Genomic DNA, 57,671 nt, shown 5'->3' with positions numbered 1-57,671 from the left:
CAAATCGGATGGTTCTTCCGCTGCCACCAAGGTGAGTCAGTTGATTGAGTGTCTCTGCGGCACCCGCTTCATCTTTGCCATAGTGGACGATGATATCAAAACCTGATGAGGCTAGAGAAAGAGCAATGGCTCGGCCAATTCCTTTACTTGCCCCTGTGACCAGTACGCTGCGGCTCACGAAGCACCTCCTTGTTTGATTTGTGTTAACTCGGCATTTGATGGTTCAAAAGTACTGAGTTGAGATGAGGCGAGTAATGCGCCATCGCTTTCAATCTTGCAACTGAATACCGACACCCCTTCGTGGCTCATGACTTCGTCAACGTGAATGTCTAGCACTTGGTTTCGGGCAAAAAAAGCGGTTACGGTTTGGTAGCGTCGACTTCCCACTAAAAAACCAATGACGGGCGATTGCCCTTTTTGGTAATACTGAAAGCCAGACCAAGCGGCGATGGTTTGTGCCATTAATTCAATGCCAACCCAAGAAGGTAAACCTTGTTGTTTGGTGTCAAAAAAATGGTGGTCTGTGTTAGGACGTGCTTGGCAGTGGGCAAAACTCTTACCTGCATCCACCATTTTATTGAGGTAAAGCATGGGTGCACGGTGAGGCACCAATTGCTTAATCGGTGGAAATGCCGTGCTTTGGTTAATCATGAAAAAGCTCCCCCCAATTCGCCAGAAAGAGCGGAATAAGCAAGCAACTTGTCTTCGAGTACCTTTGGCGCCTCAAATTGCAGTTCTTTGTTATCGAGTCTCACTGGGACTTGCACTGTGTGCCCTTTGCAAAGACGCTTTCCGGATTGAGGGTCGGTAATGAGGTAATCGACTTTTAATCGGTTCTCCCATTCAGCCAAAGTGGCAATAACGCGTATTGTCTGGTTGTATTCAATGGCTTTTATATAGCGAACATTGGCATCAATCACAGGCCACAGAAAGCCAGATGCTTCCATGTCGCGATAACCGTAATCGATTTTTTCCATCAAAAGTCGGCGAGCCTCTTCAAAGAAGCGAAAGTAATTGCCGTGATAGATCACACCCATCGGATCGGCATCTTGGAACGAGGTCACTATGGTCGCTTCTGCTCGCAAGTGCACGGTGCTCATTAATAAAGATCCCAACGTCTTTCTTGAATAAAGGCGATGAAGCGACGCAAATCTTGCTCTAACGGACGATCTTCGCTGACAAAATCAAACTCTGCACCCATTTGAGAGATCATTTCTCTTAGCGAAGGGCTCAGATCGCGCATGGACAATTCGTTGCTGCGACAGCGAAGTTGCAGCGCTTGGAATGAGGCCAATAGGCTCGCGGAGGTGACCTGCTCTGTCAGCTCTAACACGCGCAAGCAATCACGCGCAGCAATGGTACCCATGCTGACTTTGTCCTGATTGTGGCATTCAGTTGAACGGGAAAATACGCTGGCTGGCATGGTGTGTTTGAGGGCTTCAGCGGTCCACGCTGAGATGCCAATTTGCACGGCTTTAAAACCGTGATTGATTGATTTACGGCTGCCTTCTGCGCCTGTTAGGTTGAATGGCAATCCGTTATTGAACTTGTAATCCATCAGTTGCGCCATTTGGCGATCCAAAAGATCGGCAATATTCGCGACCGCGATTTTTAGGCTGTCCATAGCCATCGCAATGTGGCCACCATAGAAGTGTCCACCATGTAAAACACGTTCATTTTCACCGTCAATAATAGGATTGTCATTGGCACTGTTGAGTTCGTTTTCGATCATTTGACGCAGCCACGGCAGTGAATCTTGCAATACGCCAATAACATGTGGCGCACAGCGAAGCGAATAACGGTCTTGTAATCTGTCACTGTTACGCGGCGGGCGATTAACTTGCAGGTCATCGCGAAGCCAGGCGGCGATTTGTTGTTGGCCTGGATGGGGTTTGACGGCGAACAAGGCCTCATCAAAGTGGAAATCATTGCCGTGCATCGCCAGCGACACCATGGCTGTGATTCGGGTAGAAAGCTGTGTTAAGTATTCCGCTCGCTTGAACGCTAAACAGGCAAGAGCCGTCATCACTGACGTACCATTCATCAGAGCTAAACCTTCTTTGGGTTTTAGCTTGATGGGGCGAATGCCTAGTTCGCGAAATACATCAACGGTTGGGCGGACTTCGCCGTTATAGATAACGTCTCGCTCACCGATCAAGGTTGCAGCAAGGTAAGACAGCGGGGTCAGGTCACCGCTAGCGCCAACCGAGCCCTCTTGTGGGATACGCGGTGAAATGTCTTTGTTAATTAAGGTAACGATTTGTTTGAGCAAAGGCATACTCACACCAGACATACCTTGGGTGAGTGAATTTAGTCTTGTGGCTAACACCGCTCTTGCCTGCTGGTGAGATAGGTCATCACCAAGACCACAGCCGTGAAAGCGTGTCAGGTTAAGGGGGAGCTCATCTACCAGCGAAGGTGGGATAGCGACCGTGCACGAATCGCCATAGCCAGTAGTGACGCCATAGATAGCCCCATCTTCCCGCAATAGCCGTTCTAGGAATGCCACACTGCGTTCGATACGGCCGCTGAATTCATCACTTGGATTCAGCGCTGCCTGACTTCCATTGGCTATGGCAACAACAGATTCGATGGTTAATGGTTGCTCACCAAATACGATGGTGTCGTCGATATTCTGGGTCATTGTCTTTCCTTGCTAACTGAAATAAATCACCGGTACAGGTGCCTTTTCCATGGCTCTTTTCATCGGTGAATGGATTTATTGTTGTGTTTAGTCGAAGTGAATGACACCTCGGGTATGGAGACCTGCTGTAGATTCCAGCCGAAAGGTCAGGGCGTTTTTTTCTGGCTTCCAATTCATGGAAAGTTGCACTTGCATGTCAGGCCAGATCGGTGCTTCAAATTTCAATTTATCAAGCGATCGAAAAGGAGCAGTGATACTGAAAATATCGAGGGCTAAATGTACAACTGCATTGATTTGTGACACCCCTGGGTAGATTGCGAAGCCTGGGAAATGACCTTCAAACTCGCGAAGATCGCTGTCGACACAAAGTGAGAGCTCGGCATGAAGGTTCGAGATGGCAGTTTTCACCACGCTAGGTGGGCGATCGGTCGTTTTTTTCTTTGATGAAGGGGTAAATAATTCATCCACGGCGTTCGCTTCGCGTTTCCCTTGGCTGTTTTGGGGGATATGAGAAGCAATCGTATATTCTCGTGGTATAGAAATGGCATCTAGCCATTGTGCGAGGTGTTGCCGTAACGTTTGACGGCATATCGCATCCCCTTGATTCTGAAAGGCGCATTTGCCTTCTTGGCTTAGTACCAGTGCCGCTGCAATGTATTGTCTGTCTGCGCTTTCTTTGGCAATACAGACGGTATCTTCAATCCATGTGTGGTCCATCAAGCGGTTTTCCACTTCCGCCAGAGAAACGCGCTTTTCTTCGATCTTGACGATCCTATCTGCACGCCCCTGCAAGGTAAAAGTACCATCGTTGTGAAAGTCACAAAGATCGCTGGTGTCATAATCCACTTTGGGATGAATAAAGGGGGAGCGCAATCGCAGGCAGCCTTGCTCGGTTAACGTTGCCGAGATACCGTCAAACAGCGTCCAAGTCGCGGTGTCTGCGTGTTGCTGTCTGTGAGCGATCCCGCCGGTTTCAGTGCTGCCAAAGACTTCGAACGGGCGTTTACCCAGGTATTGTTCGGTTTTTTCAGCAGCGTTAAACGGTAAAGGGCCACCGGAAGAAAATACGGCACAAAAACACAATCGCGGGTGATCTTGTTTGAGGCGTTTAAGCTGCGCAGGACTGCTGATTAATGTTTGAGACAATGCTTGTTCGGTGCTGTGTTGTTGTGGATAGACGGCGTTGGTGCGAGAAAATGTTCGTCTTGCGCATAAGGGCCACAGTACACGGAACAGCAGACCGTAAATATGTTGATGAGAAACGGTGCTGACAATGGATGACGTTGCAAGTTCGCTGCCCCAAGTTTGTTCAAGGACATCTATTTCCGCTTGTAACTGTTGAAGCGATTTTTCTATCGCTTTGGGTTTTCCGCTTGAGCCTGAGGTGTACAAAACTATTTTGATACTGTCGAGAGACAAGGCATCGAGCGCGATGGCAGGGTGACTTTTGTGGTCGAGCGGCAATGTAATGGCATCGTTATTGGGTAAGGCACTGGCATGACGATCGGACAACATAGCGTCGAATTCATGGGCTAACTCGTTCAATGCGCCAATCTGGATATTACCCGGTATGACGACAGTTTTTCCCGCATAAGACAAAGCCAGAACAGCAACGGCCATGTAATAACTGTCGTCGAAACAAACAGCCCATCGTGCTGCGGGGTGTGTATTCAAAACATGGTAAAGCGTCGCGACATCATGCTGAAAGTCTCGTTGTGTTTTGAAACCGATTTCACCATCGGCAACGAGAAATAAGTCATCATCTGTTGGGCGAGAAAGCAAAAGAGAGAGCGGCTTGAAATCCATGAGTATCGGTCTTTATAGAATGGCTTATCATTCGTTTGCATGACTCTACAAGGTGTTAGTGCTGTACTAACACCTTGTAGAGTCATGTGGTTCAACGAATCGATTACGTCTCAATAAAATAATCACGTTTTCACAACGTAATAGCATTGTAGTGAGGCAGGATCAGGCTGGTTGAAGCAGTTGCTCTATGGCATCAACAACATCCTGCACAGTACGGACACTTTTGAACACTTCGGGCGGGATCTTCTTACCTATTTCTTTTTGCAAGTGAACGACAAGGTCTACTGCATCAATGCTATCAAGCACTAAGTCCTCATACAGATTGGCGTCTGGCACAACGTCTTCAGGTACCAGCTCAAACAATTCAATTAACGCGTGGTGAACCTGTTTAAAATTCGGGTTATCTACATCAGCCATTTCATTACCTTCTAATGGTATTCTGACAGCATGCACTGAGCATCTATCGTATGATTTCAATGGCACGTATAGCAGATACGTAAATAGGGAGCGAAGCGCGTGAGGTGAATGGGGGTATGAATCGTGACATTTCTTGAGTGTTTACATTTTTAGACGTCGATGTTTGAAATTACTCGTAGAATTTGAGTGTTGCCATTATCGACTTGATTTGTCTTGAAATGCATGCTCTTGGTTGTTTGAGTACGTGTTGATTCTACGTCCTGATTGGGGTTAATAATGTTTCGATTTGCGGAGAGGGCTTATCAGTGGCTGCTGGTTGCATGAAAAAACGGGCACCCCCAAGGGCTAGGATTGCCCGTTTTTCTGTCACTTTCATCCTCGGTATTGCCTGCTTTATCTAAAGATAATGCGGCGATTGCTCGCGAATATTATTCATTTCATCCAGCAGTTCACACAACTCCGGCTCAACATCATCATTGTCATCACCTTGTTTAAACTGTGTCTCTAGCTCATAACAAAGTCCTTTTAGCTTGGGTACTCCGCTGTAAGCGCAACTGCCGTGCAATTTATGAATAATCGGCCAGAGTTCGATATTGTCGCCATCAAGCGCGTTATTGACCTTTTCTTCTACTTCATCAAATGAACGCACGAGCATTTGGAGCATCTCTTTGGCGAGCGCTTCTTTGCCAGATGCCTGTTTCATGGCCAATGACCAATCAATGCTCAGTGACGAACCCACATTATTCGTTTTGATGAGTGGACTTGATGGCTGAATGTCCCCTGTGTGCGGATGGGTCCAGTGGTGAAGGACCTGTTCGAGGATATGCTCTTCAATGGGCTTGGTCAGGTAATCATCCATCCCTTCGTCAAGCAGGCGTTCGCGCTCTCCCGTCATGGCATGAGCGGTCACAGCGATAACCGGTGTTTGGTGATTCAATGGCGACTTTCGTATTTCTTTACATGCTGTTACGCCATCCATTTCGGGCATTTGTATGTCCATCAAAATGAGATCAAAACGTTGTGAACGTGCACGATCTACTGCATGTTTTCCATCGTGTGCCGTCACCACATGGGTCACCCTTTCTTTCAACAACGCCGTGATCAACTTTAAGTTGGCAGGGTTGTCATCGACCGCCATGACCGTCATCGGAAGTTTATTGGTATGGGTTTCCACTGCAGGCGGCAAAACGTCTGGCGCTTGCTGCTCACCTTGAAGAAGTTCTACCAATTTTCTTACAGATAATGGCTTCGCAAGGCATGAGTTCACGCCTGAACTTAACAGGTGCTCCGACAGCGCTAATTCGGTGGTAGGCAGGCAGAAAATGACTTTGTCACTGAAAGATTCAGCATGAGTTGCTTGGGCGATCAAGGTGTCAGGAGAAGGAACATCACTGGCATCGACACAAATTAGCACGCACGAAACGGGTTCAGATTGCTCAGGCAAGGTGTCAACGCTTCGGATGCTGAGGCCAAATTGTGATAAACGCTCACTCATCAACTGGCGGCTTTCAATATCTGATTCCACCAATAGCAGTGATTGCCCTGCTAGTGCTTCGCTGTCTACAGGTTGGACTAACGGCAAATCAGTTTTTAACAGTGACAAAGTAAACCAGAATGTTGAGCCTTGGTGTAAGCGACTACTAAAGCCAATGTCACCACCCATCTGATTCACCAGATTTTGTGTGATCACCAAACCAAAGCCTGTGCCGCCATAACGGCGACTGATGCTGGCATCTGCTTGTCGGAACGCTTGGAACAACTGGGCTTGTTGGCGCTCAGAAATACCGATACCAGAATCGCGGATAACAAACTGAAGCTCTAATTGTTCATCGCGTTGTTGTTTTAGCTCTACGCTGATGCGGATATGACCGCGTTCGGTAAACTTGGTAGCGTTACCGATAAGGTTAGTGAGTACTTGCTGAATACGGAGCGGATCACCAATCACGCCAGCCGGAATGCGAGGGTCAATGCGCAGATCTAGCTCTAGCCCTTTTTCGTGCGCCATCGGCGCGAGCAGGCGCATGACTTCTTCTAGTGAGTCTTCAAAATCAAACGGGATGTTTTCCAGCAGCAACTTGCCCGCTTCGAGTTTGGAGAAATCGAGAATGTCATTAATGATGGTGAGCAAGTTGTTGGCGGACTTTTCGATAGTCTGCAGATAATCTTGCTGGCTGCTGCTCAATTGGGTTTTCAGCATTTGACGCGTAAAGCCAATGACACCGTTAAGCGGGGTACGCAGTTCATGAGACATATTAGCCAAAAATTCTGATTTTACGCGCGCCGCTTCTTGGGCATTTTTCTTGGCAATATCTAGCTCAACGTTTTGAATCTCAAGCTGTTCAAGGGTTTCTCGTAAATCTGAGGTTGCCTGATCGATGCTTTGCTGCATTTCTAAATGGTATTCAGACAGCGAGATCGCCATGGCGTTAATGCCATTTTTTAGTGTGTCGAGTTCGCCCAATAATTTGCCTTCAATCCGAACATCGAGATGCCCTCGACGGATTCGGTCGATCATATTAATCATTTGGGTGATCGGTGTTTCGACATCAAGCAGCAAGCGATAAGCAAAAAAGCCTGACAAAATGACGCCAAGGATCAGCACAACCGCTGCGGAAATGATTTCTTGATACTGCTTTAGCTTGACCGTGGATAAGTCCATTTCCATCGTGATGTAACCGATGGTTTGATCTTGCGTCAGGTTGTTATTGAAGCCGCCAATGGCGCGGATGGGCGCACGCAATAGCAAGGTATCTTGTAACCGACTGATTTCAAGTCGATCGGGCAGTGAGTCGCCGTCGGGGATAGCCATTAAATCGAGATTGCGATGATAGTTTGACGTCACGAAGAGATCATTCTGATCAGAGAACACCGCAATGCTCCGAATGTACTGGCTGTGTTGGCGATGAGTGTGGCCGATGAGTCGGCGCACGTTCTCACGGCTTTCATTAGAAAGACCGATTTCACTGGCGATAGCCAATGGTTCAATGATCGCCTGACCGGCCACGCTCAGTTGCTGTTCCAGCTCTTGATAGCGGTTTTTGATAAAGTAAGCACTGAGCAAGATGCCGATGATCAGAGTCGGTGCGATGGTAAGGGTAATTACTCTGGCGCGAAGTCCGTATTTGGTCATGCTGTTTGTTCTGTGGGAGAATTGCCGTCATTTTCATGACGTACCTGGTCATGACATATATGTCATGACGTCATTGTTCATCGTGTCGCTGTTTTTTACCGAGCTATTTATTCAATAGCCGTTTGTTTAGTACCTACATATCCAGTACCTATGACTACATTCTAATCCTAGGTACGGCTGTACACCAAAGCTGTCGGCGAGAATTCAGCAGGTTATCACAACCCGCTGTCCGCCAATATACGATTCACTGCCATGCCCACCGCAGGAAAGGGGGGTGATGGCCGACATTGGAAAACCAACATGGCGCGTTTTTTTCAGCCACAGAAGAAGAAAAATCTCGATACCAAACACAAGGCCTTCACGGTTGAGCGTCTTGACCATCAAGGTGATGGTGTGGCTTTTGACGGAAAAAGACCGGTGTTTATTGCCGGGGCATTAGCGGGCGAAGAAGTCGTGGCGCAGTTGACAGAAGATAAGCGCCAGTTTGCTCGTGCCAAATTGATCAAGGTGGTAACACCAAGTGCTGAACGAATAGAGCCATTTTGTGCCCACTACGGTGTGTGCGGAGGGTGTAACTTGCAACACCTTGGACATGATGCACAGATTAAAGCCAAGCAAAATTCACTTTCTCAGCTGATGAAAAAATTTGCCGCTGCGGATTTAACTCAAGATGCGCCTGTGCGTTCAGAAGGGCAGGGATATCGGCGCCGTGCGCGATTGAGCGTGAAAATCAGTAAAACGGGCGAGCTGGAAATGGGCTTTCGTCAGCGAAGCTCAAAAGAAATCGTGACGGTGACCCATTGTCCGGTTTTAGACAAACAACTTGATGCTCTGCTTCCCGAGGTCTATTCGCTACTGGATGCGTTGCGTGGTCGTCGTGTTATCGGGCACGTCGAGCTGGTGGAATCAGATGCAGGGCGCGTGCTGCTGGTGCGGGCGATTAAGACACTGCATGACGAAGACATGGCGAGTCTTAAACAGTTTGCCGATGACAAGGCGTTGATTTTGTATCTCCAACAAGGTGAAGACAACGCCGAGCGTATGTGTGGTGACGCGCCACATTATTCGTTGGGTACGCTGTCGCTTTCTTTTGAACCGCAGGACTTTATTCAGGTCAACGCCGACATTAACCAAAAAATGATTGCCCAGGCACTTGATTGGCTAGATCTTAATAACGACGACAAGGTGCTCGATTTGTTCTGTGGTCTAGGTAACTTCAGTTTACCGATTGCAGGCAAAGCAGAGTCGGTTGTGGGCGTTGAAGGCGTTGAGGACATGGTGCAGCGTGCCAGCGACAACGCAACGCACAATGGTTTAGACAATGTGGCGTTCTACCACGCAAACCTTGAACTGGATGCAGGTAAGACCGAGTGGGGCAAGCAGCGCTATAGCAAAATTTTGCTCGATCCTGCACGTGCTGGCGCTTTAGGGGTTATGCCTTATGTGGCACAATCACGTGCCGAGCGTATCGTGTATGTCTCTTGTAACCCTGCAACACTGGCAAGAGACAGCCAAGTACTGCTCGATAAAGGATACAAGTTAGCCAGGTTGGGCATGTTGGACATGTTCCCCCATACCGGGCACTTAGAGTCGATGGCATTGTTTATCAAAGCCTAAGTCGCTCGAAACCGGCAACCATGATGGTTGCCGGTAAGGATTAGAAAAACAGGATAGTGAAATGGTCGCAATTCGTGGCGCGCACCTAAATGACAACAAAGATTTTTTACTTGAACGCTGGGTAGATGGTCTCGCCCAAGACGCGGATGTTTCGCAGGCGTTGATTGATGCTTATTATGACTGCCAATCGCTGGGCGACGAGCAAGCCATGGCGCAGCCGTTATGGTTTGGTCGAGAGATGATTGAAATCCTTGTCACCTTAAGTATGGACAAGGAAACCTTGATTGCGGCGTTACTCTTCCCTGTGGTGGAAGATGGCTTGCTGGCTCACGACGTGCTCAAAGAACGCTATGGCAGCACCATCGCCAAGCTGGTGGATGGCGTGCAGGAAATGGCGTCTATTCGTCATCTGAATGCCAACGACGAAGAAGCGACGTCAGCGCAAGTGGATAACGTACGTCGCATGTTGCTGTCGATGGTGGATGACTTTCGTTGTGTGGTGATCAAACTGGCAGAGCGGATCAGTTATCTGCGTGAAGTGAAAAACGAGCCGGACAATGTACGAAAGGCCGTCGCTAAAGAGTGCGCCAATATTTATGCGCCATTGGCCAATCGATTAGGGATTGGTCAGCTGAAGTGGGAAATCGAAGATTACACCTTCCGTTATCAGCATTCAGATACCTACAAGCAAATTGCTAAACAGCTAGCTGAACGACGTATTGACCGCGAAGAATACATCGATACGTTCGTCACGGACTTACAGCAGTCAATGAGCGTTTCCAACATCAATGCGCAGGTTTACGGCCGCCCTAAGCACATCTACAGCATCTGGCGTAAGATGCAGAAAAAGAGCCTTGCTTTTGATGAGCTGTTTGATGTTCGCGCTGTGCGTATCATTGCTGACCAGCTTCAAGATTGCTATGCCGCACTAGGGGCAGTGCACACCAAATATCGCCACCTTCCCAAAGAATTCGACGACTACGTCGCTAATCCTAAACCTAACGGTTATCAGTCTATCCACACCGTGGTGTTGGGGCCAGAAGGGAAAACGGTCGAGATCCAAATTCGCACCAAGCAAATGCATGATGATGCCGAGCTAGGCGTCGCCGCGCACTGGAAATACAAGGAAGGTGCAACGACGGGACGTAGTGGTTACGACGAGAAAATCACGTGGCTACGTAAACTGCTGGCGTGGCAAGAAGAGATGTCTGATTCGGGCGAAATGCTCGATGAGTTGCGAAGCCAAGTGTTTGATGATCGTGTCTACGCCTTTACTCCGCGCGGTGATGTGGTCGACTTGCCCATTGGTGCAACACCACTAGATTTCGCCTACCACATTCACTCGGAAGTGGGGCACCGTTGTATTGGTACCAAAGTGGAAGGGCGCATCGTGCCGTTCACTTACCACCTGCAAATGGGCGATCAAGTCGAAATCATCACGCAAAAAGAGCCGAACCCGTCACGTGACTGGCTAAACCCAAGTTTGGGCTTCGTCAATTCAGGTCGTGCTCGTGCCAAAATTAATGCATGGTTCCGCAAGCAATCGCGTGAAAAGAACATGATTGCGGGCAAAGAGATCCTCGATGCCGAACTGACCAAAATTGGTGCCGCCAGTAAAGATGCCACCTTAGCCATGAAGCGCTTCAACATGAATAGCCTTGATGAAGTTTACGCTGGTGTCGGTAGTGGCGATTTACGCATCAATCAGGTGGTGAATTTCATCAATTCCATTGTCAATAAACCGACAAAGGAAGAAGAAGACAAACAGTTACGAGCGAAGCTGGAGCAGGTGGAGAGCTCTCCTGTCCCTAAAAAGCCGCGCAGAGACGCTGTGGTGGTAGAAGGGGTTGATAACCTGATGACGCACCTTGCACGTTGCTGTCAGCCCATTCCCGGTGATGCTATCGAAGGTTATGTCACACAAGGACGCGGTATTTCGGTTCACCGTTCTGATTGTGAACAGTTGGCAGAGCTTCGTCATCATGCACCCGAGCGTATTATTGATACGGTATGGGGGGGCGGATTTGTCGGCAGTTACCAAATTACCGTGCGTGTGTTAGCGTCCGAGCGCAACGGGTTGATTAAAGATCTGACGACCGTGTTAACCAATGACAAAGTTAAAGTGGCAGGGATGCAAAGCCGTGTCGACTACAAGCAAAACATGTCGATCATGGATTTTGATCTGGAGTTGAGCGATTTAGACGTTCTCAGCCGAGTGATCACCCGTCTTGAACAAGTCAAAGACGTGCATGAAGCGAAACGGCTTCACTAAACACTAACTGTTAGCAAAAAGGGAAAGCGAAGGCTTTCCCTTTTTATTAAGCCCGTTTAAAACAAACTGACAATGGATAAATAGGCATGAATAAAATGTCGCGAATGCAAGAATTGCTCGAAATTATGGCGACCCTACGAGACCCGAAAAATGGGTGTCCTTGGGATAAAAAGCAGACGTTCAACTCCATAATTCCTTACACCATCGAAGAAACTTTCGAGACAGTCGATGCCATCGAGCGCCAAAATTGGGGCGATGTGCGTGACGAGTTGGGTGATCTTTTGTTCCAAATTGTGTTCTATAGTCAACTCGGCAAAGAGCAGGGTGACTTTGAATTCGACGACGTGGTTGGTGCGATTTGTGACAAGTTGGTGCGCCGTCATCCCCATGTGTTTGGTGAGAAAGACGCTGATGGCAATCCGTTGCAAGCAGCAGATTGGGAAGGCATCAAAGCGCAAGAGCGAGCCGCTAAAGCCGAACCAGACGCCGAATTGAGTATTCTTGATGATGTACCAACGGCACTGCCCGCATTGGGGCGAGCCGCTAAGCTACAAAAGCGCTGTGCCAGTGTTGGTTTTGATTGGGATGCGATTGGTCCTGTTGCCGACAAGGTGCAAGAAGAACTTGAAGAAGTCATGGAAGAAGCGTTGATGGTGAACGTGAACCAGGCTCGTGTTGATGAAGAAATGGGCGACTTACTGTTTTCTGTGGTGAATTTGGCGCGGCATGTGGGAACAAACCCAGAAAAGGCGTTACGACAGGCCAATTTAAAATTCGAAAATCGTTTTCGTCAAATTGAAATGAAATTACGCGAAAATGGTAAAAACTTGCAGGAAAGTCAGCAAGATGAACTCGAAAAACTCTGGCAGCAAGTGAAATGTGACGAAGGCAACAAACCGGTGTGAATCGCTGAATTGATTTACAACAAAAAAAAAGGGTACGCCGTGTGATAGTTTTCACGTTGTGGGAAGTTTCGGGCTCTGGTAACATGTCGTCCCGTCCAGATTTCCAATATTTCCCCTAAATCCAACTCTCAGGTTTAGCATGACAACGAATTACATTTTTGTAACTGGCGGGGTGGTTTCCTCCCTCGGTAAGGGTATTGCTGCAGCGTCATTGGCAGCGATTTTAGAAGCACGTGGTCTTAATGTGACCATGATGAAGCTTGACCCTTACATCAACTTGGATCCGGGCACGATGAGCCCAACCCAGCACGGTGAAGTATTCGTTACGGAAGACGGTGCAGAAACCGACCTAGATTTGGGTCACTACGAGCGTTTCATCCGCACCAAGATGACTAAGCGCAATAACTTTACGTCTGGCCGTGTATATTCAGACGTATTGCGTAAAGAGCGCCGAGGCGACTACTTGGGTGCAACCATCCAGGTTATTCCTCATATCACCAACTCTATCAAAGAGCGTGTGCTTGCGGGCGGCGAAGGTCACGATGTGACTATCGTTGAGATCGGCGGCACGGTGGGCGATATCGAGTCATTGCCATTCCTTGAAGCTATCCGTCAGTTGGCGGTTGAGCTAGGTCGTGAGCGCACCATGTTCATGCACCTGACTCTGGTTCCTTACCTTGCTGCGGCAGGTGAAGTGAAAACCAAGCCTACTCAACACTCTGTGAAAGAACTGCTATCTATCGGTATTCAGCCAGACATTCTGGTGTGCCGTAGCGATCGCGTTATTCCTGCGAATGAGCGTTCTAAGATTGCCTTGTTCTGTAACGTGCAAGAAAAAGCCGTTATCTCAATGAAGGATGTAGATTCCATCTACAAGATCCCTTCACTGATCCGTTCGCAAGGCTTGGATGATTTGGTTTGTAAGCGTTTCGGTATCGAAGCGCCAGAAGCTGATCTGACAGAGTGGGAACAAGTTATTTATGAAGAAGCGAACCCAACCGGTGAAGTCACTATCGGTATGGTTGGCAAATACATTGAACTGCCCGATGCCTACAAGTCAGTTAACGAAGCGTTGAAGCACGCAGGCTTGAAAAATCGCCTGACCGTGAAGATCAAATACGTTGACTCACAAGATGTAGAAACCAAAGGTGAAGAAGTCCTTCATGGTTTGGACGCTATTCTCGTTCCGGGTGGCTTCGGCGATCGCGGCGTAGAAGGCAAAATTCTGGCAGCGAAATTCGCGCGTGAAAACAAAGTCCCTTACTTGGGTATCTGTCTTGGCATGCAAGTGGCGCTGATCGAATATGCGCGCAACGTTGTTGGCATGGAAGGCGCGAACTCGACTGAGTTCAACAAAGCGACCAAGTACCCGGTTGTTGGCCTGATCACTGAGTGGGTCGACGGCGAAGGTAAGGTAGAAGAGCGTACTGAAAAATCCGATTTGGGCGGCACCATGCGTCTTGGCGCACAGCTGTGTCACCTGAAAGACGGCACCAAAGCGCGTGAGCTTTACGGCAACGCTTCAATCCATGAGCGTCACCGTCACCGCTATGAAGTCAACAATGTGCTACGTCCGCAACTTGAAGAAGCTGGCCTTGTGGTATCGGGTCTGTCAGCGGACAAGAAGCTGGTTGAGATTATTGAAAATCCTGAGCACCCATGGTTTGTGGCGTGCCAGTTCCACCCTGAATTTACCTCGACCCCACGCGATGGCCATCCTTTGTTTGAAGGTTTTGTGGCTGCGTCAGGTAAAAATCAGCGTGGTGAGCTGTAACTGAGAACAAGGAGCGGTTGCGAAGGTAGTGCAGCCGCTTTTCGCATTTTTAAGCTATTGACATACGAGAGGAAACACAATGTCTAAGATCGTTAAAGTTCTGGGTCGTGAAATCATCGATTCACGCGGTAACCCAACTGTAGAAGCAGAAGTACACCTGGAAGGTGGTTTCGTTGGTATGGCAGCTGCACCATCAGGCGCATCTACTGGTTCACGCGAAGCACTTGAACTACGTGATGGCGATAAAACTCGTTTCCTAGGTAAAGGCGTACTGAAAGCAATCGGTGCAGTAAACGGCGAAATCGCTAACGCTCTAGAAGGCAAAGACGCGAAAAACCAAGCAGAAATCGACCAGATCATGATCGACCTGGACGGTACTGAGAACAAATCTAAGTTCGGTGCTAACGCAATCCTAGCGGTATCTCTAGCGAACGCAAAAGCAGCAGCTGCTGCTAAAGGCATGCCACTGTACGAGCACATTGCTGAACTAAACGGCACTGCTGGTCAGTTCTCTATGCCTCTACCAATGATGAACATCATCAACGGTGGCGAGCACGCTGACAACAACGTTGATATCCAAGAGTTCATGATTCAGCCAGTTGGCGCTGCAACTTTGAAAGAAGCTGTTCGCATGGGTGCTGAAGTATTCCACAACCTAGCGAAAGTATTGAAGTCTAAAGGCTACAACACTGCAGTTGGTGACGAAGGCGGTTTCGCTCCTAACCTTAAGTCTAACGCTGAAGCACTAGAAGTTATCGCAGAAGCAGTTGCTGCTGCTGGTTACGAGCTAGGCAAAGACATCACTCTTGCTATGGACTGTGCAGCATCTGAGTTCTTCGACAAAGAAGCTGGCATCTACAACATGAAAGGCGAAGGCAAAACCTTCACTGCTGAAGAGTTCAACCACTACCTTGCTGGTCTCGTTGATCAATTCCCAATCGTTTCTATCGAAGACGGTCTGGACGAATCTGATTGGGCTGGCTTCAAGCACCAAACTGAACTGCTGGGCGACAAAATCCAACTAGTTGGTGACGATCTGTTCGTGACTAACACTAAGATTCTGGCTCGTGGTATCGAAGAAGGCATCACTAACTCTATCTTGATCAAGTTCAACCAAATCGGTTCACTAACCGAAACTTTGGCTGCTATCAAGATGGCTAAAGATGCTGGTTTCACTGCAGTTATCTCTCACCGTTCAGGTGAAACTGAAGATGCAACTATCGCTGACCTTGCTGTTGGTACTGCTGCTGGCCAAATCAAGACGGGTTCTATGAGCCGTTCTGACCGTGTTGCTAAGTACAACCAACTTATCCGTATCGAAGAAGCTCTGGGCGAACGCGCACCTTTCAACGGTCTGAAAGAAGTTAAAGGCCAAGCGTAATCGCTTAGCACTTCATTCAGTCGGCGATACGCTGATTTAGAGATGAAAACGGCTCCCTTGGGAGCCGTTTTTTTGTTTGTAGGATAAGGGAAACAACGCCCTAGGACCTAGGTCCTAATTTCTTCGCTAACTCCGGCAAATCTCCGCTTAACCCCAAAGCTCGCTTAATAAACTGCGTTTTGATCCCCGGTAGGGTTGCGGCAGCCACCAAGCCAATGCCACGAAACAGCTTCTTCGCTGGGTTGTCACCTGAGAAAATATCGCGAAAGCCCTGCATCGCTGTGATCATTTGTGCAGCTTCCGCTTTACGCCAGCGTTCAAAGGCGCGCAGGTTGGCTTTCTCGCCAATGTCTTTGCCTTCATCGTGCAAACGCACCAGTTCTTGCGCCAGCGTGGTGGCATCTAACAGACCAAGATTGACACCTTGGCCCGCTAACGGGTGAATGGTGTGGGCTGCATCGCCCACCAAGGCAACGCGTTCAACGACAAAGTCGCGCGCATAACGCATTTTCAAGGGGAATGCGGCGCGATCACCTTCGACTGAACAAAGACCAAGTCGCGTATCGAAGGCGGCAGTGAGTGATTTGTTAAAGTCTTCATCCGACATGGTGCATCGTTGGTCGGCTTGCTCTGGTGATTGCGACCAAACAATGGAACAAAGATGTGGGTCAGAAAGCGGTAGAAAGGCCAGAGGGCCGTCTGGTGTGAAGATCTGACGTGCTACACCATCGTGAGGCTCTGTGGTGCGTATGTTGGCAACCAGAGCGCTGTGGCCATAGTCCCAATGTGTGAGTGGGATAGAGAGCTGATTTCTCACCCAAGAATTCGCACCGTCTGCACCCACCACCAATTTAGCGGTGATGGCGTTGCCGGAATCCAAGGTTAGCCATGCTTCGGTTTCACCGAACATCATGGAGGCGCATTTATCTGGGCAGAATAGGGTCACATTATGTTGCTGCTTGATGCGTTCAAACAATGACAGTTGGATAACGCGGTTTTCGACGATATAGCCTAGGTTCGGCTGACCCATGTCCATGGCATCAAAATCGATGGCGCCAAAGCTGTCTTGTTCCCACACTGACATTTTTTGATAAGGGCTACTGCGACGAGCAAGAATGCCTTCCCAAGCGCCAATATTTTTTAGGATATTTTCACTCGCGCGGCTCAGAGCCGAAACGCGAAGGTCGGGCCGGGCATTTAATTCAGGCTCAGGTTCTTTGCCTTCAATGATAGCAATTCGAAGGTCGCTATCAGCCAAAGCTGCCGCTAAGGTTAACCCCACCATGCCGCCACCAATGATGGCGATATCTACATTTGTCATTTTCATTATCGTTCTACCAGTCCCATCGCTCGTTGCAGCAATGGCGCTTTTAATCCGCTAAAGGCGGACATGGCCGCCAGCCCTAAATTGCGCCCAAGGATAAGCGGCGCAGACGTGTTGGAAAAGCCGTGCACAAGGCCAGAGGTCATGGCAACAGTCGCATCCCTATCGGGTTCTCGACGTTGTAGATAGCGCTGCAGCAATGCCATGTCGCCGCAATCTTGTTGTTCGTTGTGTGCGCGAGCAATTTCTTCTGCCAAGGTGATGACATCACGAAGCCCAAGGTTAAAGCCTTGTCCCGCAATAGGGTGCAAGGTTTGCGCGGCATTGCCGACAGCCGCGAAACGGTGGCTGATCAGTTGCGTGGCTTGGCGCAAAATCAGCGGATAGCTGTTTCGCTGTCCAACATGCAATAGCTTACCAAGACGCCAACCAAAGATGGCTTGGAGCTTGTCTGCAAACGCGTGATCAGACAGCTCGATAAGTGCAGGGACATCCTGTGGTTTGACGCACCAAACTAAAGAGCTTCGCCCTTCAGACATCGGCAATAAAGCCACGGGACCTGATTCAGTGAAACGCTCGAACGCTTTGCCCTGATGCGGTAAAGATGTCGTGATATTGGCAATCAGTGCCACTTGTTCAAAATCATGCTCGTGGCGGGAAATTCCAACCATGTCGCAGCATGAAGAGAGTGCGCCGTCGGCGGCGACCATCAACTTAGTGGTGAGCGTTTGCCCGTCGTTGAGCGTAAGAGTGACTTTGTCGGTCGCACGGGTAATGTCAGTGACAAACGCAGGGCAAAACAGTGAGATATTTTTCGCCTGACTCAGCGATTTATGGAATACGCGTCCCGCATCAGCAAGTTCAATCACGTTTCCTAAAAACGGCAGTCCTTCCTTGTCGGCGTGCATTTCAGTGAATCCAAAATGGCCTCGGTCGGAGACGTGAATGGTATTGATGGCGGTAGCAAATGGCGCCACGCCATGCCATACGCCGATTTGGTCGAGCAATTGGCAACTGCCGTAGGAAAGGGCAATGCTTCGGGCGTCATACCCCGGGTGAGTATTATCGGGGATGGCCGCTTCGACCACTGCCACAGAAAGCTTTGCTTGCGTTAAGCGCTCAATGGCCAGAGCGAGTGTCGCACCGGCCATCGCACCACCTGCGATAACAACATCATATGAGTGTGTTGACGGCGCTGTTGCATCCATTCGTTGTCAATCTCCAGCCATTATTGGGGGCTAATGCGTGACGTGTTGAGCGCTGAGTGCGAGTATCTAGTCTCAGTGCAGTGTTGGCGTTTTGTCTTCATCATCTTGTGACTTGATGCCAAGGTCGGCATGCAGTGTCATGGCGCAGACACGGACGTGCTCAATCACTTGCTCAAGCAATACCGCTTGTTCTTCCATGTCATCGTCTTCGTCGATACCCAGTTGTGCAATTTCAGCCAGGTCGGCGAGTACTTCTTTGGCATCTTCTGACAATTTTCCCGCCGTGACACCCGCCAGGCCGACACCTGCGATGAAAGCATTAACCCACTCAGACAGCGCATCACCACGGTCGAGTAGCACAGTGTTCTCGTCGGGTAACAGTGGTTCGAAGTCCATTTGACCCGCGGAAAGCTGTTTGTGTGCGATACCTAGTGAAGTCGCTGCCAATGTTTTTGATTCATGAGGCCAGCCTTCACCTTCGTTGGTGTAGTCATAAAGCATTGGCATCCAATTGCCCAGCTCTGGATCGAGTCCGCCGCATAACATGCCACATAGTAGACCCTGCATTTCAGCCGGAGTAACCGCTAAACTGTCAGATTTAAGTGTGGTAGCAATGTTGCTGTATTCGGGTAAAGTTACTTGAGTCACGAGGGCCACCTTGGATGCCATTAATTTCAAGCCGTATGCTACCACTTAGCGCAATGGCACTGAACATCTCAACCAAAAAAGTCCATGCATGACCACGGAATCGTGGGTGAGAAATTAAAAATAGCTCTGATTTTCATCACATTGACGACTTTTCGTCTAAACAGTACGTCGAGAGACGCAAGACATTAGGATAAACTTGCAGTTTAATCTTCCATTTTCTATAGTTTGTGCCCGTTACGTCAGGGTGCGACATCGCGCTTTGAAGGGAGCTCTAAAAGATTATGACTACGCAGGCTGTTGAAATTCGAATCCTAGGCAAGACAATGCGCGTTAACTGTCCGGCGGGTCAGGAAGAAGCATTGATTGAAGCGGCGAACGACTTTGATCAGCGGTTGCATGAATTGTCCGGGCGCACTAAAGTAACGAATACAGAGCAGTTGCTCACCATCGCGGCGCTTAACGTCTGTTACGAACTGTTAGCAGAGCGACAGCAAGGCGTCGACGAAAAGAATGAAATGGAACAGCGCATCACGCTGTTGCAAAAAACGATTGAAGAGGCGTTGTTAAAACACAGCGCGTCAAAAGCCTAAGGGCTTTACCTGTTTGACCCTGGAGTGTTCGTCAGTGGATCTGAGTCCCTGAGCCGATAAGCAAATCTAAGGGTGAGTTGTTACAGGCTTTTGTGCAAGCTCGGCTCGTACCGAGAAGCCTACGGTCTGTTCTGCCCATCCGCCTTGAACCGCAGGGTTCAAGGGCGTAAGATTCTCAACGGCACTCTGGGGCCTTCCCCACAAAATACACACCGCGATACGGCAAGGACAGCCGATGCAAGCGACTGCTTCCGAACAGCGAAATTCGCTGCGCAAACATATCCGAAGCCAACGCCGTGCACTCACGGCACAAGCGCAAACCGATGCTTCGGCTGCGCTTCTGTTGCGCTTTCAGCAATCCGACACAGTACAAAGCGCCACCCATATCGCTTTGTATCTCGCGGTTGATGGCGAGCTTGATACCGCCCCACTCATCGAGTATTGCTGGGCGCAAGGCAAGTCGGTTTATCTTCCCGTGATCCACCCATTCAGCAAAGGGCACTTGCTCTTTCTTCGCTATCATCCGCAATCGACACTTGTTGCCAATCGTTACGGCATTCTTGAGCCCAAGCTCGATGTGCGTGATGTGTTGCCCGCAGAAAAACTGGATCTGATTTGCACGCCACTGGTCGCGTTCGATCAAAGCGGACAGCGCTTAGGCATGGGCGGCGGCTATTATGATCGTACACTGGCACCTTGGTATGAGACCCGACAAGGCGCACGACCTTTAGGGGTTGCGCATGATTGTCAGCAAGTGGATGCCTTACCTATTGAGGTGTGGGACGTACCACTGCCTGAGATCTTGACGCCATCGATGCACTGGCAATGGTCGATCTGACACGAGCACCATTGATCGATAAGAACGAGATCTGGGTACGCAAAAATCCCCACCTTAACGAGACAGATCTGTATAATCGGCCTCGCGTTTTTCCCCCTTATTTAGCAGGAGATCCTCATGACTCAGGATGAAATGAAGAAAGCGGCTGGCTGGGCTGCGTTGGAATATGTCACCAAAGGCAGCATTGTCGGTGTTGGCACTGGCTCAACCGTTAATCACTTCATCGATGCCCTTGAAACCATGAAAGAGCAAATAAAAGGTGCAGTGTCGAGCTCTGTCGCATCGACTGAGCGTCTTGAGAAGATCGGAATCCAAGTGTTTGATGCCAACGAAGTGGCGAGTTTGGATATCTACGTGGATGGTGCGGACGAAATCAACCCTGGCAATGACATGATCAAAGGCGGTGGTGCAGCATTAACTCGCGAGAAGATCGTCGCAGCTCTTTCTGATAAATTCATCTGCATTATTGATGACACCAAAAAGGTTGATGTACTGGGTCAATTCCCATTGCCTGTTGAAGTGATCCCAATGGCGCGTTCTTATGTGGCGCGTGAGCTGGTTAAACTTGGCGGTGACCCTTGCTACCGTGAAGGTTGCACCACGGATAACGGCAACATGATTCTGGATGTGCACAACCTTCAAATCACCAATGCCAAAGAACTCGAAGATAAAATCAATGCGATTGCAGGTGTTGTGACAGTTGGTTTGTTTGCAAACCGTGGCGCTGACGTCGTGCTGGAAGGCACACCGAACGGTGTCGTAAAAAGCTAAATTTTCTTTGGCGAGCAAACCCTTAGCATTTCACTTTTTTTGATGTGAAAGCCAAACGTTTGCGTGCAAGAAACTCAATAAGTTAGCGGCGTCTCTGAGACGCCGTTTTTTTTCGCTTTTATAACGTAATATTCTTACCCTTTCGGATAACTTTTTGTTACCTTAGTCACTAATTATGAGGGGTTGATACGTTTTTTTGGTTGAAAATCATTCAACCGGCCAGAGTTTTGATCGCAGCCCCCAGCCACTTGGATGGCGTAACCAATTTTTGTAATTCTGGTTTGTTTTTAAGGATGAGAACCGCATGGCTAAAGTGTCGCTTGAAAAAGACAAAATAAAAATCCTTCTTCTTGAAGGTGTTCATCCCACAGCAATAGAAGTGTTGCAAGGCGCTGGCTATAGCAATATTGAATATCATAAAGGGTCATTGGCAGGTGAGGAACTTGAAGCCGCCATTGCTGATGCTCACTTCGTCGGTATCCGTTCTCGTACTCAGCTCACTGAGAAAGTGTTTGAAAAGGCAAAGAAACTGGTCGCTGTCGGCTGTTTCTGCATTGGTACAAACCAAGTCAATCTCAACGCGGCTGCAAAGCGTGGTATCCCTGTATTTAACGCCCCATTCTCTAACACCCGCAGTGTTGCTGAGTTAGTACTTGGTGAAATCCTATTGTTGCTTCGCGGCATTCCAGCGAAGAACGCTAAGGCACACCGTGGTGAGTGGATGAAATCGGCGGATCAATCGTTCGAGGCGCGCGGCAAAAATCTTGGCATCATCGGTTACGGTCATATTGGTACTCAGTTGGGTATTTTGGCGGAAAACCTCGGTATGCGTGTTTTCTTCTACGATATTGAGAGCAAACTTTCATTGGGAAATGCTCAACAAGTCGGCTCCATGTCAGAACTGCTTAACAAAAGCGACGTGATCACTTTGCATGTGCCTGAAACAGTATCCACTCAAGATCTTATGGGTAGCGAAGAGTTCGCGCGCATGAAGCCAGGCGCTGTGTTTATTAATGCCGCTCGCGGTACGGTGGTTGATATCGACGCACTTTGCGGCGCACTGGAAAGCGGTCACATCGGCGGTGCAGCGATTGACGTATTCCCAACGGAACCAAAAACCAACAGCGACCCGTTTACGTCGCCGTTGCAGGCATTCGACAATGTTATTTTGACGCCGCACATCGGTGGTTCTACACAAGAAGCGCAGGAAAATATTGGCATCGAAGTCGCGGGTAAAATGGTGAAGTACTCAGACAATGGTTCAACGCTGTCTTGTGTTAACTTCCCAGAAGTGTCACTGCCTGAGCACAGCGGTACATCACGCCTGCTGCACATTCACCAGAACAAACCGGGTATTTTGACCAAGATAAATACCATCTTTGCAGAAGAAGGCATCAACATTGCTGCTCAGTATCTGCAAACTAATGCTGAGTTTGGCTATGTTGTGATCGACGTCGAAACTGAGCATTCTGAAAAGGCATTAAAGAAACTGAAAGCGATCGATGGCACCCTGCGTGCACGTATCCTTCACTGATTGACGCGTTTGCCCCCCTCAAACCGTCTTTCTCCCATGAAATAAGGCCGCAGTCATTGCGGCCTTATTTTTTGTCTTTTTAAACCCTTAGATGGCTTAGATGAGCGTTATTCGCTGAGCGCGTACACCACATTCACGCGATCTGTGATGGTGATTTCTGCATCTTGATAAGTGGCGTTGACACCAGCAGTGGCTTCAGCCATTCGCATCATAACAGGGCGAATTGGCGTTTGATCGACGTAGCGAATTTCCCATACGCCTGCCAAGGTTTCACCAAATCCATTTGCGAGTGACTTTGCTTTTGCTTGCGCATCAGCAATGGCAGCCATGCGAGCTTTTTCTTTCAACTCCGATTCCTTGCTCGAAGAAAAAGAGATGCCATTGACGCGATTTAGGCCATCAGCCAATGCCCCGTCCAATAAGCGATTTAGGTTAGCGAGGTCTCGAACTGTTACTGTCACGGTGCGACTTGCACGATAACCTGTGAGTTTAGGCTCGCTGTTTTTGGGGTAGCTGTATTGAGGTTGCAGCGAGAGGTTGGCACTTTCGATATCTTTCTTGTCTATGCCCATTTTTTTAAGGCGTTCAAGCAAGGCGGCAATCGCATTGTCAGACGCTTTTTTTGCGGCTTGTGCTGATGTGCGATTAAGGGATACAGCCACATCAATATTTGCCATGTCTGGCATAGCAACCACTTCGCCAATACCCACGGTTTCTAAATGCGGAAAGTCAGGTGATGCGGCAGAGGTAAAAGGAGAAAGGGCGATAGTTGCCCCGAACAGTGTGGCTATTAGATGCTTTTTCATACGAATGCTTCCATTTTGTCTATTTCAACACGATTTGACCGCAAGAGTCTCTGGATTATCCCTAACGGAAGAAAGAATGTAGCGTGGGTTAAGGAAAAACGGCTCGAGCGTAACTTAAGCATGCTTTTGTCATTTTCGCCAGTATGCCGCTTTCGGTGGCAAAGTGATGCCAATAGAGGTGGCGTGTCACCCCATCTCCGGGGCATAAGTCGATAAGCTCACCGTTTGCCAATTCTTGTTCAATTTGAAGTTTAGGGATCAAGCAATACGCCACGCCGAGCTTTGCCATATTGACGAAAGCGTCGGATGAACGAACCATGTGGCTACGCCAGCCTACAGTCGGCAGATTGAATCGTTCAGAAACAAACTGCGTGTGCATATCGTCGAAGCGATCAAATACCACAGCAGGTGCTTTACTCACTGCTTGGGCATTGAGTCCATGAGGGAAATACTGTGCCTTGAACGCGGGTGTACAAACACAGACGTACTCCATGGTTCCCAGTTTTGGCGCAACACAGCCTTGAAGTGGTGAGGGCTCAGTGCTGATGGCAATCACGGCTTCACCTGCGCGAAGGCGATTCAGCGTTCGGCTTTCGTCATCCACAATCAAATTGATTTCTAAAGACTGCGCTTTCATCATCGGTGCCAATGCGGGTAGCAACCATGTGGCAAGGCTGTCAGCATTGGTAGCGATGGGGACCGTGATAGCAACGGATGAGCCGTCAGGCGTGAGTTCAGGGAGTAATTCTTTTTCCAGCAGTTGAAGTCGGCGATAGAGCCCCAGCAGTTTTTTCCCAATAGCGGTGGGTTGAGGCGGAGATTCCCGGACTAAAACTGGCTGTGCGACAAACTTTTCTAATTGCTTAATGCGCTGTGAGACGGCGGATTGCGTCACAAACAACGCTTCCGCCGCTTTATCAAAACCACCATGGGCAATAACGGCATCCAAGGCTTCTACCCAGCGATAATCCAATCCTTTCATGATGACCATATTAGTTAGTCTTATTTACCATTAAAATTATTAGATTTACTTACTTTTGTCATCCCTCTAATTTTACCTCTCTCGTACTAGCGATAAATAAAACATAGGATGTATCAAAATGAGCAGTGGCATAGTGCTTCAAGGGTTCGGGTTAGGATTGAGCATGATTGTGCCAATTGGGGCGCAGAATGCATTTGTACTGAACCAAGGGATCCGCAAACACCACCATGTGGCTGTGGCAACCATCTGTTTTATTTGCGATGCGCTATTGATCCTTCTTGGTGTGTTTGGTGGCGGCGCGATGTTAGCGAACAATGAGATTTTGCTGAATGTCGTGACCTTAGGCGGCGTTGCGTTTCTTCTCACTTACGCGTTTCAATCGCTGAGACAAGCATGGTGGGCTCAAAATGACGATGCTTCTAGTGCATCAACATCAGCAACAGCCAATAAAACCCTACTCTCTGTTATCTTAGGCGCGTTAGCCGTGACACTACTCAATCCACATGTGTATCTCGACACCGTGGTGGTACTTGGCTCAATTGGCGGCCAGTTTGAGCCCTCGCAACGCAATGCATTTGCGATTGGCACCGTGCTTGCTTCGCTCGTTTGGTTTTATGGAATTGCGCTTGGCGCTGCCAAATTATCACCCGTATTATCGAAACCGCGTGTGCGTCAGGTGATAGACGTGCTTGTTGCTGCGATGTTGATCTATGTGGCGTATCTGCTCATGCAAAAATGGATGATGAATTGGGAGGGATAATGTCGCAAACACTCGACGAGATAATGAAGAAGAACATCGCACTGATGACCGCATGTGATGTTGTTTATCAGCAATGGGAGCATGAACCTATTTTAGATTTCGATACGGACGAACATGTAGGAGAACGACTAGGTTGGACGGCGACGCCCACAAAAAGCTTGTTTCTGTCGTTTAAGTCGGGCGGACATGCCTTATTGCTCACCCATAAAGACACACGCCTCGACAGCAAAAGCGTGAAGGCCTTGATGGGTCAACGCTCCTCGATTGCATCGAATGAAGAAATGATCGCCACTTTGGGGTGTGTGCCAGGTGCTGTGTGTCCCTTTGGATTACCCGAGCATATCCCATTGTTGGTTGATGATACGCTGTATGGTTTTGATACTTTAATGTATACGCCAGGTCCCCCAGAATTTACGTTTGCGTTTGCCGCGAAAGATCTCCCCGTTCTCCTCTCTGCATTACCTAATCCTATTCACCTTCTTGGACAGCCAGCGGATGCGTGATGGCCTCGTTACTGAGGTAAGCCGTTAATAAATCGTTCGATACTGTCCAATATGTTGATATTCACGTGTTTGTCGTTGCCATTGCTGGTGTGGCAATGACGAATGTGGGAATATTGCTATCCTCTATACATAATATTTCTGGGCGGCGCAGGTAAGCGGCGTCATATCTGGGTTGCGTCATGGTGAGGAAAACGCGATGCGAATGCTGACAGTCATGCTGATCGTATTGTTCGGATGGCTTCAATATCACCTTTGGTGGGGCAAAAACGGGATGGAAGAATATCTCGACGTTAGCGCAGTGACTGAGTTGACAGCTCAAGCTAACGACAAGCTAAACCAACGCAACCAACAGATGTTCGCAGAAATTGCAGACCTCAAACGCGGGCAAGAAGCGATTGAAGAGCGTGCCCGTAATGAACTAGGCATGATAAAACCGGGAGAAACGTTCTTCCGCATTGTAAGTGACTAACGTACTCCCCTTATAAAACGAAGAGAATCATGACAACCCCGGCAAGTAATGAAAATCAATGCTCGCCTCGCTCCGTCGTTTCTGATGTTGTTGCCATTGTGCCAGCAGCAGGCGTGGGTAAGCGCATGGGCGCAGCCTATCCCAAACAATATCTCACCATTGGTAATAAAACCTTATTAGAACACACAGTGCATTACTTACTTGATCACCCCAAGGTGTCAAAAGTGGTGATAGCAATTGGTGCGGAAGATGAATATTTTCATTCAACGTCGCTGGCTGATGATGATCGGGTAGTGGTGACAATTGGTGGTGCAGAGCGTGCAGGTTCGGTCTTAGCAGGGCTTAACGCCACTCATGCCGAATGGGTGATGGTGCACGATGCAGCAAGGCCATGCGTTCGTCATGAAGACATTGATGCGCTTATTGAAGCGGCAACATCTCATGCAGATGGCGCATTGCTCGCCTCGCCAGTGCGAGACACGATGAAACGAGCAAATACCGAGGGTTGCGTTGATCATACAGTGTGCCGTGAGCAGCTTTGGCATGCACTTACACCACAAATGTTTCGACGAGATCTATTACTAACGGCATTACAGCGTGCGCTTGAGCAATCATTGGCCGTGACCGATGAAGCATCAGCCATCGAGTTTGCGGGTGGCACACCTAAGTTAGTCGTCGGCCACGCAGACAATATTAAAGTCACCCAGCCAGAAGATTTGGCACTCGCCGCATTTTTCTTAACGCAACGATCCTAGCTGGGATAGACATCAAGAGGACAAACAATGATGCGTATTGGACACGGTTTTGACGTACACAAATTTGGCGGAGAAGGCCCAATTGTCATTGGTGGCGTTAAGATCCCTTATGAGCAAGGCTTGATTGCGCACTCCGACGGCGATGTGGCACTTCATGCCCTTTGTGACGCCTTGCTTGGTGCGATTGCAGCAGGCGACATTGGTCGTCACTTTCCGGACACAGATGCGGAGTGGGAAGGCGCGGATAGCCGATTTTTACTGCGTGACGTTTACGCAAAAGTGAAGGCAAAAGGATATGTTATCGGTAATCTTGATGTGACCATCATGGCCCAAGCACCTAAAATGGCACCGCACATTGATGCCATGTGTGCAGCGATTGCAGACGATCTCGAAACGGATATCAGTAACGTTAATGTGAAAGCGACCACCACTGAACGACTAGGTTTTACAGGGCGCAAAGAAGGCATCGCCTGTGAAGCTGTCGTTATTATCCGTAAGGAATCTCATGACTGATGTAATGACATCGTTGGCCTACCTGAACGGTAAACCAACCGCGACAGGTCGCTTGAAAGCAAAACCTGAGCACTTTTTCGTCAGCGAAACGCTTGATTTTACCCCCGCAGGACATGGCGAGCATTTCCTTGTTCGTATCCGTAAAATTGGCGAAAACACCAAGTATGTTGTCAATGAATTGGCAAAAGCGTGTGGGGTGAAATCTCGTGATGTGAGCTGGGCGGGATTAAAAGACCGTCATGCCGTCACTGAACAATGGTTTAGTGTGCATCTTCCAGGTCAACCTGACCCCGATTTGACTGAATTCCTCGAAACCCATGAAGGGATCGATGCAATTCTAGTGACCACTCGCCACGACAAAAAACTGCGTCCCGGTGATTTGATTGGCAATCGCTTCTCGTTAGTGATCACAGATTTTGATGGTGATGATGCGATCGAAGCGCGTCTTGTCAGCATCCGTGACAAAGGTGTACCAAACTACTTTGGCAGCCAACGTTTTGGCCGTAATGGGAACAATGTCGTCGCGGCGCGTGAATGGGGCCAAGACAAAATCCGCGTGCGTGATAAAAGCCAACGCAGTTTCTATTTGTCAGCAGCTCGCTCGTACTTGTTTAACTTGGTGTTGTCAGCACGAATTAAGCAGGACATGGCGCATACACCAATGCGTGGCGACATGCTGATCGATGACACCGATCACTTGAAAATGGCGCTGGAAATCAATAAAGCTAATGAGCTTCTCGAAAAAGGCATTTGGCAAATCTCGGGCCCGATGACTGGCGACAATGCGCTGCCGACTGAAGCTGACGCACGTAAATTTGAGCAGGCCATTATCAACCAAGAGCCGGACTTGCTAGCTGTTATTCGCAGCAACCGCATGCGACACGATCGCCGAGCATTGATGCTCTTCCCGCAAGATATGGCATGGACTCACGATGAAGGAACACTGACAGTGTCTTTCTCGCTACCTGCAGGAAGCTTTGCCACGGCTGTGATGCGAGAGCTTATTCAAGACACAACGGATGGAGAGTCTGATGCACATATTGATCAGTAATGACGATGGTGTGTTTGCTGAAGGCATTAATGTGCTGGCGGAAACCTTATCTGAAATAGCGACGGTCACCGTCGTCGCACCGGATCGTAATCGTTCAGGTGCATCGAACTCGCTGACATTGGAAAGCCCGCTGCGCATTCGGGAAATCGCTGAGCGTCGTTATGCAGTGCAAGGCACGCCGACAGATAGCGTGCACATGGCATTAAATGCGCTGATCAAAGAAAAAGTCGATTTTGTCGTCGCGGGCATCAATCACGGTGCAAATTTGGGTGATGACGTACTTTATTCGGGCACTGTTGCTGCGGCAACAGAAGGCTTTTTCCTTGGTGTGCCTGCGATAGCGGTCTCCCTTTGTGGCTCCACACATTTTCATACAGCCGCACAAGTGGTAAAAAAAGCAGTGCTGTTGGATCAACACAACCCATTGCCGCGTAACCGCATTTTAAATATTAACGTGCCTGATTGCCCGCTAGACGAATTGAATGGCTGGCAGGTGACGCGTCTTGGTGCGCGACATCGTGCAGAAGACATGATCGAAGAAACCGATCCGCGTGGGCAACCTATATTTTGGATTGGTCCTCCTGGCGCTAAACAAGATGCAGGTCCGGGTACAGATTTCCATGCCATTGAAAACAAATGTGTCTCTTTGACGCCTTTACAGGTCGATCTAACAGCGCATGATACGCTGGATACGCTGTCTCAGTGGGCAACATACGCAACGGAACAATAAAGGTGACATTGGTGAATTACTCGCATTCACTTATTCAACTACTTCGACAACAAGGGATTGCAGACCAACGTGTGCTCAATGCTATTGAGCGTTTGCCTCGTCATCTCTTTGTTTCTGAAGCAATGGCTCATCAAGCCTATGACAACAACGCGTTGCCGATAGGCTTTGGTCAAACGATTTCACAGCCATATATTGTGGCAAAGATGACAGAGCTCTTAACGCTGGATTATGACAGTCGTGTATTAGAAGTAGGAACGGGGTCGGGCTTTCAGACATGTGTGCTAGCGCAACTGGTTGAGCATGTTTATTCCGTGGAGCGAATTAAGCAGCTTCAAATGGTCGCGAAGCGCCGTTTTAAACAGCTTGAGCTCTACAATATATCAACAAAACATGGTGATGGATGGGAAGGTTGGGCAAGTAAAGGTCCGTTTGATGCCATCCTTGTTACCGCGGCTGCAGCCAGTATGCCTAGGGCGCTTTGCGAGCAGCTCGCAGAGGGTGGAACCCTTATCGTGCCTGTCGGCGAGACCGATCAGACACTTTACAAAGTCACCCGTATTGGTGATGAATTTGAAACAACAGCAATTGAAGCGGTACGTTTTGTCCCATTAGTTGCTGGTGATTTGGCTTAGGTAAGTATTTGTGGAAGGGGTTTCAATTCAGTTGAAAATACTGGTTTTTCTTTCTGTATTGGGATTTTTGTCCGCGTGCTCAATATCTAGCCCCGCACCTGTTTCGAGTGTGGGTCCTGACTATGGCGATGTAGAGCGGGGAAGCTACCGCGGCAGCTATTACAAGGTGCAGAAGGGCGATACCTTATACTACATTGCTTATGTCACGGACCGAGATGTTAAAGAAATTATCAGCGCCAATAAGCTCACGTCCCCCTATACTATTTTCCCTGGTCAGAAACTAAATCTCTGGCAGGAGAAGTACGTCCCGCCTACGTATGGCAAGAAAAGTGACATTCCTATTGCACCGATAGTTGTCGCCCCAGCAGTAGTCGCGACAGCGCCAGTTGTTGCTTCTAAGGCGCCAGTTGTACCTACAGGATCATCTGCTAAATCGGACAAAGATAAACAAAAATACGCTTCGCAAAAAAAGTCTGAGTCTAGTTCACAAAATAAGAAAAATGTTGAACAGCAAAAAGTGAAGGAGTACAGTCGACCTGTAACAAAAAACAAACCATCTGTTGATAAATCTGCAAATAAGTCGTCAGGAGCACCGAAAGCAATAAGTTGGCAATGGCCAGTGAGCGGACGGGTAGTTTCGGGATTTTCCAGCTCAGAGCTTGGAAATAAAGGCGTCGATATAGCAGGTAAACGTGGGCAGAGCATCAGTGCTTCTGCTGACGGCAAGGTGGTTTATGCGGGCAATGCGCTACGCGGTTATGGGAATTTGATCATCATAAAACATAACGATGATTATTTAAGCGCTTATGCACACAACGACCGCATATTTGTGTCAGAACGCCAGAGCGTCAAGAAGGGGCAAAAAATAGCGTCAATGGGCAGCTCTGGTACAAACAGTGTCCGGTTGCATTTCGAGATTCGTTACAAAGGAAAATCGGTGAATCCGTTAAGGTATCTGCCGAAGCGGTAAACCGAGACAGATTTTGCTGTACTGTCTTGCTGCTACGCCAAAATTGGGAGGCGCTATGGGTCAGAATAATACTGCAAAGAAAGTCGATGACTTGGTCGTTGAAGAAGCTGAAATCGAGCAAATAGAGCTTGATGCTGACGCTGAAGCTGAAAAGTCTGAAAAAGCTGAAAGCGTTGAAGAGTCGGTATCCTTCTCTGCATCCTCTAAAGCATTGGATGCTACTCAACTTTATCTAAGCGAAATTGGTTACTCTCCTCTGCTAACGGCAGACGAGGAAGTGCTGTACGCACGTCGTGCACTTCGTGGTGATGAAGCCGCTCGAAAACGTATGATCGAAAGTAACCTCCGTTTGGTGGTTAAGATCTCTCGTCGTTACTCTAACCGCGGTTTGGCTCTGCTGGATCTGGTTGAAGAAGGTAACTTGGGACTGATTCGTGCGGTTGAGAAGTTCGATCCAGAACGTGGTTTTCGTTTCTCTACTTACGCAACGTGGTGGATCCGTCAGACGATAGAACGCGCGATAATGAACCAGACTCGTACTATTCGCCTGCCTATTCATGTCGTGAAAGAGCTAAATGTCTACCTACGTACTGCACGTGAGTTGGCACAAAAACTTGATCATGAGCCCACAGCAGAAGACATTGCACTGCAACTTGATAAGCCTGTTGAAGACGTTAACCGTATGTTGCGCCTCAACGAGCGTATCAGCTCAGTCGATAACCCTATCGGCGGTGATTCAGAAAAAGCGCTTTTAGATATCATCCCTGATGAGAAAGAAGGCGGTCCTGAAACCACCACGCAAGACGATGACATGAAAAAGTCTATCGTTCATTGGCTGCAAGAATTGAACCCGAAACAACGCGAAGTGTTAGCACGCCGCTTTGGATTGCTGGGTCATGAAGCATCAACATTGGAAGATGTTGGTCGTGAGATCGGATTGACACGTGAACGTGTGCGTCAAATCCAAGTGGAAGGTTTACGTCGCCTGCGCGATATGTTGACTCACCAAGGTTTGAACATTGAATCCTTGTTCAATACTGAGCACTAAACACTTCCTCTTCTTATTTCTCGTTTCTAAGTGTTTAGTTGAAAGCCCCGTTTGGGGCTTTTTTGTGTCTGGTGGCGCCATACCTACCCGTCAGGTTATAGAAGGGCTTTCAGTCGATAAAGCGCGTCGAGTGCTTGTCGTGGTGTTAGGTTATCGGGCTCGATATCCGCCAACGCCTTTTCGGTCTCGCTCAGCTCAGGAAGAAGCGAAAGTTGAGCGGCAGATGTTGGCTTAACGGATTCACCTGTCACTACCTCATGCCCACTTGCTTCTAATTGACGAAGTTTGTTTTTCGCGCGCTGAATGACGGTTTTAGGTACGCCAGCAAGACCAGCAACCGCCAATCCATATGACTTGCTTGCCGCGCCTTCTTGAACGGCGTGCATGAAGGCAATCTCATCACCATGTTCAACCGCATCTAGGTGAACATTGACCAAGCCTTCAACTTGACCTGAGAGCTCAGTCAGTTCGAAGTAGTGGGTGGCGAATAACGTCATGGCTTTGAGCCGTTCAGCTAACCATTCTGCACTTGCCCACGCGAGCGATAAGCCATCATAGGTGCTGGTGCCGCGACCGATCTCATCCATCAATACCAAGCTGTTCTCGGTGGCGTTGTGAAGAATGTTTGCGGTTTCGGTCATTTCAACCATAAAGGTTGAACGGCCAGAGGCCAGATCATCTGACGCGCCAATACGCGTGAAAATACGGTCGACAGGACCAAGAGTCACGCCCTCTGCAGGCACGTAAGAGCCGATATGTGCCAAGAGAGTGATCAGTGCTGTTTGGCGCATATACGTTGATTTACCGCCCATGTTAGGGCCAGTAATGATCAACATGCGGCGATCGGAACGTAATGATGTTGGGTTTGCAATAAACGGCGCATCTAAAACCTGCTCAACCACAGGGTGGCGACCACCAACAATGTCGATACCACGCTTTTCGGTAAGTGTCGGGCGACAGTAATTTAGCGTTTCTGCGCGTTCTGCAAGGTTCGCCATCACGTCGAGTGTAGATAGTGCATCAGACACGCGCTGTAACGTTTCGAGATGCGGCAACAGCTTGTCGAACAACTCTTCCCACAACTTTTTCTCTAGTGCTAACGCTTTAGACTTGGAATTGAGGACTTTGTCTTCATGCGCTTTTAACTCAGGGATAATGTAGCGCTCCGCATTTTTCAGCGTTTGGCGGCGTACATAGTGCGGAGGCACTAAATGGCTTTGACCTCGGCTGACCTGAATAAAGAAACCATGAACCTGATTGAAGCCGACTTTGAGGGTATCAATGTTGTGCTGTTCACGTTCACGGCGCTCAAGTTCTTCTAAAAAGCGAGTTGCGCCGTCCGCCAGTTCGCGCCATTCATCAAGCTCTGCGTTGTATCCTGGGGCAATAACACCACCATCACGGATCACAACGGGTGGTGCTTCCACAACGGCTTCAACCAATAACTGAACCAGATCGGGCATTGGCTCGCTTGCTGCTTTGAGCGGTGCAATCGCACAGTCTTCTACTTCAGTGAGCAAGGTTTCAATTTCAGGCAATTGCTGCAATGCGCCGCGTAGTCTTGCCATATCTCGTGGACGAGCAGACCGAAGCGCCAAGCGCGCCAGGATACGCTCCATATCTCCAACAGGATGCAGTGTCGTTGCCAAATCAGAATAAATCCCGGTATCTTTTAAAACAGTGATGGCATCAAGGCGAGCATTGACGGTGACAAAGTCACGCATGGGTTGGTGCAGCCAGCGTTTGAGCAAGCGACTTCCCATCGGGGTGGTGGTTTTGTCTAGTATGGATGCGACGGTATTTTCGAAGCCGCCTGATAAATTTTGTGTCAGTTCGAGATTACGGCGCGTTGCAGCATCTAAAATAACGGAATGGTCTTTGTTCTCTTTGACCAAAGCACGAATATGCGGCAATGCGGTGCGCTGCGTGTCTTTCACGTATTGCATTAAGCAACCGGCAGCAGCGAGACCCAGTGAGCAGTCTTCAACGCCAAAGCCAATTAAATCTCGCGTGCCAAACTGTTGATTAAGCTGCTGCTTAGCGGTTTCGACATCAAATTCCCAAATTGGGCGTCGACGACTGCCTTTGCACATGGCGGTCAGCGCGGGGAACGAAAAATCTTCAGGGTAGAGTAATTCGGCGGGGCGGGTACGCTGAAGTTCAGCCTGCATTTCTTCTTCTGTCGAAGGCTCACTTAATAGAAAACGCCCTGACGTAATATCGAGCGTGGCATAACCAAAACGCTCACCGTGGGCAAAGATAGACGCAACTAAATTATCAACACGTTCGCTGAGTAAGGCTTCATCAGAAACGGTGCCTGGTGTGATAATTCGCACTACTTGGCGATCAACTGGCCCTTTGCTGGTGGCTGGGTCACCGATTTGCTCACAAATCGCTGCAGATTCTCCGAGCTGAACCAGACGTGCGAGGTAGCCTTCGACAGAATGATAAGGAACACCAGCCATAGGAATAGGTTCGCCAGCAGAGGCACCACGCTTGGTCAGTGATATATCGAGCAATTGCGAAGCTCGCTTGGCATCGTCAAAGAACAATTCGTAGAAATCACCCATACGATAGAAAAGAAGTTCTTCAGGATGCTGCGCCTTAATTCTAAGGTATTGCTGCATCATTGGCGTGTGAGTAGCGAGTGCTTGTACTGTCACGTTCTGGCCTGCAAAATTACAAAGGTAAGAGAAGGGAACAAGGATACGTGAATCGCGGTGAAAGGGTAAAGTATCGATATCGCGATGACTGGAAGATGATGAAAAATATGACCGTCAGAGGGAAGCATGGAACAGTTAGTGAAATTGGCGACACAAATTGGTGAGCGGCTTAAAGATAACCAACAGACGGTGACCACTGCAGAGTCATGCACAGGCGGTGGTATTGCTTACATGCTGACAGAGATTGCGGGTAGTTCTGCGTGGTTTGAGCGCGCGTTTGTCACTTATAGCAATGACGCGAAACATGACATGGTAGGCGTGCCACAAGAGACGCTGGTCGCCCATGGTGCAGTGAGTGAAGAAGTTGCCGCTCAAATGGCAGAAGGGGCGCTAAAGGCCGCAAGTGCTGATTTCGCACTCGCGGTTACGGGGATAGCCGGGCCAACAGGTGGCAGTGACGAGAAGCCTGTTGGCATGGTGTGTTTTGGTTGGGCAACCAAGAAAGGGGTGGTAACGGAGACTTGTTTGTTTGACGGAACACGCTATGACATTCGTAGAAACACTATCGCCCACAGTTTGTGCCGTTTGCTCAGTTACCTAGAAGCAGAAAAATAAGAGACGCGACACGAAAGCAAAGAAAAAGTTTACACAGGGCTAGACACTGTATAAATGGACAGTATACTTAGCCTCATTAGCGAACAGTTATCTGAACGAATATTGCTTCCGTTGGAGAATCAAATGGACGACAACAAACAGAAGGCATTAGCCGCGGCCCTAGGCCAGATCGAGAAACAATTTGGTAAAGGATCGATCATGCGCCTAGGCGACGATCGCACCATGGATATTGATACCGTATCAACCGGTTCATTGTCACTGGATATCGCGCTGGGAGCGGGTGGCTTGCCGTTCGGTCGTATTGTTGAAATCTACGGTCCTGAATCTTCAGGTAAAACAACGTTGACGCTGCAAGTCGTGGCGGAAGCGCAGAAAATCGGCAAGACTTGTGCGTTTATCGATGCAGAACACGCACTTGACCCAGTTTATGCGGGCAAGTTAGGTGTAGATATCGATAACCTTTTGGTTTCACAACCAGACACAGGTGAGCAGGCGCTGGAAATTGCTGATGCATTGACTCGCTCAGGCGCTGTTGACGTTATCATCATTGACTCCGTTGCTGCATTGACACCTAAAGCTGAAATCGAAGGCGAAATGGGTGACTCTCACATGGGTCTGCAAGCGCGTATGCTTTCTCAAGCCATGCGTAAGCTGACTGCTAACATCAAAAACAGCAACACCTTGATGATTTTCATCAACCAGATTCGTATGAAGATTGGTGTGATGTTTGGCAACCCAGAAACCACGACAGGTGGTAACGCACTGAAATTTTATGCATCTGTTCGTCTTGATATCCGCCGTATTGGCTCTATCAAAGAAGGCGACGAGATTGTTGGTAATGACACCCGCGTAAAAGTCGTGAAGAACAAGATTGCAGCACCGTTTAAACAAGCTGAATTCCAAATTATGTACGGCGAAGGTATCAACCTTTATGGCGAACTGATCGACTTGGGCGTTAAGCACAAGCTGGTTGAGAAAGCAGGTGCATGGTATAGCTACAACGGCGACAAGATTGGTCAAGGTAAGTCGAATTCTTGTAAATACCTAAAAGAGAACTCACACCTTGCTGAAGAGCTAGATAAAAAGCTGCGTGCAATGTTGCTGAGCAACGGTAAAGAAGAAAGCGCAAAAGAAGATGCTAAGCAACCAGAAGGCGAAGCATTCTGAGTCTAAGCGCCAGAGAATTAGCGGTGGGCATGCTTGCCCGCCGTGATCATTCTGAACTGGAGCTTCGCCAAAAATTGGCGAAGAAACAGTGCCCACCAGAAGACATAGATATTGCCATCGAGCATTGCCATTACCATGGTTGGCTAGATGACAAGCGTTTTGCCGAAGCGACGCTACGCCATGGTGTGGCAAAAGGACATGGCTGGCAACGCATTTGCTTTGATGCCAAACGTAAAGGTATCACCACGCCTATGCTAGAAGCAGCGCAAGAAAATCAACAACATGACTGGTATGAGTTAGCGAAAGAACTCGCGATTCGTCGCTTTGCTGACCTAGACGGTTTTTTCCCCGATGTTGATTTTAAACAGCGTGCAAAGTGGACTCGCTATCTGCAAAGTCGCGGTTTTAGCTTCGATCAAATCAACTACGCATTCTCAAAAGAAAGTTAGAACCCCCTCATTCTTCACTCGCACTGCGAGCTATCTTGTTTCTGCCTCTTTTCGCCACAGGTTAGGTTGTTTACAATAAGCAGCAATTGACTCTGGTAATTTCGCTGTTAACGGCGATTTAGTTACTACCACAACTCCAATTTCAGGATTAGCCAATGTACATGAGCACCGACGAGGTTCGCACAGCGTTTCTCCAATTCTTTGAAAGCAAAGGGCACACCATCGTGCCTAGCTCATCGCTTGTACCTGCAAACGACCCAACGCTGTTGTTTACAAACGCAGGTATGAACCAGTTTAAAGATTGCTTCCTTGGCGCAGAAAAGCGCGCCTATACGCGTGCCACGTCATCACAACGCTGTGTACGTGCAGGTGGTAAGCATAATGACCTGGAAAATGTCGGCTTCACTGCCCGTCACCACACGTTTTTTGAAATGCTGGGTAACTTCAGCTTTGGTGACTATTTCAAAGAAGACGCGATTGGTTACGCGTGGGAGTTTTTGACTGATGTTCTGAAACTACCTAAAGATCGCTTGATGGTAACGATATACGAAACAGATGACGAAGCATTCGCACTCTGGAACGAGAATATCGGTATCCCAGCGGATCGCATCGTACGTATTGGTGACAAGGAAGGCGGTAAAGCGTTTGAGTCAGATAACTTCTGGCAAATGGGCGATACCGGTCCTTGCGGCCCATGTACTGAAATTTTCTACGATCACGGCGATCATATCTGGGGCGGTCCTCCGGGCTCACCGGAAGAAGATGGTGACCGTTTTATCGAGATTTGGAACAACGTATTTATGCAGTTTAACCGTCATGCTGATGGCACGATGGAACCACTGCCAAAACCATCTGTAGATACAGGTATGGGTATTGAGCGTATCGCTGCGATCATGCAGGGCGTTCACTCAAACTATGAAATCGACATCTTCCAAACGTTGATCAAATCAGCGGCAGACGTGATTGGTTATGAAGATTTGTCTAACCAGTCTCTACGCGTTGTGGCCGACCACATTCGTTCATGTGCGTTTTTGATTGTTGATGGTGTGATGCCATCAAACGAAGGTCGCGGCTATGTGTTGCGTCGAATCATCCGTCGCGCTGTTCGTCACGGTAACAAGCTAGGCGCGAAAGACGCATTCTTCTTCAAACTAGTGGGTCCTTTGGCTGAGATCATGGGCACCGCAGGCGAAGAGTTGAAGAAGCAACAAGCTTTGGTTGAGAAAGTCCTGAAGATTGAAGAAGAAAACTTCGGTCGCACACTGGATCGCGGTATGGCGATTTTGGACGATGCACTAGAAGGCTTGAAAGGCGATGTTCTTGATGGCGAAACGGTATTCAAGCTTTACGATACCTATGGCTTCCCTGCTGACTTGACCAACGATGTTGCGCGTGAGCGCGGTCTAACCATCGATGAAGAAGGCTTTGAAGCTGCGATGGAAGCGCAACGTCAACGTGCACGTGAAGCTGGCCAGTTTGGCACCGACTATAACGCGGTTATTAAAATTGAAAGCGACTCTGCGTTCACCGGTTATGGTGAAACAGAAGGTCGTGGCTTGATCACTGACATCTTTGTTGATGGCTTGGCAACGGACACGCTGGCAAATGCCGATGAAGCTGTGATCGTTCTTGACCAAACACCATTCTATGCAGAATCGGGCGGTCAAAGTGGTGATGCAGGTTTTCTGATGACAGATGCTGGCAAGTTTGAAGTGATCGATACGCAGAAGTTCGGCGCAGCAATTGGCCATCGCGGTAAGCTTGTTGATGGCGTGCTGACGGTTGGTGATAGCGTTGAAGCAAAAGTAAATGCAGAACGCCGTCAGGCGATTGCACTTAATCACTCAGCAACGCACCTCCTTCACGAAGCACTACGTATCTTACTTGGTGACCATGTGCAGCAGAAAGGCTCTCTGGTTCGCGCTGAAGGTCTGCGTTTTGACTTCTCTCACCTAGAAGCAGTAAAGCCAGAAGAACTACGAACGGTAGAAGCGCTGGTTAACGAGCAAATCCGTCGTAACCATGACGTTAGCACTGAGTTGATGGATATTGAGTCTGCGAAAGCAAAAGGCGCAATGGCACTGTTCGGCGAGAAATATGATGAGCAGGTTCGTGTCCTGAGCATGGGCGATTTTTCTATCGAACTTTGCGGTGGCACACACGCCAATCGTACCGGTGATATCGGTATGCTGAAAATCACCTCTGAAGGTGGCATTGCAGCAGGCGTGCGCCGTATTGAAGCGGTAACCGGTAAAGGAGCAGAAGACGCGTTTTATCGTCAGCAGCAGGAGTTCACTCAGAAAGTGAGCGACTCTCAAACCCGTGCGAAAGCACTGGAAAAAGAGATCCAACAACTGAAAGAAAAACTGGCCGCGCAAGAAAGCGCAAGCTTGATCAACAATGTAAAAGATATCAATGGTATCAAAGTGTTGATCTGTAAGTTGGATGGCGCAGATAACAAAGCACTACGCACCATGGTTGATGATCTGAAAAACCAAATGGGCAGTGGTGTTGTGTTCCTTGGCAACGTCGCTGATGACAAAGTCGGTCTGATTGCCGGTGTTACCAAAGACTTGGTAGGCAAAGTCAAAGCGGGTGAGTTGGTCAACATGGTTGCTCAGCAAGTCGGTGGCAAAGGCGGTGGTCGCCCTGATATGGCACAAGCCGGTGGTACGGATGTTGCGGCGTTGCCTGATGCGCTAGACACGGTTACGCCGTGGCTGACAGAGCGTTTATAAAGTATTTAAGCGCTGTAAAATCTGTGTAAAAAAAGGCTTCCTTTGGAAGCCTTTTTTGTCCCTACTCATTGTGGCGTTTATTCTTTGCACTTTTATTTTAACTCTGTATAGTGCATCGCCTTAAAGTAAGTGAGGCTTTTAAATAAAGTCTTATACATCGGAATTTTTGATCCGAGAGGACGAACTTTCTTTGCTGCGCAGTATCTTACAATGTGATCTTCTGGGCACAGGAGTCACAATGTCCGGATTCTATCGCTAAATTCTCATTGGCAAACTGGAGTTGGTCAGAGAAATAAGCCATATTGAAAAACCGTAAAGGCGCTGGTGATGTGTTCCATGTGCCTGTAAAGGATGCTCGCAAGGAAGGAAGATGTTGATTGTCCATCTCGGAGCTTGAGCTGCCGCGTGAGTTTACTTCGTGCAGTAAGAAGACCAAAGACTCAACTAAGAAGAAAGTTGTAATTACTCAAGGAGTAGAAGAATGCTGATTTTGACTCGTCGCGTAGGTGAAACGCTGATGATTGGTGATGAAGTAACGGTAACTGTACTGGGTGTTAAAGGTAACCAAGTACGTATCGGTGTGAACGCGCCTAAAGAGGTGTCTGTTCACCGTGAAGAGATCTACATGCGTATTCAGGCTGAAAAAGGCAATCCAACGCCGACCACTGGTAATTTCTAAGCTTAACGCAGTCGTATTTTACAAAAGGCCGGTTATTTCATCGGCCTTTTTGCTAAAGGCAGGTTGTTCATTTAAAACGCAAATGGATGCTTTTGTGTTCGCTGAATAGTGCGAGTGGCGGAGAAGTGTGCAAACGCACCGTGTTTGAAGCTTTTTCCAGATAAAGTGTTTGACATATTTTCGTCTCAAAGTAATATGTGCCTCCGCAAGACGGTGAGGTGGCCGAGAGGCTGAAGGCGCTCCCCTGCTAAGGGAGTATACGGTTTATCCCGTATCGAGGGTTCGAATCCCTCCTTCACCGCCATTATTTTGTTGGTGGTTAGAAATGACAATCAACACGTTTTCTCTAGTAAAGAAAACAGTTTCTCAAATAGAGAAATATTGCGCGTGTAGCTCAGCTGGATAGAGTACCTGGCTACGAACCAGGCGGTCGGAGGTTCGAATCCTCCCACGCGCACCATTTTAATGTAACGAGTTGTTTGACTTGTTATTGCACCAAATTTGTGTGGTGAGGTGGCCGAGAGGCTGAAGGCGCTCCCCTGCTAAGGGAGTATACGGTTTATCCCGTATCGAGGGTTCGAATCCCTCCTTCACCGCCATTCTTTGCCACCACTGAATTTACCTAAGGTAATGTTCATTGGTGGCACTGTTCCTTTTGTAGCTGAGAGGAACGCTTTATGAAAGAAGAAAGCACTGTGCGCGTGTAGCTCAGCTGGATAGAGTACCTGGCTACGAACCAGGCGGTCGGAGGTTCGAATCCTCCCACGCGCACCATTATTTAAAACGATAAGCCACAAGCTTGTTGTGTAACACCAAGATGCGCGTGTAGCTCAGCTGGATAGAGTACCTGGCTACGAACCAGGCGGTCGGAGGTTCGAATCCTCCCACGCGCACCATTATTAAAACGACAAGCCTCATGCTTGTTGTGTAACACCGAAATGCGCGTGTAGCTCAGCTGGATAGAGTACCTGGCTACGAACCAGGCGGTCGGAGGTTCGAATCCTCCCACGCGCACCATTTCAAAACGATAAGCCTATGCTTGTTGTGTAATACCAAGATGCGCGTGTAGCTCAGCTGGATAGAGTACCTGGCTACGAACCAGGCGGTCGGAGGTTCGAATCCTCCCACGCGCACCATCTTCTTTCTGCATTTAAATTCATTTTTTCTGCCTATTTTTGTATTATCTCAAAAAGCAAACTTCCCTCAACTAATACCGTTTTTTTTCACTTTCAGTGACTTCTCTCTAAACACCGTTTATCTGTTCCAAAACCCTGCGTTAATTTCCTGATATTACTCTCTTTTATCCCGTTTTTTTTAGTAACATAGTAAAGGTATATAGCACCAATGCTGGTTAACAGTTTGGTAACATTTGTGCGTTTTTATTGCGTCAGAGGCCGAAAATGGCAGAAATGATCAGTATTACAGGATTGTCATTATTGTGATTTGTTAGTATTTTGACCTACTACTTAACTGAATAAGTAAATTCTCAATAAAATGTTACTCACATCTGAGAGAATGGTTGTTGCTGATTGGTTTAGGCCAATCGGTTCAAAGGAAGGAACAAACCTATGGATTTGGGAAGCACTCTCGAGCAAGCCGCTACGCTCATGTTTACAGGCATGGCTGTGGTTTTTATCTTTCTCACCATTTTGATCGTTCTGGTCAATTTGATGTCACGTATTGTCCCCGAAGAGCTGCCGCCTCAGGCCGCTTCGACCACGACACCTAATCAAAATAATAACGGTCAAATTTCTGGGGACACTATCGCTGCCATTTCTGCAGCGGTGCATAAATATCGTAGTCGCCAGCGTTAGCTGATGCGAAACATACAATTACAAGGAGTTATGTCGTATGTCTAAGCCACTCGCTATTACAGATGTCGTTTTACGCGATGCCCATCAGTCTCTCTTTGCGACGCGTATGCGTCTTGATGACATGTTACCGATTGCTGCGGCGCTCGATGATGTCGGTTACTGGTCTTTGGAGACGTGGGGCGGTGCAACATTTGATTCCTGTATCCGGTTTCTTGGTGAAGATCCGTGGGTGCGTCTGCGTGAGCTGAAAAAAGCCATGCCAAAAACACCGATGCAGATGTTGCTTCGTGGTCAAAACCTACTGGGTTATCGACATTATGCCGATGACGTGGTGGAGAAATTTGTTGAACGTTCACATGCAAACGGTATGGACGTTTTCCGTATTTTCGATGCAATGAACGATGTACGTAACTTTGAAAGAGCCGTTAAGTCAGCCGTCGATGTTGGCGCACACGCGCAGGGTACTCTGTCTTATACGACTAGCCCTCATCACACGCTAGATACATGGACAGACCTAGCAAAACGTCTTGAGGACCTCGGCTGTCACTCTCTGTGTATTAAAGACATGGCGGGTTTGCTCAGACCTTACGAAGCGGAAGAGCTTATCAAGCGCATAAAAGCCTCTTGTGATATCCCACTGGCGCTTCACTGCCATGCAACCACTGGACTCTCTACAGCAACCGCTGTGAAGGCTGTGGAAGCGGGTCTGGATATTCTGGACACCGCTATCTCTTCGATGAGCTCAACCTACGGGCATACTCCGACCGAAACCGTGGTTGCCATGCTGCAAGGCACAGAGCGCGACACCGGTTTGCAACTTGATACGATTGAACCTATCGCGGCCTATTTCCGAGAAGTGCGTAAAAAATACGCCAAGTTTGAAGGTCAGCTTAAAGGTGTTGATTCACGCATTTTGATTGCTCAAGTCCCTGGTGGCATGCTGACGAACATGGAAGGTCAGTTGAAAGAGCAAGGTGCAGCTGATCGTATGGACGAAGTGTTGGAAGAGATTCCTCGCATCCGCAAAGATCTGGGTTATATCCCATTGGTTACGCCAACGTCACAAATTGTGGGCACCCAAGCGGTTATCAATGTACTGACAGGTGAACGCTATAAAAGCATCACCAAAGAAACTGCGGGTGTACTGAAAGGCGAATACGGCGCAGCACCATCTGAAGTCAATGCTGAGCTACAAGCTCGTGTGCTTGATGGCGCTCAGCCTATCACTTGCCGCCCAGCTGATTTGCTGGAGTCAGAACTTCATCTGTTGACGGACGAGTTGATTGCCAAATCGAAAGAAGAGGGTATTTTGCTAGCCGAATCACAAGTGGATGACGTGCTGACTTATGCATTGTTCCCGCAAGTTGGTCTGAAGTTCCTGAAAAATCGTGGCAACCCTGAAGCATTCGAACCCGCTCCGGGTACTGAAGCAGATGTTGTAGCAACGGCACCGGCGGCTGCACCATCTGTTGGTGGTACTGAAGCTTACAGCGTCCAAGTAAACGGTCAGGTCTATGATGTGGTTGTTGGCCCTCAGGGCGAGCTAACGTCTGTCGCGCCGGCTTCAGGTCAACAGGTCGCATCTGCGCCAGCGCCAACATCAGGCACGGCAGAATCCGTTGCTGCGCCATTGGCGGGTAATATATTCAAAGTTGTCGCCAAGCAAGGGCATCAGGTTCAAGAGGGGGATGTATTGATCATTCTTGAAGCGATGAAAATGGAAACTGAAATCCGTGCAATACGCGCAGGGATTGTCCAAGACGTCATGGTGAAAGAGGGTGATTCTGTCACTGTCGGCTCGCCGTTGATGAGCCTAGCGTAAGAGGATAGACGAAAACATGGAAGGTTTGTTGATCCTCTGGCAAGGCACGGGTCTTGCCAATTTCCAGATTGGCCAGTTGGTGATGATTTTTGTTGGGTGCCTGCTATTATTTTTGGCTATCCGCAAAGGTTTTGAACCCTTACTGCTATTACCCATTGGTTTTGGTGCCATTCTTGCCAATATTCCCGAAGTGGGTTTGGCGAATAATGCATTAGAAAACGCTATCTACGCTGCCAACCCTGATGTTTTGGGTGAGTTTGCACGTATTCTAGGCACTTCAGATGTGAACCCTGAAGCGATTCGAGTGGCGGTTGACGGTGCCAGCGTGCATCAAATTACTGAGCTTGATGAAGCGGCACATGCAGCGAAGTTTACCGATGGGACACTTTACACGTTTTATAACGTATCGATTGCCTCCGGTATTGCGCCACTCCTGATCTTTATGGGTGTCGGTGCGATGACAGACTTTGGCGCGTTGATTGCCAACCCTCGCACACTGTGGCTCGGTGCGGCGGCGCAGTTCGGTATCTTCGCTACCTTGTTTGGTGCCATTATGCTGAACTTGGTGCCGGGTATGGAGTTCTCGTTGGCAGATGCTGCATCGATTGCGATTATCGGTGGCGCTGATGGCCCGACAGCTATCTTCCTCGCCAGTAAGCTTTCTCCTGATCTGCTGGGAGCGATTGCGGTTGCTGCCTACAGTTACATGGCGTTGGTGCCGATTATTCAGCCACCCATCATGAAGCTGTTTACCTCTGAAGATGAACGTAAAATCGAGATGAAGCAGTTACGCCACGTCTCTAAAACCGAAAAGATCATATTCCCCCTCGCCGTATTGGTGATGGCGATTATCTTCTTGCCATCGGCAACGCCGTTGGTCGGTATGTTCTGCTTAGGTAATCTGATGCGTGAGTGTGGTGTTGTTGATCGTCTGTCAAACACTGCACAAAACGAGCTTATCAATATCGTGACCATCTTCTTGGGTCTCTCCGTTGGTTCGAAGCTTCAAGCGGAGCAATTCCTTCACGTTGAAACCTTAGGGATTCTGGTACTGGGTGCGGTCGCATTTAGTATTGGTACTGCGGCTGGCGTGTTGATGGCGAAATTGCTGAACAAATATAGCAAAGACAACATCAATCCATTGATTGGTGCTGCGGGTGTGTCTGCAGTGCCTATGGCGGCGCGAGTGGTGAATAAGGTTGGCTTGGATGCTAACCCGCATAACTTCTTGCTGATGCATGCAATGGGACCTAACGTTGCCGGCGTATTAGGCTCCGCTGTTGCTGCGGGCGTGTTACTGGCCCTAGTGGGGTAAGTGCTCAGCGACGCTTATGCGCTAAGTTAGCGTGATAAGCTAAGTCAACGTGATGAAATAAAGGCGGAAGGCATTGTGTCTTCCGCCTTTTTTAATGACACTGAAAAGTATTAATGGCGCAAAAAAGGATGATGGCATGTCTCACAATCTTCAATTGGCAATCACTGCGTTTGGTGAACCCGACACCCTAAAACTACAACAAACGGAGATACCTGAACCGACAACGGATCAGGTATTGGTCAACGTCGCCTATGCGGGCGTTAATCCGGTTGATGCGAAAACGCGTGCAGGACTTGGCTGGGGCGCTGAAAAAATCAAAGACTCTCTCCCGTGGGTTCCTGGTTTTGATGCGGCGGGTACGGTGGTTAACGCCGTGGGTCAATATCAGGCTGGTGATCGTGTTGCAGGGCGAATAGTAGAAGGTGGTGGTTACGGCCAATATCTTTGCGCCAATCTCGATGCGCTTTCTCGTATGCCTGAAAGCGTATCCTTTCAACACGCCGCGTCGCTGCCCGTTGCCGGCCTAACGGCACTTCAAGCCTTGGAGCTTGCAGATTTAAAAGCAGGTGAATCAGTGTTGATATTGGCAGGTGCTGGCGGCGTGGGACATATTGCGATCCAGCTTGCTAAAACGATGGGCGCAACCGTGTATGCGTCTTGCTCTGACGCTAACCTTGAGTTTGTTTCCCAACTCGGTGCAAAGGCGTTGGATTATCGTGCATCAGCGCTCGATGCGCAGGTTAGTGACATTGACGTGTTGATTGATTTGATGGGCGGTGATGCTGGAGAGGCTGCGTTAGCATGTGTGAAACAAGGCGGGCGAGTGGTCACGGTACCGACTATTACCGCTGAGCGAATCATCAATGCTGCCAAAACCAAAGGTATTGAAGCCCAAGGTATGCTTGTTCAACCTAATCCTGCGCAAATGGATGCTCTTCTGGCAAAAGTCGCAGCAGGAGAGTTACACGTGGAAATCGCCAAAACCTATCCGCTAGAGCACGGCGTGCAAGCGCACATTGATATCCAATCAGGTCGAACGCGCGGCAAGATTTTATTGGAGATGCCGCAATGAGCCGTTATGACCAATATGACGCCCTGATTTTTGATTTAGATGGCACCTTGCTTGACTCCATGCCGGGTCATTATGCGGCATGGCAAAAAACGGCGGCGGACTTTGGCTTTGAGGTATCAGAAAGCTGGTACCACACACGCGGCGGAAGTCCGACTATTTTGACTGCGACCACCTTGGTGGAGCAGCTTCATCTGGATATAGAACCCAGTGTGCTGGCTGCGCATAAAATGCAGTGTTTCGCAGAGGTCATGGAAGCGCATCTGGAAATTTTGCCTTTTACGGAAGTTGCTCGTCGTTATGCGGGAAAGAAACCGATGGCGGTAGGGACCGGAACTTTGACCGACATTGCCACACGTATGCTAAAAAAGGCCGAACTACTTCATTTGTTTGATGTGGTGGTTGGTGCTGATCAGGTGTCAGCGCATAAACCGTCACCGGATACCTTTCTGCGCTGTGCAGAACTTCTCAGCGTGACCCCAAGCAAATGTCTCGTGTTTGAAGATGCCGTGTTTGGTTTCGATGCGGCGGCTGCAGCAGGCATGGATGTAATCGATGTACGAGTGACCGATGTTGGATTGGATTAGCGGAGACTCCGCGTTGTGGGTGTTATTTTCGACCGGTTTTCTCAGCGCGACCTTGCTTCCCGGCGGTTCAGAAGCGAACCTGATCCTTCTTCTGAAAGAAAACACTTATAGCCTTGGTGTCTTGGTTGTCGTCGCCACGCTGGGCAACACTTTGGGCGGCATGACCAATTATTGGATAGGGCGCTTCCTTCCAGCGCGAACCCTTGAGCAAAAACAAGGTCAAAGAGCCATTGCTTGGCTGCAACGCTATGGGTATTGGACCTTGTTGTTAAGCTGGCTTCCTATTATCGGTGACCCTCTTTGTCTCGCTGCGGGTTGGTTGAGACTGAAACAACGGTGGTGCTGGATATTGATTGCGGCAGGAAAAGCCCTCAGATATCTGATACTCGCGCTTGTGACTCGAGGGTTGCTGTTTGTCTAATTTTTTTTTTGAAAGGATAGTGTGTGCGTTATTTTATCCTTACGGCAGCGGCGCTTGCGCTGTCAGGTTGTGGTGTTTATTCGGCTTCACCAGAAACGATGCTTCCTTCGGGGATTACATTCATTGAACAACACGAAGTCAAACCGGGCACTCCTGCAATCCCTTATCAGAAATATCAACTCGATAACGGATTGACTGTATTGCTCCATCCAGATAACTCCGATCCTTTAGTGCATGTTGATGTGACTTATCATGTCGGTTCTGCACGAGAAGAACCGGGTAAATCAGGTTTTGCGCATTTCTTTGAGCACATGATGTTTCAAGGCTCCAAGAATGTTGGCGATCAGCAGCATTTTAAACTAGTCACTGAATCGGGTGGCAGTGTGAATGGCACGACCAACCGAGATCGCACCAATTACTACGAAACGGTTCCAGCGAATGAGCTAGAAAAAATGCTGTGGCTAGAGTCCGATCGAATGGGCTTTTTGCTTGAAGCCGTGTCGCAACGTAAATTCGAGATTCAACGCGATACGGTGAAAAATGAACGGGCGCAAAACTATGATAATCGCCCTTATGGACTGGTGCAGGAAACCTTGTCTGCTGCATTGTACCCACCGACTCATCCTTATAGTTGGCCAACGATTGGCTACGTAGAGGATCTTAATCGCGTTGATGTTAACGATCTTAAAGCCTTCTTCCTACGTTGGTATGGACCTAACAATGCAACGCTTACCATTGGTGGTGATATCGATGTCGAACAAACCCTCGCTTGGGTCGACAAATACTTTGGTGACATTCCGCGTGGGCCTGATGCGGTTAAAGCAGAAACATGGCCTGTCACGCTCGACAGCGATCGTTTTGTGACGATTGAAGATAAGATCCAGCAACCTATGCTGGTGATGAGCTGGCCAACGGAATACCCCGACGCAGAATCAACGGTTGCACTGGATATGCTGGCATCCGTGCTTGGACAAGGGCGCAACAGTTTACTTTATCAAGAGCTGGTTAAACCTGGCAAAGTCCTCAGTGCTAGCGCCTATCAAGATTGCGCAGAGCTTGCCTGTACATTTCAGCTTTATGTGCTTGGCAACCAAGGCCAAGATTTGACCGAGGTACGTGATGATGTTTTCAAGGTGCTGGATTCACTAAAAGTGCGCGGCATCAAGCAAGATGATCTTGCTCAGGTGAAAGGCAGTGCTGAAGCGGGTGCCGTGTTTGGTCTGCAAAGTGTTCACGGTAAAGTCTCGCAGTTGGCGTCCAACGAAACCTTCTATGGAAAGCCGGACAGATTATCGCAATGGCTCACGGATCTGGGTGACGTAACCACCAAAGACGTTGAACGTGCGTTTAGTCAGTTTGTTTGGCAACAACCGTCAGTCACGGTTTCTGTGGTACCAACAGGCAAATTATCACTGGAAGCGGCGCATCAAAATTTCAACGCCGTACGAGCGAAGGAAAAAGATCAGGATACCAATCCGGCGTTGGTTGAAGCCCGCCAAACCCCAGAGACCTTCGATCGTAGCGTGATACCTGGACCTTCCGGATCGGTCACCTTGAATGTGCCTACGCTTTATCATTCGATGCTGGGCAATGGCATTCAAATTACGGGCGCTGAATCGAATGAAACGCCAACGGTGGCGATGCATCTCATTCTTCCAGCAGGCACCTTAATGGAGCCTGAAGGGAAAAATGGTCTCGCATCACTAACCGCGGATTTAATTGCCGAAGGCACTCAGAATCAAACGAGCGAAGCGATTGCCGCGCAGTTGGATCGCCTAGGGTCGAGTGTGAGTATCAGTGCATCGGGGCGTGGCACCACGGTAAGTGTGTCCTCTTTGACTAAAAATCTAAAAGAAACCCTGATGATTGCAGGCGACATGCTGTTTAATCCTCGTTTTGATCAGGCTGATTTTGATCGACTTAAAAAGCAGGCACTTGAAAGTATTCAGTTTAGCCACCAAACGCCACAATGGCAGGCGAGTCAGGCTCGCCGTGAAGTCTTGTATCAAGACCCTTGGCATGCGTTGCCATCAGAAGGCACATTGGGCACATTGAACAGCCTTACACTGGATGATGTGAAAGCCTTTTATGCTGACAATTATACGCCGGATACCACTCGACTGATTGCCGTTGGTGACATCGACAAACAGACGCTTCTTTCTAAAATTAATGGATTGAGCCGTTGGAAAGGGGGAGAGGCAAACAGCCCTGCAAAAGCAGAACTGAAACAGTATGCTAAGCCGCAAATTTGGCTGGTAGATAAGCCCGGAGCGCCGCAAAGTGTGGTGCAGATGGTACGTCACGCTATGTCTTACGATGCAACGGGAGAAATGTTTAAAACGCAATTGGCGAACTTTAATCTTGCCGGTAATTTTAACTCACGTTTGAACCTCAATCTTCGTGAAGACAAAGGCTACACTTACGGTGCTAGCGGTTATGTGCTGGGTGATCAGGACAAAGGGCGTATTGTTTTTCAAGCGCAAGTGCGTGCAGACACCACCTTGGATACCGTCAAGGAAATGCAAAATGAACTGTCAGTCATGGCAGATCAAGGCATAACCGATGAAGAGTTAGCGTTTTTGCGTCTTGCTGTCGGGCAAAAAGATGCGCTGAGTTATGAAACGCCGGGCGATAAAGCTGGTCTTATTGCCAACATCATGCGCCATGAATTGCCTTCAGATTACAAAGCAACGCAGAAAGCAATCATCGATGATGTAGATAAACAGACATTAAACACACTGGCCAGTGAGTGGTTCAACCCAGATGATTATCAGGTCATTGTTGTTGGCGATGCTAGCAAGCTTGAGCCTTCACTTGCCACATTGGGATTACCTGTAAAACGTTTAGTGATTGAGAATTGAGCGATATTTATAGGTAGTTAGACTAACCGTAAAAACAGTGAGATGGCTTTTGGCGTTGAGAGTGATTATCCTTAACCATCTTACTGCTTACAAAATATAAACGAGTACAGCCTTGAATAGTTTTTCTCAAAGGTTGGCAGCGTTTTCTGAACATCCAGAAGCGCTTAAAGGCATTGGCCGAGGCGTGGAACGCGAAGCGTTGCGTATCACACCAGAAGGGACTTTGTCATCTGCCGCCCACCCAACAGCGTTAGGCTCAGCGTTAACGCATCAGTGGATCACGACCGACTTTGCAGAGCAATTGCTGGAGTTCATTACCCCAGTGACGTACTCGGTCTCTGACATGCTGACGCAGTTGCAGGACATTCATAGGTTTACCTACCGTGAGTTAGGCGGTGAATCTTTGTGGCCGCTTTCAATGCCATGCTATGTTGCCAATGAAGATGACATCACACTGGCGCAGTACGGCACATCGAATGTTGGGGCAATGAAAACGTTGTACCGTCAGGGCCTTAAGCACCGTTACGGCAGTGTGATGCAGGTTATCTCTGGCGTGCACTTCAATTTTTCATTCCCGGACAGTTTCTGGCAGCAGAAGTTTGGTGAACAAACGCCTTATGCGCGTCAAGAGTCGGTGTCTGATGCGTATTTCGGTTTGATCCGAAACTACTACCGCTTTGGCTGGATGATCCCGTATTTGTTTGGCGCGTCCCCAGCGTTGTGTGGGTCGTTTATCAAGCAAACCAACACCAATCTAGATTTCAAAGTGTTGGGTAAAGGCACATATTATTTGCCTTATGCGACATCATTGCGTTTGAGTGATTTAGGCTATACCAACAGTGCGCAAAGTGGATTGAAGATTGGTTTTAACAGCCTTGAGCAGTACCTTGAAGGGGTACGCACCGCCATTCAAACGCCATCTGCTGATTTTGCCAAAATTGGTGTGAAAGATGCCACTGGCTATCGCCAACTGAATGCCAATGTGCTGCAAATTGAAAACGAGCTTTATGCTCCAATTCGACCTAAGCGTGTTGCCAAAAGTGGTGAAAAACCATCAGAGGCTTTAGATCGTGGTGGTGTGGAATATATCGAAGTGCGATCGTTGGATGTGAACCCATTCAGTCCAACGGGTATTGATGAGAATCAGGCTTACTTCTTGGATCTTTTCCTTACTTGGAGCGTCATGACTGACTCTGAACCGATGACGGATTGTGAGCTGCAATGCTGGCACCAGAACTGGAACAAAGTGGTGATGGAAGGACGTAAACCGGGCCTGACTTTGCAAATTGGTTGTGATGGCGAACAGTTAACTCAGGTTGAGTGGGGACATCGTGTCTTTGCTGATCTGGCTAAACTGGCGGTAGTCATGGACAAGGCATATGGCGGGGACAAATACCAAGCGGTATGTCGTGAGCTTGTGACCTGGTTTGACAACCCAGATAAAACGCTGTCAGCGCGATTGCTTCGTGATGTTGTCGAGCAAGAAAGCATCGGTACAGTCGGGCTTGCGATTGCTAAACAAAACGCTGAGTTGTATGCGCAAGGCGAGTATCACCTTGTCTCTGAAGCACAATTTCGTGAAGAAGCGCAGGCGAGTCTGAAAAAACAGCAAGATGTGGAGCAAGGCGACGCTATTAGCTTCGATCAGTATCTGGCTGAATATTTTGGTGATAGTGTGTCGCTTTAATGGACTCAGTTTTCACTAGAAAACAGGCAGGTCTTCCTGCCTGTTTTTGTATCTGGGATGCCTAAACACATTCTCGCTGAACAAGTATCTTGAGGTTACTTGGGCATCTGGATAACTTTTCGTGTCGATGGTTCGAGAGACAAGGACAACTATGCGCTTTTCACCCAAGTGGCTTTTACTTCTCACCTCATTAGTTTTGGTAGGGTGCGCTAATCCTCCGCCAAAAAGCCCCGAGAACATTTGCAGTATTTTCCGTCAATATGATGGTTGGTATGAAGATGCGGTGGACATGGAAGACGAATGGGGAACGCCGATACACGTCGCTATGGCTTTCATGAAACAAGAAAGCTCCTACATTCATGATGCGCTGCCACCGAGAGACTATGTGCTCTGGGTGATCCCATGGGGCCGCGTCAGCAGCGCTTATGGTTATGCTCAAGCACAAGATCCTGCTTGGTCTGATTATCAAAAAGCCACCAGCAATGGCGGCTCTCGAACCGACTACGGCGACGCCATGCAGTTTATTGGATGGTACACCAGCGAAACGCAACGTCAGTTGGGGATATCCAAATGGGATGCGTACAATCAGTACTTGGCGTATCACGACGGCCGTGGCGGTTTTAAGCGTGGTACTTATAAATCAAAACCTAAGGTGATGCAGGTAGCTCGTAAAGTAGAGCGTCAGGCGAAGACCTATGGTGGACAGCTGCAGAGTTGCCGCTCAGAGCTTGAATCTAACCGAAGCTGGTGGCCGTTCTAGTCAAAGCGGACATCCATTGATAATGTCATTGAGAAAGCGCCAATTTTGGCGCTTTCTTTGTTTTTATGGCTTGGTTTCTTGGCTAGTCAAAGCCCATCTGACGCCTGCCTAACTCAGTTAAATCATCTTCCGATGCTCTTCCTTGATAAGTGCGTTCATGATGCTCAGGGGCAAAGTCTGGGCAGCTTTCGCCACGGAGAAACGCCGCGCGCTGTTTGTCCAAAAAGTGACGATTTTTCTCGCAATCAGGCGCAGCACCAATGAATAGGACGTTGCTATAGCCATCACCATTGTGTTTATCTTCGACGGCATGAATAGTATCTGGGTGCCACCAAACGGTATCACCGGGGCGCACGACTGGAATAGACACTAAGCCCTCAAATAACAGCGGATGCCACTGTTGAAAAACAGTGAGTGCGCGGCCAGGCGCAGCGCCGCATAGATCATCGTCGGGAACATCATCTTGGATGGCTCTTAGGAGCATATAAGGAATGGCGAGTGTTGATGGCACCATTCGCAATGTGCCATCACCTTTACCTTGCTGCGTTAACGCCACCCAGCCTTGAAAGGTGCGAAACACACTGCATACAGCGGGCGACGGGAACTCTTCCACTTCAATGCGATTAGCGCCATAAAACGCATTGTATTGATGCCAGTCACCGAGAAAAATATCACGGTAGACCTCGCGATAATGGGATTCTATCCAACGTTCGACTGAGCCGGAGTCCACATGCGGCGATAAGCCCAGCGTGGCATCGCCCGGTTCGCGCCGACGGACACGATCGGCGTAGCTGGCTTCCAAGTCAGGGTTGAAAAAGGTTTTGCCCTTGTCCTGCCATGTCCATAAATGATTGAGATGACGACGAGCGACGGCCATGTTGGGGTGTTGTCGGGCCCATATTTGTGCAGCAGACCAGTAGATCCCAAAGATCTGCGGCTTGTCGGATTTCAACTGACTGAAATAATTGTCTTCAACAGTCGGAACATGTTCATAGTAGCCGTTTTCAATAATGTAGCGGGAGAGGGCGTCATTGTGTGCAGTGACTTCATCCGTCGGCAAAGTGTTGCGAATAATGCAGCAACCTGCTTGATGCACGCGCTTACGTTGCTCGTCGTTAAAGCCATTTTCAGCGATATCAGAAAACGCAAACTGTGGAATGGCTGAACCATTACTTTCTTCATGCTTAATGCGTTCGATTTCCGTTTCCATTGCTTTAGATATGTCATCAAATCGGCGTTTGTAATCGGGACACTGCGCTTTCAGTTCTCGCTTAAATTCACGAATTTGTTGAGGTAGATTTTGCGTGGAAAGTGCCATGCGCCCTCCTTTCCTGTCTTACTTCCATGAACGCCTAACTAGCTCTCACTTCACTGCGTGATCTAGCGCTTGTTTTTGGCTTCGTATTTAACGTTTTAGCAACTCGGTTTACACAAATATACTACCTTTATTGGAACGTTCCAGTTTATTTTTCAATCAATGGCTTTGGTGTCTCGCATATATTTGTAATTGAAAGATAACTTTTTTCATTGGCTGGAAAGCGATAACCCGAGGACTGTTCATCTGTGCCTGAGAGCAAATCATCACGACATTCCAGTGGACGAAAGGCCACTGTGATTGACGTTGCGAAAGCAGCGGGCGTCTCTAAATCCACAGTTTCTTTAGTGCTTCGCGGCAATACAGGAGTGAAGGCTGAAACCGTTGAAAAAGTGAATCAAGCGATAGGTGAACTGGGCTACGTCTACAACCGCTATGCAGCGGGGCTGAGAAACAAAGAATCGAATCTAGTCGCCATCGTGGCAAACGACTTAGCCAATCCATATCTGGCGCAGGTGATTATTGCGCTTGAAGGACAGCTAGAGCGACAAGGCTTTATGCCTATTGTTGTCAATATCAATGAAAGTGTGACGCGACAAACTGCGATGGTCGCTTCACTCAAAGAACACAATGTCGCTGGTTTTTTTATTACGCCAGCGCCCAATACTGAAGCGGCTTGGCTACAAGCATTGGCCGATGCGACATCCCCCGTAGTGTGCTTGATGCGTGATGTTGAAGGGGCAAATGTACCGACTGTGATGCCAGATAACCGCCTAGGTATGTATTTATCAACCCGATACTTGATTGGTCTTGGGCATCAGCGAATCGCATTCATTGGTGGGGTTGAGTCGATATCTGATTATCAAGAACGCAAACAAGGCTTTATGCAAGCGATGGAAGAGGCCGGGTTGTCTGTTGAAATTGGTGATATTGAGCCAAGCTCGACCAAGCGCCAAGGCGGGAAAATTGCGCTGAACCGAGTGTTAGACCGCGCCCCAGAGATCACCGCGTTTGTCTGTTTTACGGATGTGGTGGCTTACGGTGCGTATACCGCGTTGCGCGAGCGAGGTTTAACCCCTGGCAAAGATATTGCCGTGGTGGGATTCGATGATTTAGAAGACAGTCGGCTAATGTCACCGGCGCTGACCACAGTGAGAGTCAGTGCAGAAGACATTGGTCTGATGGCATGTGAAAGATTACAGCAATGGCGAGAGAACCAAAAAGTGCCAGAAAGCACCCTCGTTGGTGTGGAACTAGTGATTCGTTCGTCATGTTGTTCGGTGGGGAAATAGGCGAGTGAACTGGCCTAATTTTCCTCAACAACAAAAGGAAGGCTGCAGTAAACGCAGGTCAATGACACAGATGGGACTACTATCATGAGAAAACGCAACATGATTCAAACCCTGCCCCTCGCAGGTACTTTGCTGTTAAGCGCAGCGGTCGCGCAGGCAGAAGATGTGGAAGTATTGCACTGGTGGACATCGGGCGGTGAAGCCGCAGCGCTGAACGTATTAAAAGACGATCTGGGTACCCAAGGCATTGGCTGGCAAGATATGCCGGTTGCAGGCGGTGGTGGTGGTAATGCCATGACTGTGTTGCGTGCTCGAGTAACGTCTGGTAATCCACCAACAGCAGTACAAATGCTGGGTTTTGATATTCAAGATTGGGCCGCAGAAGATGTGGTGGCCAACCTTAACAGTGTTGCAGAAGCGGAAGGCTGGAACGACAAAGTACCTGGCGCGTTACAGCGCTTTTCTAAGTACGACGGCAAGTGGGTCTCAAACAGCCGCAAACGTGGGAGGAGTTGATTGGTGCGCTTGATAAACTGAAAGCAGCAGGGTATATCCCGCTGGCTCACGGTGGTCAAGCTTGGCAAGACGCTACCCTGTTTGATGGTGTGGTGCTAACAACGGGCGGCATTGATTTCTATCGCAAGGCGATGATTGATCTTGATCCGGAGGCGCTAGGTTCAGACACCATGTTGAAGGTGTTTGATCGTATGTCTCAGCTTCGCGGTTACGTAGATAAGAACTTCCCGGGTCGTGATTGGAACTTGGCATCTGCGATGGTGATTGAAAACAAAGCAGGCATGCAAATCATGGGTGACTGGGCGAAAGGCGAGTTTCTCAAAGCGGGCATGAAGCCCAATGAAGATTTCTTGTGTTTCCGTATGCCGGGCACGCAAGGCATGGTGACCTTCAATGCTGACCAATTTGTGATGTTTGATGTGGGCGAATCAAAAGCTCAGCAAGAAATGGCAAAAGCCATTATGTCGCCGACCTTCCAGTCTGCATTTAACGTGGTGAAGGGCTCTGTACCTGCGCGTACTGATGTATCAAATGAAGCGTTTGATACTTGTGGTCAGAAAGGCATAGCCGATCTGGCTGAAGCCAACAAAAATGATACGTTGGTCGGCAGTATGGCCCACGGTCACGCTGCACCTGCAGCAGTGAAAAATGCCGTTTATGATGTGGTGACTAACCACTTCAACGGTGGCATGGACTCTAAACAAGCGACAAAAGCCTTGGTCTCTGCGGTGCAAGACGCTCAGTAGGGAATCGATAGCAGTAGCGAGGAAAGAGAAGGTGACATTCGTGTGTCGAATGCGCCTTCTATCTCCCTCAGATAGAAGGCTTCTCTTGTCTCGTGAACCTCGCATTTTGTTACCCTTCGCTTCAAGGATCAATTTATGTCCTCTCCTGGAAAGTACAGCTCTCGCCAATTTTGGCAACAGTTGCTCCCTAAAATCGTCATCGCGCCCTCCTTCGCGCTGATACTTTTCTTTGTCTATGGCTTTATTGCATGGACAACGTATATCTCTTTTAGCACCTCGCGCATGCTGCCCAATTACAACCTAGATGGTGTGCGGCCCTATGAAAAATTGTGGAATAGCCTGAACTGGAATGTGGCGTTGGAAAACCTCGCGATCTTCGGTATTTTGTACATCGTGATTTGCTGTGCGCTGGGGTTATTTCTCGCTATCTTGCTCGACCAGAAAATCCGCATAGAAGGGGCATTACGACCCATTTTTCTCTACCCAATGGCGCTGAGTTTTATTGTGACGGGGACGGCATGGAAATGGTTCCTCAACCCAGGACTTGGCCTTGAGAAAACGATGCGAGAGATGGGTTGGGAAAGCTTTAGTTTCGATTGGCTGATCAATCCCGACATGGCGATCTACACCGTGGTGATTGCGGGGGTGTGGCAAACCTCTGGTTTTGTCATGGCGATGTTCCTTGCAGGCCTTCGTGGTATTGACAGTGAAATGCTGAAAGCCGCGCAACTTGATGGCGCATCAGCCTTTCAAATGTATCGACGTATCATTATTCCGCAATTGCGTCCGGTGTTTCTCAGTGCCTTCATCGTGCTCGCCCACATGGCGATAAAGAGCTACGACTTGGTCATTGCATTGACAGGTGGTGGCCCCGGAAATGCCACAGAAATGCCTGCTACCTTCATGTATTCCTACACTTTTTCCCGTAACTAAATGGCGGTGGGTTCAGCGAGTGCCATCATCATGTTAATGACCATCGCCGCGATTATCGTGCCGTATCTCTATAGCGAGTTGAAGGAGAAAAAGCATGAGCAGTAAAGAAACTAACACGCATTTCCAAGGGGCTCGTTTTTGGCG

At 48.7% G+C, this 57,671-nt stretch carries 49 protein-coding genes, 7 tRNA genes, 1 other RNA gene and 2 pseudogenes (2 of these 59 only partly in view); 45 read left to right on the top strand and 14 right to left on the bottom strand.

Translation table 11 applies throughout. The features are described 5' to 3' along the window. The 7 genes from AC3CIC_RS13575 to barA form a co-directional block, all read right to left on the bottom strand. A protein-coding gene (locus tag AC3CIC_RS13575) for a 3-ketoacyl-ACP reductase FabG2 (protein ID WP_488514862.1) crosses the window boundary here: on the bottom strand, positions 1 to 178 show its 5' end (the start). 548 nt of this gene lie to the left of the window's left edge; only the first 178 of its 726 coding nucleotides appear in the window; it begins with the start codon at positions 176 to 178; its stop codon lies beyond the left edge, outside the window. Further along, positions 175 to 651: a hotdog family protein gene (locus AC3CIC_RS13570; protein WP_488514861.1), complete on the bottom strand. Its 477-nt coding sequence runs from the start codon at positions 649 to 651 to the stop codon at positions 175 to 177. The genes AC3CIC_RS13575 and AC3CIC_RS13570 overlap by 4 nt, the downstream gene beginning before the upstream one ends. Then, entirely contained in the window at positions 648 to 1,100 is a 453-nt protein-coding gene (locus tag AC3CIC_RS13565) for an acyl-CoA thioesterase (protein ID WP_488514860.1), read from the bottom strand. Before AC3CIC_RS13565 ends, AC3CIC_RS13570 begins: the two co-directional genes overlap by 4 nt. Further along, positions 1,100 to 2,644, bottom strand: coding sequence for an HAL/PAL/TAL family ammonia-lyase (locus AC3CIC_RS13560; protein ID WP_488514859.1), 1,545 nt, complete (start codon positions 2,642 to 2,644; stop codon positions 1,100 to 1,102). Before AC3CIC_RS13560 ends, AC3CIC_RS13565 begins: the two co-directional genes overlap by 1 nt. Before the next feature lie 87 nt (positions 2,645 to 2,731). Beyond that, on the bottom strand, positions 2,732 to 4,450 hold the full coding sequence (locus tag AC3CIC_RS13555; protein WP_488514858.1) for an ApeI family dehydratase: 1,719 nt from the start codon (positions 4,448 to 4,450) through the stop codon (positions 2,732 to 2,734). A 162-nt stretch (positions 4,451 to 4,612) separates the two neighbouring features. After that, entirely contained in the window at positions 4,613 to 4,867 is a 255-nt protein-coding gene (locus AC3CIC_RS13550) for an acyl carrier protein (protein WP_016960291.1), read from the bottom strand. Between the two features lie 397 nt (positions 4,868 to 5,264). Beyond that, complete coding sequence (gene barA / locus AC3CIC_RS13545) at positions 5,265 to 7,997, bottom strand: two-component sensor histidine kinase BarA (protein ID WP_488514857.1); 2,733 nt, start codon at positions 7,995 to 7,997, stop codon at positions 5,265 to 5,267. Positions 7,998 to 8,297: 300 nt separating this feature from the next. Here barA and rlmD point away from each other — a divergent pair, with 300 nt between their 5' ends. The 5 genes from rlmD to eno all read left to right on the top strand — a co-directional run bounded on the left by rlmD (position 8,298) and on the right by eno (position 15,946). After that, positions 8,298 to 9,614, top strand: a complete 1,317-nt coding sequence (gene rlmD, locus AC3CIC_RS13540; protein ID WP_488514856.1) for a 23S rRNA (uracil(1939)-C(5))-methyltransferase RlmD — start codon at positions 8,298 to 8,300, stop codon at positions 9,612 to 9,614. A 61-nt stretch (positions 9,615 to 9,675) separates the two neighbouring features. Further along, on the top strand, positions 9,676 to 11,886 hold the full coding sequence (gene relA / locus AC3CIC_RS13535; RefSeq protein ID WP_488514855.1) for a GTP diphosphokinase: 2,211 nt from the start codon (positions 9,676 to 9,678) through the stop codon (positions 11,884 to 11,886). 86 nt (positions 11,887 to 11,972) lie between these two features. Then, positions 11,973 to 12,791 carry a nucleoside triphosphate pyrophosphohydrolase gene (gene mazG / locus AC3CIC_RS13530; RefSeq protein ID WP_394211526.1) on the top strand — a complete coding sequence of 273 codons (819 nt, stop codon included), beginning with the start codon at positions 11,973 to 11,975 and terminating at the stop codon, positions 12,789 to 12,791. Between the two features lie 139 nt (positions 12,792 to 12,930). Then, a complete protein-coding gene (pyrG, locus tag AC3CIC_RS13525; RefSeq protein WP_016960286.1) occupies positions 12,931 to 14,565 on the top strand; it encodes a CTP synthase in 1,635 nt (544 codons plus the stop codon). Between the two features lie 79 nt (positions 14,566 to 14,644). Continuing rightward, positions 14,645 to 15,946: a phosphopyruvate hydratase gene (eno, locus tag AC3CIC_RS13520; protein WP_017007444.1), complete on the top strand. Its 1,302-nt coding sequence runs from the start codon at positions 14,645 to 14,647 to the stop codon at positions 15,944 to 15,946. A 100-nt stretch (positions 15,947 to 16,046) separates the two neighbouring features. On the opposite strand, the gene AC3CIC_RS13515 is transcribed toward eno, so the two are convergent. The 3 genes from AC3CIC_RS13515 to AC3CIC_RS13505 form a co-directional block, all read right to left on the bottom strand. Beyond that, complete coding sequence (locus AC3CIC_RS13515; protein ID WP_017007445.1) at positions 16,047 to 17,273, bottom strand: FAD-dependent 2-octaprenylphenol hydroxylase; 1,227 nt, start codon at positions 17,271 to 17,273, stop codon at positions 16,047 to 16,049. Next, complete coding sequence (gene ubiH, locus AC3CIC_RS13510) at positions 17,273 to 18,478, bottom strand: 2-octaprenyl-6-methoxyphenyl hydroxylase (protein WP_488514854.1); 1,206 nt, start codon at positions 18,476 to 18,478, stop codon at positions 17,273 to 17,275. Before ubiH ends, AC3CIC_RS13515 begins: the two co-directional genes overlap by 1 nt. A 72-nt stretch (positions 18,479 to 18,550) precedes the next feature. Continuing rightward, positions 18,551 to 19,126, bottom strand: a complete 576-nt coding sequence (locus AC3CIC_RS13505) for a YecA/YgfB family protein (protein ID WP_017007447.1) — start codon at positions 19,124 to 19,126, stop codon at positions 18,551 to 18,553. A 281-nt stretch (positions 19,127 to 19,407) separates the two neighbouring features. Here AC3CIC_RS13505 and zapA point away from each other — a divergent pair, with 281 nt between their 5' ends. The 5 genes from zapA to serA all read left to right on the top strand — a co-directional run bounded on the left by zapA (position 19,408) and on the right by serA (position 22,859). Continuing rightward, entirely contained in the window at positions 19,408 to 19,716 is a 309-nt protein-coding gene (zapA, locus tag AC3CIC_RS13500) for a cell division protein ZapA (RefSeq protein ID WP_016960281.1), read from the top strand. A gap of 13 nt (positions 19,717 to 19,729) precedes the next feature. Further along, positions 19,730 to 19,913: non-coding RNA, 6S RNA (gene ssrS / locus AC3CIC_RS13495), on the top strand. Between the two features lie 38 nt (positions 19,914 to 19,951). Next, positions 19,952 to 20,554, top strand: coding sequence for a 5-formyltetrahydrofolate cyclo-ligase (locus AC3CIC_RS13490; protein ID WP_488514853.1), 603 nt, complete (start codon positions 19,952 to 19,954; stop codon positions 20,552 to 20,554). A gap of 117 nt (positions 20,555 to 20,671) precedes the next feature. After that, positions 20,672 to 21,325, top strand: a complete 654-nt coding sequence (rpiA, locus tag AC3CIC_RS13485; protein ID WP_016960279.1) for a ribose-5-phosphate isomerase RpiA — start codon at positions 20,672 to 20,674, stop codon at positions 21,323 to 21,325. A 304-nt stretch (positions 21,326 to 21,629) separates the two neighbouring features. Next, positions 21,630 to 22,859 (top strand): phosphoglycerate dehydrogenase, encoded by a 1,230-nt coding sequence (gene serA, locus AC3CIC_RS13480; RefSeq protein WP_016960278.1) that lies wholly within the window; start codon positions 21,630 to 21,632, stop codon positions 22,857 to 22,859. A gap of 107 nt (positions 22,860 to 22,966) precedes the next feature. On the opposite strand, the gene AC3CIC_RS13475 is transcribed toward serA, so the two are convergent. Together AC3CIC_RS13475 and AC3CIC_RS13470 are read right to left on the bottom strand one after the other, a co-directional pair. Then, positions 22,967 to 23,665, bottom strand: coding sequence for an oxidative stress defense protein (locus tag AC3CIC_RS13475; protein WP_488514852.1), 699 nt, complete (start codon positions 23,663 to 23,665; stop codon positions 22,967 to 22,969). A gap of 88 nt (positions 23,666 to 23,753) precedes the next feature. After that, positions 23,754 to 24,656 (bottom strand): LysR family transcriptional regulator ArgP, encoded by a 903-nt coding sequence (locus AC3CIC_RS13470; protein ID WP_488514851.1) that lies wholly within the window; start codon positions 24,654 to 24,656, stop codon positions 23,754 to 23,756. Between the two features lie 109 nt (positions 24,657 to 24,765). On the opposite strand from AC3CIC_RS13470, the gene AC3CIC_RS13465 reads away from it, so the two are divergent. The 10 genes from AC3CIC_RS13465 (at position 24,766) to rpoS (ending at position 32,078) form a co-directional block, all read left to right on the top strand. Further along, entirely contained in the window at positions 24,766 to 25,407 is a 642-nt protein-coding gene (locus AC3CIC_RS13465; RefSeq protein WP_488514850.1) for a LysE/ArgO family amino acid transporter, read from the top strand. After that, positions 25,407 to 25,910: a YbaK/EbsC family protein gene (locus AC3CIC_RS13460; protein WP_488514849.1), complete on the top strand. Its 504-nt coding sequence runs from the start codon at positions 25,407 to 25,409 to the stop codon at positions 25,908 to 25,910. Before AC3CIC_RS13465 ends, AC3CIC_RS13460 begins: the two co-directional genes overlap by 1 nt. Positions 25,911 to 26,106: 196 nt before the next feature. Beyond that, the gene (gene ftsB / locus AC3CIC_RS13455; RefSeq protein ID WP_016960273.1) at positions 26,107 to 26,379 is read left to right on the top strand and encodes a cell division protein FtsB; all 273 of its coding nucleotides are present in this window, start codon (positions 26,107 to 26,109) and stop codon (positions 26,377 to 26,379) included. 29 nt (positions 26,380 to 26,408) lie between these two features. Next, entirely contained in the window at positions 26,409 to 27,134 is a 726-nt protein-coding gene (gene ispD / locus AC3CIC_RS13450; protein WP_488514848.1) for a 2-C-methyl-D-erythritol 4-phosphate cytidylyltransferase, read from the top strand. Positions 27,135 to 27,164: 30 nt separating this feature from the next. Further along, positions 27,165 to 27,647, top strand: a complete 483-nt coding sequence (ispF, locus tag AC3CIC_RS13445; RefSeq protein ID WP_026024144.1) for a 2-C-methyl-D-erythritol 2,4-cyclodiphosphate synthase — start codon at positions 27,165 to 27,167, stop codon at positions 27,645 to 27,647. Then, complete coding sequence (gene truD / locus AC3CIC_RS13440) at positions 27,640 to 28,698, top strand: tRNA pseudouridine(13) synthase TruD (RefSeq protein ID WP_488514847.1); 1,059 nt, start codon at positions 27,640 to 27,642, stop codon at positions 28,696 to 28,698. Before ispF ends, truD begins: the two co-directional genes overlap by 8 nt. Next, entirely contained in the window at positions 28,679 to 29,428 is a 750-nt protein-coding gene (gene surE, locus AC3CIC_RS13435) for a 5'/3'-nucleotidase SurE (protein ID WP_016960268.1), read from the top strand. Before truD ends, surE begins: the two co-directional genes overlap by 20 nt. An 11-nt stretch (positions 29,429 to 29,439) precedes the next feature. Then, on the top strand, positions 29,440 to 30,060 hold the full coding sequence (locus AC3CIC_RS13430; protein WP_035008538.1) for a protein-L-isoaspartate(D-aspartate) O-methyltransferase: 621 nt from the start codon (positions 29,440 to 29,442) through the stop codon (positions 30,058 to 30,060). A 10-nt stretch (positions 30,061 to 30,070) separates the two neighbouring features. Beyond that, positions 30,071 to 31,030 (top strand): peptidoglycan DD-metalloendopeptidase family protein, encoded by a 960-nt coding sequence (locus tag AC3CIC_RS13425; protein WP_016960266.1) that lies wholly within the window; start codon positions 30,071 to 30,073, stop codon positions 31,028 to 31,030. A 55-nt stretch (positions 31,031 to 31,085) separates the two neighbouring features. Beyond that, positions 31,086 to 32,078, top strand: coding sequence for an RNA polymerase sigma factor RpoS (gene rpoS, locus AC3CIC_RS13420; protein ID WP_016960265.1), 993 nt, complete (start codon positions 31,086 to 31,088; stop codon positions 32,076 to 32,078). A gap of 95 nt (positions 32,079 to 32,173) precedes the next feature. Here the strand turns inward: rpoS and mutS are convergent, their stop codons facing one another. After that, positions 32,174 to 34,708 carry a DNA mismatch repair protein MutS gene (gene mutS, locus AC3CIC_RS13415; RefSeq protein WP_488515918.1) on the bottom strand — a complete coding sequence of 845 codons (2,535 nt, stop codon included), beginning with the start codon at positions 34,706 to 34,708 and terminating at the stop codon, positions 32,174 to 32,176. Positions 34,709 to 34,867: 159 nt separating this feature from the next. Here mutS and pncC point away from each other — a divergent pair, with 159 nt between their 5' ends. From pncC to AC3CIC_RS13310, 21 genes are all read left to right on the top strand, one after another. Continuing rightward, entirely contained in the window at positions 34,868 to 35,356 is a 489-nt protein-coding gene (gene pncC / locus AC3CIC_RS13410; protein ID WP_488514846.1) for a nicotinamide-nucleotide amidase, read from the top strand. Between the two features lie 123 nt (positions 35,357 to 35,479). Beyond that, positions 35,480 to 36,523 carry a recombinase RecA gene (recA, locus tag AC3CIC_RS13405; protein ID WP_016960262.1) on the top strand — a complete coding sequence of 348 codons (1,044 nt, stop codon included), beginning with the start codon at positions 35,480 to 35,482 and terminating at the stop codon, positions 36,521 to 36,523. Then, complete coding sequence (locus AC3CIC_RS13400; protein WP_026023842.1) at positions 36,517 to 36,972, top strand: regulatory protein RecX; 456 nt, start codon at positions 36,517 to 36,519, stop codon at positions 36,970 to 36,972. Before recA ends, AC3CIC_RS13400 begins: the two co-directional genes overlap by 7 nt. Before the next feature lie 155 nt (positions 36,973 to 37,127). Then, the gene (gene alaS, locus AC3CIC_RS13395; RefSeq protein WP_488514845.1) at positions 37,128 to 39,710 is read left to right on the top strand and encodes an alanine--tRNA ligase; all 2,583 of its coding nucleotides are present in this window, start codon (positions 37,128 to 37,130) and stop codon (positions 39,708 to 39,710) included. 481 nt (positions 39,711 to 40,191) lie between these two features. Continuing rightward, on the top strand, positions 40,192 to 40,389 hold the full coding sequence (csrA, locus tag AC3CIC_RS13390) for a carbon storage regulator CsrA (RefSeq protein WP_016960259.1): 198 nt from the start codon (positions 40,192 to 40,194) through the stop codon (positions 40,387 to 40,389). 212 nt (positions 40,390 to 40,601) lie between these two features. Further along, a tRNA-Ser gene (locus AC3CIC_RS13385) sits at positions 40,602 to 40,693 on the top strand. A 79-nt stretch (positions 40,694 to 40,772) separates the two neighbouring features. Next, positions 40,773 to 40,849, top strand: a tRNA-Arg gene (locus AC3CIC_RS13380). A gap of 47 nt (positions 40,850 to 40,896) precedes the next feature. Continuing rightward, positions 40,897 to 40,988 (top strand) — tRNA-Ser (locus AC3CIC_RS13375). A gap of 98 nt (positions 40,989 to 41,086) precedes the next feature. Further along, positions 41,087 to 41,163 (top strand) — tRNA-Arg (locus AC3CIC_RS13370). A gap of 45 nt (positions 41,164 to 41,208) precedes the next feature. Beyond that, a tRNA-Arg gene (locus tag AC3CIC_RS13365) sits at positions 41,209 to 41,285 on the top strand. Positions 41,286 to 41,329: 44 nt separating this feature from the next. Further along, positions 41,330 to 41,406: transfer RNA gene (locus AC3CIC_RS13360), tRNA-Arg, on the top strand. A 42-nt stretch (positions 41,407 to 41,448) separates the two neighbouring features. Next, positions 41,449 to 41,525: transfer RNA gene (locus tag AC3CIC_RS13355), tRNA-Arg, on the top strand. 432 nt (positions 41,526 to 41,957) lie between these two features. After that, positions 41,958 to 42,203 carry an oxaloacetate decarboxylase subunit gamma gene (locus tag AC3CIC_RS13350; protein ID WP_016958186.1) on the top strand — a complete coding sequence of 82 codons (246 nt, stop codon included), beginning with the start codon at positions 41,958 to 41,960 and terminating at the stop codon, positions 42,201 to 42,203. Between the two features lie 37 nt (positions 42,204 to 42,240). Continuing rightward, positions 42,241 to 44,025, top strand: a complete 1,785-nt coding sequence (oadA, locus tag AC3CIC_RS13345) for a sodium-extruding oxaloacetate decarboxylase subunit alpha (RefSeq protein WP_488514844.1) — start codon at positions 42,241 to 42,243, stop codon at positions 44,023 to 44,025. A gap of 16 nt (positions 44,026 to 44,041) precedes the next feature. Continuing rightward, positions 44,042 to 45,340, top strand: a complete 1,299-nt coding sequence (locus AC3CIC_RS13340; protein ID WP_488514843.1) for a sodium ion-translocating decarboxylase subunit beta — start codon at positions 44,042 to 44,044, stop codon at positions 45,338 to 45,340. A gap of 136 nt (positions 45,341 to 45,476) precedes the next feature. Next, positions 45,477 to 46,412 (top strand): NADP-dependent oxidoreductase, encoded by a 936-nt coding sequence (locus AC3CIC_RS13335; RefSeq protein ID WP_488514842.1) that lies wholly within the window; start codon positions 45,477 to 45,479, stop codon positions 46,410 to 46,412. Next, the gene (locus AC3CIC_RS13330; protein WP_488514841.1) at positions 46,409 to 46,996 is read left to right on the top strand and encodes a beta-phosphoglucomutase family hydrolase; all 588 of its coding nucleotides are present in this window, start codon (positions 46,409 to 46,411) and stop codon (positions 46,994 to 46,996) included. Before AC3CIC_RS13335 ends, AC3CIC_RS13330 begins: the two co-directional genes overlap by 4 nt. Then, positions 46,980 to 47,417 carry a YqaA family protein gene (locus tag AC3CIC_RS13325; RefSeq protein ID WP_488514840.1) on the top strand — a complete coding sequence of 146 codons (438 nt, stop codon included), beginning with the start codon at positions 46,980 to 46,982 and terminating at the stop codon, positions 47,415 to 47,417. The genes AC3CIC_RS13330 and AC3CIC_RS13325 overlap by 17 nt, the downstream gene beginning before the upstream one ends. Before the next feature lie 23 nt (positions 47,418 to 47,440). Further along, positions 47,441 to 50,278 (top strand): M16 family metallopeptidase, encoded by a 2,838-nt coding sequence (locus AC3CIC_RS13320; RefSeq protein ID WP_488514839.1) that lies wholly within the window; start codon positions 47,441 to 47,443, stop codon positions 50,276 to 50,278. A gap of 133 nt (positions 50,279 to 50,411) precedes the next feature. Continuing rightward, entirely contained in the window at positions 50,412 to 51,965 is a 1,554-nt protein-coding gene (gene gshA / locus AC3CIC_RS13315) for a glutamate--cysteine ligase (RefSeq protein WP_488515917.1), read from the top strand. 151 nt (positions 51,966 to 52,116) lie between these two features. Next, on the top strand, positions 52,117 to 52,725 hold the full coding sequence (locus AC3CIC_RS13310) for a transglycosylase SLT domain-containing protein (RefSeq protein WP_016958178.1): 609 nt from the start codon (positions 52,117 to 52,119) through the stop codon (positions 52,723 to 52,725). Positions 52,726 to 52,807: 82 nt separating this feature from the next. On the opposite strand, the gene AC3CIC_RS13305 is transcribed toward AC3CIC_RS13310, so the two are convergent. After that, positions 52,808 to 54,043 (bottom strand): YbiU family protein, encoded by a 1,236-nt coding sequence (locus AC3CIC_RS13305; RefSeq protein ID WP_488514838.1) that lies wholly within the window; start codon positions 54,041 to 54,043, stop codon positions 52,808 to 52,810. A 293-nt stretch (positions 54,044 to 54,336) separates the two neighbouring features. On the opposite strand from AC3CIC_RS13305, the gene AC3CIC_RS13300 reads away from it, so the two are divergent. The 4 genes and pseudogenes from AC3CIC_RS13300 to AC3CIC_RS13285 all read left to right on the top strand — a co-directional run. After that, positions 54,337 to 55,332: a LacI family DNA-binding transcriptional regulator gene (locus tag AC3CIC_RS13300; RefSeq protein ID WP_488515916.1), complete on the top strand. Its 996-nt coding sequence runs from the start codon at positions 54,337 to 54,339 to the stop codon at positions 55,330 to 55,332. A gap of 84 nt (positions 55,333 to 55,416) precedes the next feature. Beyond that, positions 55,417 to 56,594 (top strand): annotated as a pseudogene (locus tag AC3CIC_RS13295) (ABC transporter substrate-binding protein). 135 nt (positions 56,595 to 56,729) lie between these two features. Beyond that, a pseudogene (locus AC3CIC_RS13290) lies at positions 56,730 to 57,632 on the top strand (carbohydrate ABC transporter permease). Further along, positions 57,622 to 57,671: the beginning of a carbohydrate ABC transporter permease gene (locus AC3CIC_RS13285; RefSeq protein ID WP_488514837.1), read on the top strand. It continues 832 nt past the right edge of the window; the window shows 50 of its 882 coding nt (coding positions 1-50); the start codon lies at positions 57,622 to 57,624; the stop codon falls past the right edge of the window. Before AC3CIC_RS13290 ends, AC3CIC_RS13285 begins: the two are co-directional and overlap by 11 nt.

It is taken from the genome of Enterovibrio sp. QJM3NY_24 (assembly GCF_057786035.1).
Note: the sequence above shows the minus strand (reverse complement) of the source record. Positions and strands in the feature narration are given on the sequence as shown.

Coding starts and splice junctions, on each gene's coding strand:
- mutS (WP_488515918.1), bottom strand. CDS start 34,708: ATGATGCAGCAATACCTTAGAATTAAGGCGCAGCATCCTGAAGAACTT.
- AC3CIC_RS13330 (WP_488514841.1), top strand. CDS start 46,409: ATGAGCCGTTATGACCAATATGACGCCCTGATTTTTGATTTAGATGGC.
- AC3CIC_RS13550 (WP_016960291.1), bottom strand. CDS start 4,867: ATGGCTGATGTAGATAACCCGAATTTTAAACAGGTTCACCACGCGTTA.
- ftsB (WP_016960273.1), top strand. CDS start 26,107: ATGCGAATGCTGACAGTCATGCTGATCGTATTGTTCGGATGGCTTCAA.
- AC3CIC_RS13465 (WP_488514850.1), top strand. CDS start 24,766: ATGAGCAGTGGCATAGTGCTTCAAGGGTTCGGGTTAGGATTGAGCATG.
- AC3CIC_RS13475 (WP_488514852.1), bottom strand. CDS start 23,665: ATGAAAAAGCATCTAATAGCCACACTGTTCGGGGCAACTATCGCCCTT.
- AC3CIC_RS13570 (WP_488514861.1), bottom strand. CDS start 651: ATGATTAACCAAAGCACGGCATTTCCACCGATTAAGCAATTGGTGCCT.
- AC3CIC_RS13490 (WP_488514853.1), top strand. CDS start 19,952: ATGCAAGCGACTGCTTCCGAACAGCGAAATTCGCTGCGCAAACATATC.
- AC3CIC_RS13515 (WP_017007445.1), bottom strand. CDS start 17,273: ATGAAAATGACAAATGTAGATATCGCCATCATTGGTGGCGGCATGGTG.
- recA (WP_016960262.1), top strand. CDS start 35,480: ATGGACGACAACAAACAGAAGGCATTAGCCGCGGCCCTAGGCCAGATC.
- pyrG (WP_016960286.1), top strand. CDS start 12,931: ATGACAACGAATTACATTTTTGTAACTGGCGGGGTGGTTTCCTCCCTC.
- oadA (WP_488514844.1), top strand. CDS start 42,241: ATGTCTAAGCCACTCGCTATTACAGATGTCGTTTTACGCGATGCCCAT.
- ubiH (WP_488514854.1), bottom strand. CDS start 18,478: ATGGATGCAACAGCGCCGTCAACACACTCATATGATGTTGTTATCGCA.
- AC3CIC_RS13340 (WP_488514843.1), top strand. CDS start 44,042: ATGGAAGGTTTGTTGATCCTCTGGCAAGGCACGGGTCTTGCCAATTTC.
- AC3CIC_RS13560 (WP_488514859.1), bottom strand. CDS start 2,644: ATGACCCAGAATATCGACGACACCATCGTATTTGGTGAGCAACCATTA.
- AC3CIC_RS13460 (WP_488514849.1), top strand. CDS start 25,407: ATGTCGCAAACACTCGACGAGATAATGAAGAAGAACATCGCACTGATG.
- barA (WP_488514857.1), bottom strand. CDS start 7,997: ATGACCAAATACGGACTTCGCGCCAGAGTAATTACCCTTACCATCGCA.
- AC3CIC_RS13350 (WP_016958186.1), top strand. CDS start 41,958: ATGGATTTGGGAAGCACTCTCGAGCAAGCCGCTACGCTCATGTTTACA.
- zapA (WP_016960281.1), top strand. CDS start 19,408: ATGACTACGCAGGCTGTTGAAATTCGAATCCTAGGCAAGACAATGCGC.
- AC3CIC_RS13565 (WP_488514860.1), bottom strand. CDS start 1,100: ATGAGCACCGTGCACTTGCGAGCAGAAGCGACCATAGTGACCTCGTTC.
- eno (WP_017007444.1), top strand. CDS start 14,645: ATGTCTAAGATCGTTAAAGTTCTGGGTCGTGAAATCATCGATTCACGC.
- surE (WP_016960268.1), top strand. CDS start 28,679: ATGCACATATTGATCAGTAATGACGATGGTGTGTTTGCTGAAGGCATT.
- rlmD (WP_488514856.1), top strand. CDS start 8,298: ATGGCGCGTTTTTTTCAGCCACAGAAGAAGAAAAATCTCGATACCAAA.
- truD (WP_488514847.1), top strand. CDS start 27,640: ATGACTGATGTAATGACATCGTTGGCCTACCTGAACGGTAAACCAACC.
- AC3CIC_RS13305 (WP_488514838.1), bottom strand. CDS start 54,043: ATGGCACTTTCCACGCAAAATCTACCTCAACAAATTCGTGAATTTAAG.
- AC3CIC_RS13555 (WP_488514858.1), bottom strand. CDS start 4,450: ATGGATTTCAAGCCGCTCTCTCTTTTGCTTTCTCGCCCAACAGATGAT.
- AC3CIC_RS13470 (WP_488514851.1), bottom strand. CDS start 24,656: ATGGTCATCATGAAAGGATTGGATTATCGCTGGGTAGAAGCCTTGGAT.
- ispD (WP_488514848.1), top strand. CDS start 26,409: ATGACAACCCCGGCAAGTAATGAAAATCAATGCTCGCCTCGCTCCGTC.
- serA (WP_016960278.1), top strand. CDS start 21,630: ATGGCTAAAGTGTCGCTTGAAAAAGACAAAATAAAAATCCTTCTTCTT.
- relA (WP_488514855.1), top strand. CDS start 9,676: ATGGTCGCAATTCGTGGCGCGCACCTAAATGACAACAAAGATTTTTTA.
- AC3CIC_RS13325 (WP_488514840.1), top strand. CDS start 46,980: ATGTTGGATTGGATTAGCGGAGACTCCGCGTTGTGGGTGTTATTTTCG.
- ispF (WP_026024144.1), top strand. CDS start 27,165: ATGCGTATTGGACACGGTTTTGACGTACACAAATTTGGCGGAGAAGGC.
- alaS (WP_488514845.1), top strand. CDS start 37,128: ATGTACATGAGCACCGACGAGGTTCGCACAGCGTTTCTCCAATTCTTT.
- AC3CIC_RS13310 (WP_016958178.1), top strand. CDS start 52,117: ATGCGCTTTTCACCCAAGTGGCTTTTACTTCTCACCTCATTAGTTTTG.
- mazG (WP_394211526.1), top strand. CDS start 11,973: ATGAATAAAATGTCGCGAATGCAAGAATTGCTCGAAATTATGGCGACC.
- AC3CIC_RS13335 (WP_488514842.1), top strand. CDS start 45,477: ATGTCTCACAATCTTCAATTGGCAATCACTGCGTTTGGTGAACCCGAC.
- rpiA (WP_016960279.1), top strand. CDS start 20,672: ATGACTCAGGATGAAATGAAGAAAGCGGCTGGCTGGGCTGCGTTGGAA.
- rpoS (WP_016960265.1), top strand. CDS start 31,086: ATGGGTCAGAATAATACTGCAAAGAAAGTCGATGACTTGGTCGTTGAA.
- pncC (WP_488514846.1), top strand. CDS start 34,868: ATGGAACAGTTAGTGAAATTGGCGACACAAATTGGTGAGCGGCTTAAA.
- csrA (WP_016960259.1), top strand. CDS start 40,192: ATGCTGATTTTGACTCGTCGCGTAGGTGAAACGCTGATGATTGGTGAT.